The organism is Psychrobacter urativorans, from assembly GCF_904846675.1.
GTDB lineage: Bacteria > Pseudomonadota > Gammaproteobacteria > Pseudomonadales > Moraxellaceae > Psychrobacter > Psychrobacter urativorans_B.
In genome coordinates this window covers 1-57671 of sequence record NZ_CAJHBT010000007.1, presented here as the reverse complement: position 1 = coordinate 57671, position 57671 = coordinate 1, and the positions used below count along the sequence as shown (strand labels likewise).

Annotated in this window: 44 protein-coding genes, 3 tRNA genes and 1 pseudogene (1 of these 48 running past the window's edge); 15 read left to right on the top strand and 33 right to left on the bottom strand. The window is 43.5% G+C overall.

Annotated elements, in window-relative coordinates; translation table 11 throughout:
- Positions 1-49, top strand: the 3' portion of a protein-coding gene (locus JMY06_RS05205; protein ID WP_201616829.1) for an outer membrane protein assembly factor BamE. 386 nt of this gene lie to the left of the window's left edge; only the last 49 of its 435 coding nucleotides appear in the window; its start codon lies beyond the left edge, outside the window; its stop codon occupies positions 47-49.
- Positions 50-176: 127 nt separating this feature from the next.
- Here the strand turns inward: JMY06_RS05205 and JMY06_RS05200 are convergent, their stop codons facing one another.
- From JMY06_RS05200 to JMY06_RS05185, 4 genes are all read right to left on the bottom strand, one after another.
- Positions 177-500 (bottom strand): RnfH family protein, encoded by a 324-nt coding sequence (locus tag JMY06_RS05200; RefSeq protein ID WP_201616827.1) that lies wholly within the window; start codon positions 498-500, stop codon positions 177-179.
- Entirely contained in the window at positions 500-1651 is a 1152-nt protein-coding gene (locus JMY06_RS05195) for a hypothetical protein (protein ID WP_201526532.1), read from the bottom strand. The genes JMY06_RS05200 and JMY06_RS05195 overlap by 1 nt, the downstream gene beginning before the upstream one ends.
- A gap of 171 nt (positions 1652-1822) precedes the next feature.
- The gene (locus tag JMY06_RS05190) at positions 1823-2491 is read right to left on the bottom strand and encodes a c-type cytochrome (protein WP_201526533.1); all 669 of its coding nucleotides are present in this window, start codon (positions 2489-2491) and stop codon (positions 1823-1825) included.
- Positions 2492-2872: 381 nt separating this feature from the next.
- A complete protein-coding gene (locus tag JMY06_RS05185) occupies positions 2873-3208 on the bottom strand; it encodes a c-type cytochrome (RefSeq protein ID WP_201526534.1) in 336 nt (111 codons plus the stop codon).
- Between the two features lie 418 nt (positions 3209-3626).
- On the opposite strand from JMY06_RS05185, the gene yihA reads away from it, so the two are divergent.
- Positions 3627-4427 carry a ribosome biogenesis GTP-binding protein YihA/YsxC gene (gene yihA / locus JMY06_RS05180; protein ID WP_227672180.1) on the top strand — a complete coding sequence of 267 codons (801 nt, stop codon included), beginning with the start codon at positions 3627-3629 and terminating at the stop codon, positions 4425-4427.
- Positions 4428-4549: 122 nt separating this feature from the next.
- On the opposite strand, the gene JMY06_RS05175 is transcribed toward yihA, so the two are convergent.
- Positions 4550-5248 carry an HAD-IIIA family hydrolase gene (locus JMY06_RS05175; RefSeq protein WP_201616826.1) on the bottom strand — a complete coding sequence of 233 codons (699 nt, stop codon included), beginning with the start codon at positions 5246-5248 and terminating at the stop codon, positions 4550-4552.
- 74 nt (positions 5249-5322) lie between these two features.
- The gene (locus tag JMY06_RS05170; RefSeq protein ID WP_201526538.1) at positions 5323-6336 is read right to left on the bottom strand and encodes an RluA family pseudouridine synthase; all 1014 of its coding nucleotides are present in this window, start codon (positions 6334-6336) and stop codon (positions 5323-5325) included.
- Between the two features lie 1147 nt (positions 6337-7483).
- Between JMY06_RS05170 and JMY06_RS05165 the strand changes: the two genes are divergently transcribed.
- Positions 7484-12022, top strand: a complete 4539-nt coding sequence (locus tag JMY06_RS05165; protein ID WP_201616824.1) for an Rne/Rng family ribonuclease — start codon at positions 7484-7486, stop codon at positions 12020-12022.
- A gap of 170 nt (positions 12023-12192) precedes the next feature.
- Here JMY06_RS05165 and JMY06_RS05160 read toward each other — a convergent pair whose 3' ends face one another.
- Positions 12193-13116, bottom strand: a complete 924-nt coding sequence (locus tag JMY06_RS05160) for a DUF808 domain-containing protein (protein ID WP_201616823.1) — start codon at positions 13114-13116, stop codon at positions 12193-12195.
- Positions 13117-13527: 411 nt separating this feature from the next.
- Here JMY06_RS05160 and JMY06_RS05155 point away from each other — a divergent pair, with 411 nt between their 5' ends.
- From JMY06_RS05155 to JMY06_RS05135, 5 genes are all read left to right on the top strand, one after another.
- Positions 13528-14385 carry a DsbC family protein gene (locus JMY06_RS05155; RefSeq protein WP_201616821.1) on the top strand — a complete coding sequence of 286 codons (858 nt, stop codon included), beginning with the start codon at positions 13528-13530 and terminating at the stop codon, positions 14383-14385.
- A gap of 337 nt (positions 14386-14722) precedes the next feature.
- On the top strand, positions 14723-16051 hold the full coding sequence (locus tag JMY06_RS05150) for a homoserine dehydrogenase (RefSeq protein ID WP_201616820.1): 1329 nt from the start codon (positions 14723-14725) through the stop codon (positions 16049-16051).
- Between the two features lie 178 nt (positions 16052-16229).
- Positions 16230-17411: a thiolase family protein gene (locus JMY06_RS05145; RefSeq protein ID WP_201616818.1), complete on the top strand. Its 1182-nt coding sequence runs from the start codon at positions 16230-16232 to the stop codon at positions 17409-17411.
- A gap of 572 nt (positions 17412-17983) precedes the next feature.
- Positions 17984-18838 (top strand): DUF2382 domain-containing protein, encoded by an 855-nt coding sequence (locus tag JMY06_RS05140; RefSeq protein ID WP_201616817.1) that lies wholly within the window; start codon positions 17984-17986, stop codon positions 18836-18838.
- A gap of 198 nt (positions 18839-19036) precedes the next feature.
- Positions 19037-19723, top strand: coding sequence for a YsnF/AvaK domain-containing protein (locus JMY06_RS05135; protein ID WP_201616816.1), 687 nt, complete (start codon positions 19037-19039; stop codon positions 19721-19723).
- A 163-nt stretch (positions 19724-19886) separates the two neighbouring features.
- Here the strand turns inward: JMY06_RS05135 and JMY06_RS05130 are convergent, their stop codons facing one another.
- Both JMY06_RS05130 and secA read right to left on the bottom strand, forming a co-directional pair.
- Positions 19887-20411, bottom strand: a complete 525-nt coding sequence (locus JMY06_RS05130) for a hypothetical protein (RefSeq protein WP_201616814.1) — start codon at positions 20409-20411, stop codon at positions 19887-19889.
- A gap of 316 nt (positions 20412-20727) precedes the next feature.
- On the bottom strand, positions 20728-23577 hold the full coding sequence (gene secA / locus JMY06_RS05125) for a preprotein translocase subunit SecA (protein ID WP_201616813.1): 2850 nt from the start codon (positions 23575-23577) through the stop codon (positions 20728-20730).
- A 239-nt stretch (positions 23578-23816) separates the two neighbouring features.
- Between secA and mutS the strand changes: the two genes are divergently transcribed.
- From mutS to JMY06_RS05100, 5 genes are all read left to right on the top strand, one after another.
- Positions 23817-26957 (top strand): DNA mismatch repair protein MutS, encoded by a 3141-nt coding sequence (gene mutS, locus JMY06_RS05120; protein WP_201616811.1) that lies wholly within the window; start codon positions 23817-23819, stop codon positions 26955-26957.
- A gap of 113 nt (positions 26958-27070) precedes the next feature.
- Positions 27071-27394, top strand: a complete 324-nt coding sequence (gene fdxA, locus JMY06_RS05115) for a ferredoxin FdxA (RefSeq protein WP_201616809.1) — start codon at positions 27071-27073, stop codon at positions 27392-27394.
- 90 nt (positions 27395-27484) lie between these two features.
- Entirely contained in the window at positions 27485-28456 is a 972-nt protein-coding gene (locus JMY06_RS05110; RefSeq protein ID WP_201616807.1) for a hypothetical protein, read from the top strand.
- A complete protein-coding gene (locus JMY06_RS05105) occupies positions 28449-29159 on the top strand; it encodes a hypothetical protein (RefSeq protein ID WP_227672179.1) in 711 nt (236 codons plus the stop codon). The genes JMY06_RS05110 and JMY06_RS05105 overlap by 8 nt, the downstream gene beginning before the upstream one ends.
- 28 nt (positions 29160-29187) lie before the next feature.
- Positions 29188-29295, top strand: a complete 108-nt coding sequence (locus tag JMY06_RS05100; protein ID WP_413786886.1) for a DUF3470 domain-containing protein — start codon at positions 29188-29190, stop codon at positions 29293-29295.
- A 120-nt stretch (positions 29296-29415) separates the two neighbouring features.
- On the opposite strand, the gene JMY06_RS05095 is transcribed toward JMY06_RS05100, so the two are convergent.
- The 24 genes and pseudogenes from JMY06_RS05095 to JMY06_RS04985 all read right to left on the bottom strand — a co-directional run bounded on the left by JMY06_RS05095 (position 29416) and on the right by JMY06_RS04985 (position 55851).
- A complete protein-coding gene (locus JMY06_RS05095; RefSeq protein ID WP_201616803.1) occupies positions 29416-29853 on the bottom strand; it encodes a pilin in 438 nt (145 codons plus the stop codon).
- Between the two features lie 179 nt (positions 29854-30032).
- A complete protein-coding gene (locus JMY06_RS05090) occupies positions 30033-30389 on the bottom strand; it encodes a pilin (RefSeq protein WP_413786887.1) in 357 nt (118 codons plus the stop codon).
- A 29-nt stretch (positions 30390-30418) separates the two neighbouring features.
- A pseudogene (locus tag JMY06_RS12000) lies at positions 30419-30533 on the bottom strand (prepilin-type N-terminal cleavage/methylation domain-containing protein); the annotation flags it as partial.
- A 449-nt stretch (positions 30534-30982) separates the two neighbouring features.
- Entirely contained in the window at positions 30983-31447 is a 465-nt protein-coding gene (locus JMY06_RS05085; protein WP_320157849.1) for a type IV pilin protein, read from the bottom strand.
- Positions 31447-32034 carry a type IV pilin protein gene (locus JMY06_RS05080; protein ID WP_201616799.1) on the bottom strand — a complete coding sequence of 196 codons (588 nt, stop codon included), beginning with the start codon at positions 32032-32034 and terminating at the stop codon, positions 31447-31449. The genes JMY06_RS05085 and JMY06_RS05080 overlap by 1 nt, the downstream gene beginning before the upstream one ends.
- Positions 32034-36494: a pilus assembly protein PilC gene (locus JMY06_RS05075; RefSeq protein WP_201616797.1), complete on the bottom strand. Its 4461-nt coding sequence runs from the start codon at positions 36492-36494 to the stop codon at positions 32034-32036. Before JMY06_RS05075 ends, JMY06_RS05080 begins: the two co-directional genes overlap by 1 nt.
- A gap of 143 nt (positions 36495-36637) precedes the next feature.
- Positions 36638-37468, bottom strand: a complete 831-nt coding sequence (locus JMY06_RS05070) for a PilX N-terminal domain-containing pilus assembly protein (protein ID WP_201616795.1) — start codon at positions 37466-37468, stop codon at positions 36638-36640.
- Between the two features lie 79 nt (positions 37469-37547).
- On the bottom strand, positions 37548-39038 hold the full coding sequence (locus JMY06_RS05065) for a PilW family protein (RefSeq protein ID WP_201616793.1): 1491 nt from the start codon (positions 39036-39038) through the stop codon (positions 37548-37550).
- Complete coding sequence (gene pilV / locus JMY06_RS05060; protein ID WP_201616791.1) at positions 39038-39562, bottom strand: type IV pilus modification protein PilV; 525 nt, start codon at positions 39560-39562, stop codon at positions 39038-39040. Before pilV ends, JMY06_RS05065 begins: the two co-directional genes overlap by 1 nt.
- The gene (locus JMY06_RS05055; RefSeq protein ID WP_227672178.1) at positions 39562-40047 is read right to left on the bottom strand and encodes a Tfp pilus assembly protein FimT/FimU; all 486 of its coding nucleotides are present in this window, start codon (positions 40045-40047) and stop codon (positions 39562-39564) included. The genes pilV and JMY06_RS05055 overlap by 1 nt, the downstream gene beginning before the upstream one ends.
- 381 nt (positions 40048-40428) lie before the next feature.
- Positions 40429-41250 (bottom strand): ComF family protein, encoded by an 822-nt coding sequence (locus JMY06_RS05050; RefSeq protein ID WP_227672177.1) that lies wholly within the window; start codon positions 41248-41250, stop codon positions 40429-40431.
- Between the two features lie 68 nt (positions 41251-41318).
- A complete protein-coding gene (locus tag JMY06_RS05045; RefSeq protein ID WP_201616789.1) occupies positions 41319-42731 on the bottom strand; it encodes a phospholipase A in 1413 nt (470 codons plus the stop codon).
- 210 nt (positions 42732-42941) lie between these two features.
- On the bottom strand, positions 42942-43502 hold the full coding sequence (locus tag JMY06_RS05040) for a DUF3465 domain-containing protein (RefSeq protein WP_201616788.1): 561 nt from the start codon (positions 43500-43502) through the stop codon (positions 42942-42944).
- Between the two features lie 130 nt (positions 43503-43632).
- A complete protein-coding gene (locus tag JMY06_RS05035; RefSeq protein ID WP_201616786.1) occupies positions 43633-45864 on the bottom strand; it encodes a protein-disulfide reductase DsbD domain-containing protein in 2232 nt (743 codons plus the stop codon).
- Between the two features lie 131 nt (positions 45865-45995).
- A complete protein-coding gene (locus JMY06_RS05030; RefSeq protein ID WP_201616784.1) occupies positions 45996-46574 on the bottom strand; it encodes a protein-disulfide reductase DsbD N-terminal domain-containing protein in 579 nt (192 codons plus the stop codon).
- A 393-nt stretch (positions 46575-46967) separates the two neighbouring features.
- Positions 46968-47480 (bottom strand): type II secretion system major pseudopilin GspG, encoded by a 513-nt coding sequence (gene gspG, locus JMY06_RS05025; RefSeq protein WP_320157848.1) that lies wholly within the window; start codon positions 47478-47480, stop codon positions 46968-46970.
- Between the two features lie 666 nt (positions 47481-48146).
- The gene (gene gspF, locus JMY06_RS05020) at positions 48147-49358 is read right to left on the bottom strand and encodes a type II secretion system inner membrane protein GspF (RefSeq protein WP_201616782.1); all 1212 of its coding nucleotides are present in this window, start codon (positions 49356-49358) and stop codon (positions 48147-48149) included.
- A gap of 87 nt (positions 49359-49445) precedes the next feature.
- Positions 49446-50498: a hypothetical protein gene (locus tag JMY06_RS05015; protein ID WP_201616780.1), complete on the bottom strand. Its 1053-nt coding sequence runs from the start codon at positions 50496-50498 to the stop codon at positions 49446-49448.
- Between the two features lie 191 nt (positions 50499-50689).
- Complete coding sequence (locus tag JMY06_RS05010) at positions 50690-51637, bottom strand: AraC family transcriptional regulator (protein ID WP_201616778.1); 948 nt, start codon at positions 51635-51637, stop codon at positions 50690-50692.
- 567 nt (positions 51638-52204) lie between these two features.
- Positions 52205-52280, bottom strand: a tRNA-His gene (locus JMY06_RS05005).
- Positions 52281-52320: 40 nt separating this feature from the next.
- Positions 52321-52397, bottom strand: a tRNA-Arg gene (locus tag JMY06_RS05000).
- Positions 52398-52491: 94 nt separating this feature from the next.
- A tRNA-Pro gene (locus JMY06_RS04995) sits at positions 52492-52568 on the bottom strand.
- Between the two features lie 280 nt (positions 52569-52848).
- Positions 52849-54264, bottom strand: coding sequence for an McrC family protein (locus JMY06_RS04990; RefSeq protein ID WP_227672176.1), 1416 nt, complete (start codon positions 54262-54264; stop codon positions 52849-52851).
- Positions 54265-54330: 66 nt separating this feature from the next.
- Positions 54331-55851 (bottom strand): McrB family protein, encoded by a 1521-nt coding sequence (locus tag JMY06_RS04985; protein ID WP_227672175.1) that lies wholly within the window; start codon positions 55849-55851, stop codon positions 54331-54333.
- Positions 55852-56206: 355 nt separating this feature from the next.
- On the opposite strand from JMY06_RS04985, the gene JMY06_RS04980 reads away from it, so the two are divergent.
- Positions 56207-56947: a DUF4442 domain-containing protein gene (locus JMY06_RS04980; protein ID WP_201529230.1), complete on the top strand. Its 741-nt coding sequence runs from the start codon at positions 56207-56209 to the stop codon at positions 56945-56947.
- 150 nt (positions 56948-57097) lie between these two features.
- Complete coding sequence (locus JMY06_RS04975) at positions 57098-57586, top strand: RidA family protein (RefSeq protein ID WP_201529232.1); 489 nt, start codon at positions 57098-57100, stop codon at positions 57584-57586.
- Positions 57587-57671 lie beyond the last annotated feature (85 nt).

Below are 57671 nucleotides of genomic sequence, written 5' to 3'. Positions count from 1 at the left end.
TGGCGTGGTGACTCGTATTGAAGGTCTTGAGTCGCTACCTGTCTCTTAAGATAACAAAAGTAACGGCTCATTGAGACTCAAACAGTACCATTACTTCGTGAAAGTAACGGCTCATTGAATGTTACTTTGTGAGTGCTGAATTTTCGTCCGACAACATTGTTAACGATACTTCATTATTAATTATATTTTACTTTTTTGGTGCTTTTACTTTTGCGCTGAGACATAGGATCAGCGCTTAAGCTACGATAGACTTCAATGCGATCGAGCGGCTGCAGCAGATAGTTAAGCGGCTGTTTTTGCGCGTAGATACCGACATGCCATAGCTTAGCTTTAGGGTTAGCGATATCAGCAACTTGCGCACACCATTCTGCTAAATCAGGAAACTGAGTCAACCAGCCCGCCTGCTCTAGTGCCTGGTATAAAGTTGTACCAGCAGCCACTTGCAGGGTTAAATAGTGCTGGCGCTGCGCATCTTCAGCGTACGCCAAATGGACAGTCATCAGCTCAACCACTGCATCACCCAGCCTATTAATGCTAAAATCAATGCCAAAGGCACAATCAGTCGAATGGCTATCCGCCATAAATTGTATAGCGCTTCATTGCCGAAGTTTAACGACTTACGCAAATGACTGATTTTCATGCGCCAGCCTACAAAAACTGATAACAACAACACCGCGACACTGCTAATAATTACCAATATCCCAACCAGCCACGTGGTCGGTATCGCAATTACCAATATCAGACCTATTACTAAGGTTAGTACCAAGCTAATCAAAAGACCAAATTTATGCGCCAATTGCTGAGCACTATAATGCAGTAAATAACTGGCGACAAATAACACCCCGAACCAATATAACAGCTGGCCAATAGGCGGCAACGTTAAGCCGCTGATAAATAATGCCACCATGCCAACCAGTAGTTGCAGTATCCAAATCGGTAATACCAGTTTAGTAGCGCGGTAGCTATTAAGCTTACTAGCGCCGCTGGATGTGCGTGAGTTCGGTGTATTATGCTGACTGCTGTCAACAGCGGTGGTAGCTTGTTTGGTTATTAAATGCTGACCGAACCAGTACAGACCGGTACCCGCGCCAACGCTCACTAATGCCAAGGCTACGGCACGTGCCCACTCGCTTAAACTGATACCAGTCATCGCAAAATCAATACGCGGTAAACCGCCAGCCAAACCCATTGCCAGACCTATGACCATAAGCCCTAAGCCAATCGGTAACGGGGCAACGCCCAATAAACTAAGCAATACCGCGATGACCATGAGACCTGCCGCAACCGCAAAACTAGGCACAGCAGGGACACTATCAAGCGCCGTTAAAGCGGATAATATACCGCTGCTCGCCCCTGATATGACCAAAGCGGCAATAACTATCGCTACAAGCGCCGCCAACCAACCAAAACTGCGCCACAACGGACTGGCATCGGCCTCGCGAGTTAGCTTTTGCATGCCTGCCAATGGCGCTTCAGTGCTGCGATAGGCCAGTGCTATCTCAGCATAAATGACCGGAAGCGATACCACCACCATAGCTAATAACCAGAGTAACCAGAAGTCAATCTCGCCAATGGAAGCAGGCGCAAACCACCGAAACAGTAATAGCGGCAATAAAGCTGCCATAAAATAAGATGCATAGCGGATCATCATAATCTCAATCCAAAAATCTAAGGTAAATAATAAAAATAACAACAATAGCTTTCATAAAGACTATAGAGGTTATGCAGCTATAAAAAAACCCCGAGAACGGGGTTTAATAGCGAATCATAAGTCCGCAGATAGGGTAATAAGCCCAGCATAGTGTCTTATTACCCTATCTGTTTAATGAATAGCGCTAAGATAATCTGACAAAATACGAATATCACGATCTGATAGTCTCGATGCTACCGTTTGCATCATTCCCATTTCGCCTTCTTTATCCGCATCATTGATACGTTTTTGATCATCACTATCGATATCATCCTCACGACCAGCGGCACGGAACAATTTAAGCTGGGTTGCGATATATAGAGAATGTTGACCACCTAGACGCGGAAATGCGGCCCAAGTATTACCCGCTGCATCTGGACCATGACAGCCTGCGCAACCAATCACTCCACGCGACTTATCACCACCTAAAAATAGCTTAGTGGCTTCTTGAGTGGTCGCAGGATTACCAAAGCCAACGCCCCAAGGCGCTTGCTCAGCATAATAACCTGACACGTTGGCAAGGTCTTGCTGTGATAGATTCGCCACTTGTGATTGCATAATACCGTTTTTACGATAGCCTGATTTAAAATTGACCAGTTGTTTATACAGATATTTGACGTTTTGACCACCCACATTGGGCTGGGATGGGACGATACTCACCCCGTCGACACCATGACAGGCGGCACAGACCGTTTCAGCGATTTGTTTACCTGCATTAGCATCATATTCAGGAACAGTGATAGCAGCTTGTACGCTGAAACTTGCAACACATAAGCTGGCGGCAGCGATTAACTTTTTCATGGATACAGATCCTACTAACTCGACGTAAGCATTATTGAGATTGATTGTAACTTAGAGTAGTTATACTAATAAGACACCCGATATGTATCAACCTATTATTGGGCGAGGTAAACCATATCATTTGAGGTCTTAATCACAATCCGCCTGAAAGCACTTACTAACATCAGGGTTTATTTGCGATTATTATAGCAAGACTTTATAGAATTTGCCTACTTAATCATAGCACCTAGCGGTTTTTCTACTTACATCGGGGCATAACGTCTGTGATAATAAAAAAAAGCGCATGAATTGGGTCAGACTTGCGCTTTATCTTGGCTTTCTAAGCTGCTCGTTTTAAGATTTTCATTTTAAGTGATCGTTCGCTGTCATTGTTTATAGCTGTTATTGACTCATATAGTCGATAAGCTTGCGATAATCGTCATCGTCACACTCATCACATAATCCGCCAGCTGGCATCTGAATCATGCCACCTTTGACCGAATTAATTAATGTTGGCAAGCCCTTTTGTTCTATGAGCTGATGCCATCGGGTGCTATCCCCTTTTTTGACGGCATTCAGCGCGCCACTATCGTGACAAGCGGCACAAGAGTTACTATAAATGGTTGAAATATCAGCAGCGACGGCATTACCCATCATTGCGGTACACAGTATCAATGTGGCGACACTGCCACCCAAAGCGCGTCCTGCCCTGGCAGCAACTGAAATTATTGAGCGCATAAGACATCTCCTTTAATTTACCTTGGTTTGATTGACTGTAGATAGCACAGTCAGGCGACACTATTATTTCTAATATCATCTTGAATACCAGCTCAACTAAAATTGTAACAATATATGTCATATTAATATAGGTGCATCCGGTTTAGCTTTCGTAAACCAAAATAAGCGTATGACTAATTTTCGCTAAGCTCAGCGGCACTTTAGTGTTATGCTGTCATTAATATGATGCTAGTGCTGATTATTTCAACAGATAGTACAAAACTAGGTGGGACATAAGGTAATATATTTTACCTTTAAAACTCTAAAGCTAGCTGTAGTTAGGGCTATTGCTTCATAACTATCTATTTAAATTGCCGCAAGTAGTTGGGTCCAGTATCTGGATTTATTTTACAATTTTTTGAATGTTAATGAGTCATTTATGAGCACCCCGTTTAAAGATGTCGCCGCCGAGCATGCGGCGTTTAATACCAAGGCCCGTCAGCGTATTCAGCAAACTGAATTTATGACCTCAGCGCCTACCTTTCGCCTATGCCCTCCTGATGAAGGGTTTGAGGTGGCATTTGCCGGACGCTCGAATGCGGGTAAATCCTCAGCTATTAATGCGCTGACCAATCAGCGGCAACTGGCACGTTCGTCAAAAACGCCTGGTCGCACGCAGATGATTAACTTTTTTAGTATTGGGGACACCGATAGACGGCTAGTCGATTTGCCGGGCTACGGTTATGCTGCCGTGCCGCTTGAGATGAAAAAAGAGTGGCAAGTGGAGCTAGAAGAATATTTGGTATCACGATCAAGCCTTGCAGGTTTGGTGCTACTGACTGATATTCGCCATCCATTAAAATTCTTCGATGAACAAATGCTACATTGGGCCAAAGAAGGCGAGCTGCCAGTCCATATTTTGCTGACCAAAGCTGACAAGCTCAAATATGGTGCTTCTAAAAACGCCCTACTCAATACCCGCCAAGCGCTCAAAAAGTTAGGCTTAAACTGCACTATTCAGTTATTTTCAGCGCTCAAAAAAGAAGGGCTTGATGAGCTGGCTGGGGTGATGGGAAACTGGTACGAATATAAACATGGCGAAGAAGAAGCTGTTACTGATCAAATTAGTGCTGAAGTAGCAGATTTTGAGCAGGAAGATGATGGTCAAGAAAAATCTGAACAAAGTGCTGAGCAAGCTGGTACTAAAGACACAGCCGCTGAACAGAAAGATGCTGAATAAATAGTGCTCGTAATAAGAAAAAGGGATTTATCATCAATAGCGATAAATCCCTTTTTCTTTGCTTTTTTTTTGATAAATTTATTTAATCAATGTTTCTTAGGTCACTTTATGGAATGTGGTGTTTACTTAGCACATAATAGTTTGGCCAACGCTTGCGGGGCTCCCACCTGATAAGTAGGCTGTTGCGCGCTAAGCTCTGAGCTAGCTGCGGTGCCGTAATCAACCGCAATACTGGTCATACCCAGCTTATTCGCCATTTGAATATCGTAAATGCTGTCACCAATATATACCGCATCAGCAATGTCCTGCTGCGCATATTCCAAAATATCAACAAGCATCTGTGGATTGGGCTTAGAGCCGGATTCATCGGCACAGCGTGTGATAACAAAATAATCATGACTGTCAGATACATCCAATACCCGATCAAGACCCCGTCGTTTTTTACCTGTTGCGACCGCCAGCTGTTTGCCTTGACTTTTTAAGGTTTGCAGCATGTTTTCTATATCATCAAAAAACGGCGTACGGTGACTATTAGGAATATAGTAATCGATATAGCTTTGTTGAATCGCCAGCTTTTGCTCGGCAGTCGCGATGGGATATAAAATATCGATCCCTGTCAGTAGACTCAACCCAATGATATCTTTTACCGCCTTATCAGTGGTAACAAAACCATGTGCCTCGCCAGCAACGTGCATGGACTCAACGATTAAACCGATTGAGTCCATCAAGGTGCCATCCCAATCAAAGATAATCAGTGTTTTATCCGCTAAGTTAAATTCAGCGGATAATAAGGCTGAATTATTGGTATTTGACTGACTCATAGATTGACCTTAGCGTATGACCTTTAAACAGGAGCCGTTATTAATGATAATGATATCAGGGCAAGCAACTTAGCTTATACTTTTGGCAACTCAGCATCTGTTGGTAATAAGCCTGCGATATCTTCTGGTAGCGGCGCGATAATCAGCTCATAGCCTGGGATATCTAAGCGCCACGCATGTAGACACAGACGATGAACGCCTGATTTATCATGCACATTATATTTATCATCACCTAGAATAGCATGACCAATATGGGCTAAATGTACCCGTATTTGATGGGTGCGTCCGGTCAGCGGTTTGGCTTCTATCAGACTTACCATTTGATTGGCAATCATAAAACGGCTATGTACCACAATATCGGTCTGGCTTTCTTTGGCTTGAGGGTCTTTGGCATCCACCTTGACGCGGCGTTCACCACTAGCCAGTGTGTAGCGTAGTAATGGCGCATCAATACGCTGCTCATTAAGCGCAGGTTGACCTTTTGCTAAGCATAGATAATGCTTTTGGATGGTCTTGTCTATCAGATGCTGCTGTAAGGCTTTAAGCGTTGAGCGCTTCTTAGAAATCATGAGCAGCCCTGAAGTATCTTTATCAATACGGTGTATCAGCTCTAGGTATTTTTTACCTGTCACTTCACGCATTGCTTCAATTACCCCAAAATCCAGCCCACTGCCGCCATGAACGGCAATGCCTGAAGGCTTGTTAAGCACTATTAGGCCGTCATCTTCATAAACCACCCGTGCCAGTAAACTTTTGGCAAACTCGGTACTGATAATCGGTTTTTCGCGGGTTGCCAGCTGTACAGGAGCAATGCGCACCACATCGTCACGGTGCACTCGATCATGAGCTTTACAACGCTTATTATTGACTCGAATCTCATCTGAGCGAATCATCTTGTAAATATGGGCTTTTGGCAAGCCTTTTAGACGATTAAGTAAGAAATTGTCTAAGCGCTGATCGTGCTGATGGCGCGTTACTTCCAGATAATTGACCTTCTCAAAGTTACTAATCTCATCATCAGCGCTTTGCGGACGAGTTTTACTATTAAAGATGCCAGGGGCTTCATGGGTCGGTGCGTCGTCGGTCATTTTGGAGTTTGTCATTTTTAGTTAGGTATTTACACAAAGATTTGTTATAGTTTAGCATGTTGAGCGTCAATTGCGCATAGGTCACGGCAATAATCCTCATTGTCTTAGATAGCCAATCGCCATCTTTACTACTGGTTAGTAACGAGGCGCATGCTATATACCGTGATAAGATTGGACGTTTCATCTAATTTTTAGGGTAAGATGCTTGATAACAACAAGCACCGCGCCCAATTAATGGTATTAACAACACATATACTCGTATTGATAACATTGGTATAAAGACCAATTTATTGAACGACAACAGCACACAATTTACTCATTTAACGCATGACCACGACTTGATTTGCAATTTTTTTTGCAACGTTAATGGACACGTGCAGTTGAGCAAGTGATAACAGCTTGATGTTAAGAATGTACCGTTGCCTGACTACTGGTGGTCAAACAGATAATGATCTTTAAGCAACACCAACGATACCGCGCTGATGAGCCGGTCACTATTCTGTTTGCCAAGTACGCCCCGCTGAATGGCAGTGCAGCAACACACTAACGAAAGATCACACTGATATTAACGATATTTAAAAAACACAATGATAAATAAGTAAAAAAGCTCAACCTTAATAGCCCGACTTTAATAAATAATAGCTTGTTCACTTGCCTTGGCTTTATATTAACTTTCATAACGCCAGGGTTATAACAGTATTAATATTGCCACTATGGATTAGCCTTACAAGCATGGCCTACTCATTAATATATGCTAACAACTTATATTGATGGCACGCTGAAAAATATCAGCCTAATAGCTGAACGATAAATATTAACAAGGGTTTGAATGCTTAGGTTTTAACGCCTAGCCATGATACTTATTGTTATAAAGATCATAAGATAAACGATTGCAGCCTTACAATCTGTATTGGGGTTAACTATATTGGTCTTAAAAGATCGTTTCAGCAATGCATTTAGGCTTTAGGCAATATTAATGAGCAACCGTTATCGAAGCGAGCCATTACATATAGCTATTTTGGTTTTTTTATCTGTCCTGTTTTAAATATCCTATAATATCTTTAGCTAATTTTAATATTAGCCGCTCTTGTTTCTGCCCCCATAAAAATCACTTTGTCGTTGTTATGCGTACTCATAGGATATTGATATGAAACGCATTTTAATTAACGCCACTCAAAACGAAGAAGTTCGTGTTGCCCTCTGTAAAGGCAATCATCTGTACGATTTCGATTTAGAAAACCGTACTCGCGAACAAAAAAAATCAAACATTTATAAAGGCCACGTTACCCGTGTCGAGCCGTCGCTTGAAGCAGTATTCGTCGAATATGGCTCACAACGTCAAGGTTTTTTACCTATTCGTGAGATTTCTGCTGAATATCTCAGTGGCAACCCACGTGATGAAAACATCAAAAAACTCATCAAAGAAGGCGATGAGCTTATAGTCCAAGTCGAAAAAGAAGAACGCGGCAATAAAGGCGCTGCCCTATCGACTTATGTATCGCTAGCCGGTCGTTATTTAGTCTTGATGCCAAACAACCCTCGTGGTGGCGGTATCTCACGACAAATCTCCGGCAAACTTCGTGAAGACATGAAACGCATGCTGGGTAATTTAGATTTACCAAAAGGTATGAGTGTCATTATTCGTACCGCTGGCATTGGTAAAACTCAAGAAGACTTGCAACACGATTTGAACCATTTGCTTAATATCTGGCAAGCCATTCAAGAACAAAATCAAAAATATCCGTCACCGCGTCTCGTCCATCAAGAAGCAGGCGTTGTCACGCGCGCGGTGCGCGATTATCTACGTGATGATATTGCTGAGATTTGGATTGATAACGAAAATGCTTATATCGAAGCAGCCGGCTTTATTGATGCAGTGATGCCCACACAGGCAGACAAGCTACGTAAATATACTGATTACGAGCCTATGTTTGCGCGCTTTAACATCGAAAAACAAATTGAAACTGCCTACCAACGTGAAGTGCGCTTGCCTTCTGGCGGCGCAATCGTCATTGACCAAACAGAAGCCTTGGTCTCTATCGACATTAACTCTGCCAAATCTACTAAAGGCTCGGATGTTGCCGAAACTGCTTATCATACTAACTTAGAAGCGGCTGATGAGATTGCGCGCCAGCTACGTCTGCGTGATATGGGTGGTTTGGTTGTCATTGATTTCATTGATATGAATGACAACAAGCATCAAAAGGAAGTGGAAAAACGGCTAGTCGACGCTACCAAATATGACCGTGCCCGCGTACAGTTTGGCGATATCTCTAAATTTGGTTTGATGGAGATGAGCCGTCAGCGCCTACGTCCGTCACTAGAAGAATCTACTGGCTATATTTGCCCTCGTTGTCATGGCAACGGTATGATTCGTGATTTGCGCTCATTATCGTTATCAATTATGCGCGAAATTGAACAAATCGCTCTAAAAGAACGTCAAGGTGAAGTACAAGCAGAAGTACCGACTGATATCGCTGCATTCTTACTGAATGAAAAACGCGACAGCTTGGTCTATCTTGAGCAAGACAGTGGCACACGTATCACCATCTTACCGCATGCCCATTTAGAGTCGCCCAACTTTAAATTGCACTTTAACCGTGATGGTTTTGCACCATCAAGTTATGAGCGCATTACCGATACTCAGCAACAAGAACATAGTGGTTTAGGTTATGACGTTGATTGGCAAACGGCCGAAAAAGAACGCCCTGAGCAACAACCTACGCGCCAACCACGTAAAGCGCCTGATAGTGCCAATAGTAGTAGCAGCACGCAAAGTGCTAATCAACCAAACCAGCAAAACGCTAACCAAAATAACAACAGCGTCAGCCATAGTAATGAGCACCGCAATCAAAATAGCCATAATCAGAACAATCCTAATAAAAATGGTAATGAGCCGACGTCATCGACTCGAGCAGTACAGAATGACGCTACTCAAAATAATCCGGCTCAAAGCGCGACTAATCAAAACAGCACTAATGAAAATAGTGGTGCCCAAAACAACAATGCCCAAAATGTACAGTCTGCCTCTTCTCCAGTAGTAGCGCAATCTCCTGCTGCCGCCCAGCCGCAAGCGGTTGCTTGGTTGTCCAATCTTTTTACTCAAGCTCCACAAGCACAAACCACAGCAGGCTTTAGCAGCCATGATGCCGCTGAAGCGATTGAGGCTTTAGTAAATACGGGCGCACAAAGCTTAGGCTCATTTGGTCAAGTTGATAATAGTGTCTTGGATAATACTGCTGTCACTGGCGCGCAAACGTCAGCAGCACCGCAAACCAGCCAGCCAGCAGCTGTACAGAAAGAGGACAGCCAACAATCAGATAGTAATACCAATCGTCAGCAAAACCGTCGTCATAATAATACTAATAACAATACTGCTGGTAGCAACAGTGTCGATAGCAATACTACTGACGATAACAATGCCGACGATAGAAGAAGACGCAAGACGCGCAAATCAAGATCAGCAAAGCCGCATCAGAGAAAAGATCAGCGCGATGAGACAGTTAATGATGATAGCAATGATGACAAGTCGTCTGATAACCAAGATAAGCGCGATAGCGATAACAGACGTAGTAACAACGATCGCAACCGTAACAATCGTCAAGATAATCGTCAGGACAGTAGCCCTAACAACAGCGAGCGTAACGACGCTTCTCAGAGCGACACTCAAGCTGCTGCTACTACTAACCAAGCCGATGAGCAAACACGTAGCAAACGTAAGCCACACAGCCAACGTAGCTCACGCGGTAAGCTTGAACGCAATGATACCTTGACGGCGGACAGTAGTGCAAAGCAACAACAGGCGCAAGCCGATGCAAGTCAAACAGCTGCTAGTAACGATAAAGACCAAGCTAACGCTCGTCGCCAGCAAGACCCTAACGAGGTGACGTTACATGTCAACGAAGCACACGCCAAGCTCAAAGTACCCGAAGTGGTTCATCTGTCTTTAGATGACAGTAAATCTGAAAAAACAGTAGCTAAGCCAGCTGATGAACAAATCACTCAGCGTAACCTAGCTACAGATGACGCCACGAAGAAAAGTGGAGAGCAGCACTCAGCCCAGCAGAGTGAAAACAAACCAGCAGCAGAGACGACGCCTCAATCTATAAATCAGACGTCGGCTGATAGCACTGCTATTGATACTACTGTTAATTCTGCTGAGGATGAAGTGTCGTCTTCTAACGCTTTTGAAGTCGGTAGCGCGAACAACAGCGATACTGATAGCCAAACTGAAAAAAAAACTGTCAGCCAAAACGTCAGTTCAGCTACAGTTAGTAAATTAATTGTAGATAATCAGCAATCATCTGCGACCGACTCGGGCATTCGAGAGCCAATAGCCGCCAAAAATGTCACAGCTAGCGAGTCGACAGATAATACCGAGAATCAAAAAGCTGGTATTGACGCTGCTACAGTGACTGCTGAAATTAAAGCGACTCGTACTGAAAGCAATAGCACCGAAAGCGCTAACGTCGAAAATGTTAACGTCGAAGAAAGTAGTGCTAGAGATGGCAATACCGTGCTAGAGCTTACCCGCGAGGCGTTGTTTGCTAAGCGTTATGTGACTGCCAATAAGTTCGGTCAGGCCAGTAATGACCCACGCGTTGTTCGTGATCAGCAGTCACAACCACAAGTGACACCAGCGGTAGCAATCACTGAGCTCGTCATTCAACAAACTGTTGCAAATGCTCCCGCTATTCGTGGTACGGTTGGCGAATTCATTCACGCTACCCTTGCTGATGCGCAAAGCCGTTTAGCAGATAATGGCGTGATTCGCAGCTTTATTGACGCCATCGCTGTCCACACTCAGCAAGCGCAATCTGCTGATGTTGAAAATGATGTTAATGACGATAGCAATATAATTGAAGCTAGCGAGGTTAAAGGAAGCAATGCTAGTGATAGCAGCTTTGACTTTAGCAACTATGGCTATCAACCGTTAGCGGCAGATTATCTAACCCGCTTTAAGGCAATGACCCAAGCGGTCAGTCAGTTTGCAGCCACGCAAGGTAAAACAGCGGTCGAACCACGCGCCATTGGCAAACGTGCCAGCAATGACCCACGCGGACAGCATCCTGACTATCAAGCGCCAGCGGCGCTAGAGGCAACTGCGATCAGCGAATCTACTACCGCGCCAAGCCCAGACGCTGAGTCTGATTCTCGTTATGGAAGCGCTAACGCTGAAGAAGTGAGTGACATTGTTAATAGCGACCTTGTTAATACTGATGTAACTCAATCTGAAACCGTAGCTACTGACAGTCAAGCTGAAAGCCATAAAGTTGACGCTCATGACGTTGAAGCCAACGAGTTGACTGGAGAGAGGCAAGCAGACGAGATCAGCGCTGAAAGCGAGCAATTGCTACAAGCGGATCAAGTTTATCTAGATAACATACAGCTTGATAGCAGTGAGCTAAGCGATGCCGAGCTTGATGAAGCAGAAGCAATGGACAGCGAGACGGTAAATGCAGAATCTATCAAAGATAACAGCCAAGCCGGTAAATCAAAAACCACCATTGCCAGTTATAAAAATATGATTGAGAGTGTTGCTGAGCAGTTGCTGCAACAAACCGGTACCTTTAATTTAACCACCCCAAAGGTTCCTAAATCGCGCAGTCGTAAACCAAAAACTGAGCTCAAAAAACCAACGCAAGCTGAAAATGTAGAAACAGATGACTCTGATAATGAGAGTTAAGCTTTAATGCTGAAGTTGAGTACTAGTTTTGAAGCTGAGTGTTAACACTAAAAATGATATTAACACTCAAGTTTTTAGATAGTAAAAGCCCCAAGGTTGTTAGCAACTTTGGGGCTTTTTTATGCTTAATAAATACTGTTTTTTTAACGGAGCTTATATTAATAATCCAATCAATGAGCTGTAGAGCCATTATTGCCGCGTAATTTACCGATGACCGTAATAATAGCGACCAAAATTACGCCGATAATTAAACCGCCCAAGCCATTTAGTAGCATGGTTGTTAAACTCTCGAATACACCAGTCAAATGCGCCAAGTCCTCAACTTCATGATGCAGGAAATCTATACCATGTACCAAAATACCACCGCCAACTAAGAACATGGCTATTGTGCCAGCGATAGACAAAAACTTCATCAATTTAGGCGCGGCCGCTAACAAGAACGAACCTATTTTTTGTTTGTTATTGCCTGGTTTCTTCATCAAATAGAGACCTAAGTCATCCATTCTAACAATAGCAGCGACCAGACCATAGACACCAACCGTAATAGCAACCGCAATAATAGCCAGCACTAAGCTTTTTTCTAGTAGTGTTGCCCCCGCTGCTGACCCCAACGCAATGACGATAATTTCTGCTGAGAGAATAAAGTCTGTACGCACGGCCCCTTTGATTTTTTCTTTTTCAAAAGCGACCAAATCGACGTTCTCATCAGCGTTGGCTTCTCGGCGGGCATTTTGTTCCTCATCATGTGGTAACAGCTGCGGCCAAAACTTATGAATGACTTTTTCGGCCCCTTCATAGGCTAAAAATAAACCGCCACACATTAATAAAAGAGTGACCAAGGGCGGATAAATAGTACTAATGAGCAGCGCTGCCGGTACTAGAATAAGCTTATTAACGAATGAGCCTTTTGCTACCGCCCAAACCACTGGTAGCTCACGATCTGCCTTAACGCCTGTAACTTGCTCGGCGTTAAGGGCTAAATCATCACCCAATACGCCAGCTGTTTTTTTTGCGGCCACTTTCGTCATGACAGAAACGTCATCTAATATCACGCTGATATCATCGAGTAACGTTAATAAACTGGCACCTGCCATACGCGCTCCTTAGATTAAATTCGCTTAAATAAATATATACAAAATGGATTATAAAAATCTACTTATTAAATGGTTAAACAAACAGCAGTAATAATGATGCTGTTATTAGCAGTAGCCTACCTAGTCAGCCTATGATATGACATGGCATAAATGTATCTTGTTTTTAATGACTTAGCCCTCGTTACCAGACCTTTATTTAAAATAGCTAGCTGCTAGCTTTTGGCGGTTATTTACAAAATTATGCTAAGATAGGGCGCTTTTGAGCTTTTTAAAACCCATTACCTTTATCAGGTGATGATTGCAGCTTATTTCCATCGCATGCCTTGGTCTTATCAACAGTCACTTTAAGCTTTATATTAAATCTTTATCATCAACACACGATTAGGCGCGCCTGCCTATAGGAAACGTTATATGTCCTTTCTCCCTTTTTCTACCGCTACCGTTACGGGTCAACGCTTCTCTCACAACACTCTATCTCGCGGCTTAATAAGTGCGTTATTAATCATTGTGGCGGCTGGATGCTCGAATAATGCTGCTGATGCGACCAGCAATACCGCTATCGTTAATAGCGCACAAGCCAAAACCAGCACTACGGCAGATGCTAATAGTGATGCGACCGTGGTCAAAGCGCTACAAGACAATCTACAAGCGTCGGGTATTGAAGAAAATATTATTTCCGCTGTGTCCACTGATATGGATGGTATTTATTGGGTGACGGCTGAAGGATTGCCCGCGTTTTTTACTGATAAAGCAGGCAAGCATATTATTCAGGGGCAAATTATTGCCGTTGGACAGGGTGAGCCAGTTGATATCAGTGGTGCACTGGTAGCTCGTACCGCGCAAGAAGCGCTAAAAGCAGTCGATAAAAAGGACATGATTATTTATCCAGCAAAGGGACAAACCAAATCTGTCGTTTACTCGTTTACCGATGCTGACTGCCCTTATTGCACTAAGCTGCATGAAGAAATGGACGAGATCAATGCCCTAGGGATTGAGGTGCGTTATTTGGCATGGCCTCGTAGTGAACAAAGTGTGCCAAAAATGGAAGCGATTTGGTGTAGTAAAGACCGAGTTACCGCGATGAACCAAGCAAAATCAGGCGCAAATGTGACCGCTGCTAATTGTAATAGTCCAGTACGAGCGCAAATGGCATTGGGTGCCAGACTTGGCGTGCGCGGAACGCCAGCCATCTTTACTGAGTCCGGCCAACAAGTTGGCGGTTATCTGCCGGCGGCGCAATTGGCACAAGCCGTGGCCGCAGCGCAATAATCATCGTTAAGTCATAAGCATTAGCGGCTATAGCATGACGTAGACGCCGCTAATGCTTGTCGATATGATAGGATAAAGGCTAACAGCTTTGTAAGCATGAGAGCTGTATAAGAATAATGACCTTATAAGTAAGACCATACTATAAATAAGACATCTATATTCATACTATCAGCTCATAAAAACATAGATTCATAAACATCATAAGTTCATCAATAACATCAAGTCGGCTGCAATATATATTAAGCAGCCCGCTGTTAATTCGCTATTATAAGTTAAGATAATAGCCGCCTATAGACACCCCCTTTCCCATTCATCTATTTAACCTCTTGAGGATACTGTGAGTAAATCCATCAAACTAGCGATACTTGGCCTAGGTACTGTCGGTACTGGCGTGGTCAATCTAATCAATGATAATTCAGACGAGCTTAAACGTCGCAGTGGACGCGATATCATTATTACCGAAGTCGGTACCCGCCGTCATCGTGATGATATCGACCCCAGTATTGTCCAAAATAGCGATCTAATGGCCACTGCTGCCAGTGATAATGTCGATATCGTCATCGAGGTTATTGGCGGTACTACCCTTGCCAAAGACCTCATCATGCACGCCATCAAACACGGCAAGCATGTTGTGACCGCCAATAAAGCGCTACTGGCTGAGCATGGCAATGAAATTTTTGCACTAGCTGAAGCCAATAACGTGCACGTGGCCTATGAAGCGGCAGTAGCTGGCGGTATTCCGATTATTAAAGTCATGCGTGAAGCGCTTGCCGCCAATAAAGTAGATTGGCTGGCGGGTATCATTAATGGTACGGGCAACTTTATCATGTCTGAGATGCGAGATACCGGTCGTCCATTTGCGGATGTGCTAAAAGAGGCGCAAGACTTGGGCTACGCTGAAGCTGACCCCACCTTTGATGTAGAAGGTATTGATGCTGCGCATAAGCTGGCGTTACTTGCCTCTATCGCCTTTGGTATTCCGCTACAGTTTGACAAGGTATATTGTGAAGGTATCACTGATATTACTTTACAAGATGTCAATTATGCCGAAGAGCTGGGCTACCGCATCAAGCATGTAGGCTTTGCCGTTCGTCGTACCAGTGAAAAAGATGAAGAGGGTATTGAGCTGCGCGTACATCCAACCTTAATTCCGCAAGATACGTTATTAGCCAATGTGAATGGTGTCAAAAACGCGGTGTTGGTTGACTCGCATCCGCTTGGACAAACCTTATATTACGGTGATGGTGCTGGTGCCGGTGCGACTGCTTCTGCCGTGATGGCCGATGTCATGGATTTAGTACGCGTAATAGGTACAGATAATTCTAGTCAGCATGGCCATCATGTGCCACACTTATCTTTTATGCCTGAGCAGTTATCTGACACGCCGATATTACGCGCCGAGCAAATGATTACCGGTTATTATCTACGGGTACATGCTTTTGACAATCCAGGCGTATTAGCCGATATAACCCGTATCCTAAGTGAGGCTGGCATTAATATTGATGCGATTCTACAAAAGCCTGCGCATAAAGTCGGGCAAGTACCTATTATAATCTTGACCCTGCCAGTGGTCGAAAACCAGATGAATTTAGCGATTGAGAAAATTGAAAAGCTTGATTCCATTACTGACAGAGTAGTCCGTATTCGCTTAGATGAGCTGGCATAGCAGTCGATATATCGACACGCTTCTTTTTTGATAACTTGCTTATTGACTAACTGGTGTGCATTATAATAGTAGCTATCTTTCATGAAAACTTGGTATAACAGGTTATTGCCTTAGCCTGACAACTTGAACATCAAGATGCTAATTTTAAATCAAAATATGCAGAATAAGGAGAATCACGATGTCGAATGATGCGATTGTAATTGTTAATGGTGCGCGTACGCCCATGGGTGGCTTTCAGGGCGCATTAAAAGATGTGAGCGCCACCAACTTAGGCGCAGCGGCTATCAAAGCAGCGGTGGCCCGCGCCGGTGTTAGTGCGGATAGCATTGATGAAGTCATCATGGGCTGTGTCCTAACTGCTGGACTCGGTCAAGGCCCAGCTCGTCAAGCCATGCGCGAAGCAGGTCTGCCAGATGCTACTGGGGCAGTGACTATTAATAAGCTGTGTGGCTCTGGTCTAAAAGCCATAATGCAAGCCCATGATGGTATTAAAGCAGGCAGCTTCAATGTGGCAGTAGCAGGCGGTATGGAATCTATGACCAATGCGCCCTACATTATGCCAGGTGCGCGTAGTGGCTACCGTATGGGCCATAAAGAAGTCAAAGACCATATGTTTCTAGACGGTCTCGAAGATGCCGAAACTGGTAAGCTAATGGGACAGTTTGCCCAAGAGACGGCCGATGAAAAAGGCTATACCCGTGAGCAGATGGATGAATTTGCTATTGAATCGCTTAACCGCGCCCTAACCGCTATAAAAGATGGTCATTTCGAAAATGAAATCACACCAGTAACTTTTGAGACTCGTAAAGGCGAAAAAACCGTCGAGACGGACGAAGAACCGGCACTTGCTAATGCCGAGCGTATCCCAACCTTACGCCCAGCCTTTGCTAAAGACGGCACCATTACTGCGGCCAATGCCAGCTCAATCTCAGATGGCGCAGCGGCAGTCGTTGTGATGAAAGAGTCCCAAGCCAAGTCTGAAGGTCTAGACTACCAAGCGCGGATTATCGCTACCGCTTCCAAATCACGGCATCCCAGTGAGTTTACGATTGCCCCGATTGGTGCGATTGAGAACGTACTTGCTAACGCCGGCTGGTCAGTAGCGGATGTGGACTTGTGGGAGATTAATGAAGCGTTTGCCATGGTCACAATGGCAGCGATGGATGAGCTCGATATCGACCATGCTAAGGTCAACATCGAAGGCGGCGCTTGTGCGCTTGGTCATCCCGTCGGCTGTTCCGGCGCACGCATTGTCGTTACCCTAATTAATTCCTTACAGCGTACCGGTGGTAAAAAAGGCATCGCAACCTTATGTATCGGTGGCGGCGAAGCCGTTGCTATCGCTATTGAACTGCCGTAACGCTCAACCTGGTGATTTCTAGCTTATAGTTCTAACTTATACTGAGAGCTAGTCGAGTATAAGTTGATACTAATCTGCCATCACTTAGCCGCAATTTATTGTATCTACTACCGCATCGGTCACACGCCATGCGGTTTTTTTGTGTCCAAAACATCTAAACAGGCAAAATATGACCCCTACTGTAAAAAAGCGTTAACTTTTACCAGTCGCATGTTATAGCACTTACAGCCTATTACACGCAATTACGTCCGAAGCACACTTTGCTACCTTGCTCATATATCTCATTTAAAAATGGGGTGTTACGATAATTACAAGTTGAGTCAGCGGCGATTAATTATAATTTATTGTTTATATGACGGATTATATTTTCTTAGTCGCAATAGTAAAAGCAATTAGAAAAATCAGATCACTATAGCCGTTACTAATGCCATTAACAGTATTAATAACAATTATGACTTAACGACAGATGTATAACTAGCGTTACTGTTTAACGCTGTTATTTTGAGTATCACTTTTAACCATTAATTATTATTTATTTAATAACCATTTACTCATATAAAAGGAAGACGATAATGAGCCAACTAATCCGTTTACAAGACATTCAAGCAACTCACCGCGACTTAATCGGTGATGACTATTATGACCCTACTGGCAAAACTGCTTATGGTGTTGACGAAGATAAAATCGGTAAAATCGAAGGTGCATTGGTAGAAGATACTACTGGTCGTATCCGTTATTTAATCGTTGATGCAGGCGGCTGGTTCAGCTCAAAAGAAGTATTAGTACCAGCAGGTCTCGCTCGTATCGTTGGTGATGACGTATTCTTTGATAGCTTAACTAAGTCACAAGTTGATGCCATGGAAGTGTATGACCATGACTATCAATACAGCTACAAAGAACAGCACGAAAAAGACCGTAAAGCATTCGTTGCAGACACTATTCCTACTGAAGAGCGTATGGAAATTAAAGATACGGCCTACGATGCACCGAACACACTGGAGCTACTAGAAGAACGTCTAACAGTAAATAAAGACCGTATCGTCGCAGGTCTAGTGAAAGTTGGTAAGCATGTCGTTACTGAAGAGCGTAATGTCGATGTAGATCTTGAAGAAGAACATGCTAATATCGAACGTACTAACGTAGACCGCCCAACAGACCGCCGTATCGGTGATGCTGATGTTAACGGTAACGAGACTATTGAAGTTGAACTAGAAGCAGAACGTGCTCGTGTTGGTAAAGAGACTTATGTCGCAGAAGAAGTGAGCGTCGGTAAAACAACCGAACGTCGTACTGAAACTGTCGCTGAGACTATCCAACGTGAAGAGCTTGATATCGACCGTGATGGTAACGTTGTCGATAATCAAGGCAAACGTGTAGACCGTGATGATATCTCTGCCGAAGATGTACGCCGCGCTCGTGGTATGTAATACGCTGACCTGTTGCTACTTTATATAAATATAAAAGCAATACAGATAAGCAGCTGAGTCTTTTGACTTAGCAAATTAAGGCCAGAGCCCGTCTCTGGTCTTTTTTTATGTCAAGCTAAAACTTAATGTAGAGTATGATGATAAACTTAAACGCCTATTCTGCTTTCCTAAACTTCTTGAGCAATAAGGAATATACTCATGAGCACTAATAATAACAATACTGATAGTAATGCTGTTAATAGCAACGGTAGTAATGGAAAATCTATTAACGACCAGAACACTAATGCTTCTTTATCACCCGCGCATACTTCCAAAATAGAAGACCATACTGCTGATAATAAACTGCCAGCACCCAGCGACATATCAGCGGTTACTGATAAAGCAGCAGCAATCAATGGGCGTGATGGTAAGAGGTATTTAGAGTTACTAGAAGAGCGTCCGGTAGTCAACAAAGAGCGCTTAGATGTGGGTAAAGTCACAGTGAGCAAGCATTCACGTACTAAGACTATTGAGGTACCAATCGAGCTGGTTGAAGAATATATCACCATACAAACAGACTACTATGATGCCGACAGTCAAGATATGTTATCAGGTAGTTATGATGACAAAGACATCTTGCGTCATGTTGAGCCCACATTAGACAATAGAGCAGTGGTCACTATCAATGGCAAGCAAGTTGAAATTGGTGATGTCCCTGTCGAGATTGTTATCTCACGCCAAGTCGCCAACATCACTAAGGATACTTACGTCATCCAAGAGGTTGATGTGAATAAAACCACTCATACTCATACCGATAGCATTCAGGTTGAGCTAGAGCATGAAGAGCTAGATGTAAAAGAAGAAGGCTTTTTGGAGCATGAAACTGGACGCAGTCGTAAAGGATAATATTAGGACTGAATTGAGAGCAATCTAGTAAGATATAAAAAAAGCAACGTTCACGTTGCTTTTTTTATATCTGTTATGAAAGGCTCACTATAAATAGCTGTCTTTATCCTGTTACATAATAATAGTGATCGTTGATAATAGTCACCGTCAATAATAGTACCGCTTATTCTGTTTTCTTACACTCATACGTATTTACATTGCTCTCATCTGCACCAGCCATCCGCATCACACCTGTTTCACGTGCTCCATGAGCAACACGCCACTGGGTAAAGCCTTCACCGCCATCTATCGCAGTCGCAACGTTATATACTTCAGGGTTACTACCGTCGTTGGTTTTGGTCAAAGTTACTGTACCCATATCCGTACCAATAACCACTTGGTCGTCTTCATCTGTATAAGTTGCTTCGACTTTTAGCTCAGGCGAACATAAATAAGTTAACTGGCTCACACCGGTATTGACGGTCGCGATAGTGTCATCCTGCACTTCGTTGACGGTCGCATCCTCTATAGCTACCACGGTATCATTAGGATCGGCTGGTTCAGCTGACATCGGTACTGCCTGTTCTTCAGCAATATTATCTTCTAAGCTTTGTTCTGGTTCTTGCTGCTGTTGACAGGCGCTCATGCTAATAGCCGCCGCTAGTAGGCCGGTAATAAAGGCGGACGTACGTAAATGCCCTAAATTCATAACACTCTCCTAAATTGGTATGGTAAATACTATAGCGTGTCCGTATATTTACGCCTATGTTGAATTTGTAAACACAAGCAAAAAATACTGGGCGATATATTATATATTGTCTACGCTTGAACCTTCTTTATCATAATTATACTAAATTATCTTTACTTATAACGCATTTTTTATGCTAAATCTAGAGTATATCAGCTATAGAAGGACATAAAAATACCCATAGCTGCTGACAGCTATGGGCATCTGCTATTTATCTTAGCTACTGCTCATATAAATACTGCTATAAAGATTAAACCAATAAAAGTCAGATTAACGGCTAAATCCTACCGTGGCATTGCTTATATTTAAGAGCTGATCCACACGGACAAGGTGCATTTCGACTGATATTCATACCAGCGTAAGGATTCGGTTCAGCGTCAGTATTGCTGCTGTCATTATTATCGTTAATGTTATTAGCATTTACGCCTATATTAGCGCCTGCTGTTACCCCGCCGCTCAAGTTGACTCGCATTTGACCATTGGCGCGCGCGCCCTGATTTTGATCACGAGCGCTTGGGGCCGGTTGTGATTCACCTGCTAAGTTTGCCACATCACTATGCTCAAACTGCATTTGCATCTGCGCCGCATCTTCGCGTTGCTGCGCCTCTAATGCCTCAAGCTCTTCTTTGGTTGGGACATGCACACGTGACAAGTCTTGTACGGTCTCAGACTTAATCGCCCCTAACATCATTTGGAATAACTCAAACGACTCACGCTTATATTCCTGCTCAGGGTTCTTTTGGGCATAACCGCGCAAGTGGATGCCCTTACGCAGCTGATCCATTTGCGTTAAATGGTCTTTCCAATGTTTATCTAAACTTTGTAGCATAAAGTGCCGCTCAAGCTGGGCAGCGCTTTGTTCACCCATTTGCGCGCGTCGACCATGATAATGCTCAAGTGCAGTATTGATAATCTTAGTGCGCAGTCCTTCTTCATCCAGACGACGGTCTTCATCTAGCCAATCATTAATCGGCATATACAGCTTAAATTCGTTCTCTAGCTCATCCTCCAGCCCATCAATGTTCCATTGATCATCGACAGAGCCTGGCGGAATAAATTGATGAATCATGGCGGTATAGACTTCATTATGCATGACTTCCAGCGCTTCTAACAAGTCCATATCATCGAGCAAGTCGTCACGCTGACCATAGATAACTTTACGCTGCTCATTGGCCACGTCATCATATTTTAGCAAGTTTTTACGCGCATCAAAGTCGCGGCTCTCAACTTTACCCTGCGCATTTTCGATCGATTTTGAGACCATTTTATGCTCAATGGCTTCATCTTCTGTGAGTCCCATGGTACGCATCATATTAACCACGCGGTCACCGGCGAAGATACGCATCAAGTCATCTTCTAATGATAAGAAGAAACGCGACATGCCGGGGTCACCTTGACGACCAGCACGACCCCGCAGCTGATTATCAATCCGGCGCGATTCATGACGCTCAGAGCCAACAATATGTAAGCCGCCCGCATCGACTACTTGGTCATGCTTCACTTGCCATTGGGCTTTTAGGCGCTGCATTTCTTCCGGACTAACGGATTCTATGTCTTCAATAAATGACTGCCAGTTACCGCCCAAGATAATATCGGTACCACGACCCGCCATGTTAGTAGCAATAGTCACCGCTTTGGGGCTACCGGCCTGCGCGATAATATCGGCCTCACGCTCATGCTGCTTGGCGTTCAAGACATTGTGCTTAATGCCTTCTTGATCAAGCAGATAGGACAACTCTTCACTGGCCTCAATCGTTGCCGTACCAACCAGTACCGGCGCGCCTTTGGCTTGTATCTCTTTAATCTCGCGGATAATCCCTTTATATTTACCCAACTTGGTTAAGAAAATCTGGTCATTCTTATCTGTCCGAGCAATCGGCTCATGAGTTGGAATCACGATCACATCTAAATCATAAGTCGATTTAAATTCTGCCGCTTCGGTATCCGCTGTACCGGTCATACCGGACAATTTGTCATAAAGACGGAAAAAGTTCTGAAAAGTCGTGGTCGCTAGCGTTTGGTTTTCAGCTTGAATATCGACGTTTTCTTTGGCTTCTACGGCTTGGTGCAGACCTTCTGACCAGCGGCGACCGGGCATGGTACGACCAGTGCTTTCATCAACGATGACCACTTCGCCTTCATCAACGATATAATGTACGTTTTTGACAAAGACATGATGAGCGCGAATAGCGGCTTGCACGTGAGCCAATAGTGGCAGACGACTTGGGCTATATAGGCTTTCGTTTTCGCCCAGCTCGCCAACTTCGATTAAGAAACGCTCGATTTTCTCATAGCCTTTTTCACTAATCTCAATCTGGCGGTTTTTTTCATCAATCCAAAAATCTTCTTCTTCATTATTCTTATTGGCTTCTTCATCTTTTGAGCGTATTAGCACCGGAATAATGGTGTCAATTATGGCGTACATCCGTGACGAATCTTCAGCTTGCCCTGAGATAATCAGTGGCGTCCGTGCTTCATCGATAAGAATAGAGTCAATCTCGTCAATGATACAGAAGTTCAGCGAGCGTTGCTTTTTTTCGGCTAGGCTAAAGACCATATTATCGCGCAGATAATCAAAGCCGTATTCGTTATTGGTACCGTAAGTGATGTCCGCTTGATACGCGTCAACCTTATCTTGCCCCGGCTGTTGCGAATAAATAACCCCAACGGTCAGTCCCAAAAAGTTAAACAGTGGACGGTTCAAATCCGCATCACGGGCGGCCAAATAATCGTTGACGGTGACGAGATGCACGCCTTTAGCGCTAATAGCATTCAGATAAATCGCTAGTGTCGCCATTAAGGTTTTACCCTCACCGGTCTTCATTTCAGCGATTTTGCCTTCATGCAAAGTAATACCACCAATCAGCTGCACGTCATAGTGGCGCATGCCAGTAATACGAAGTGAGGCTTCGCGGCAGACCGCGAACGCTTCGGGCAGTAGCGCATCTAAGCTCTCGCCGTTTTGGAAACGATCTTTAAACTCTTGCGTCTTTTGTTGCAATTGCTCATCAGACAGGGCTTGCACGCCAGCCTCTTGCGCATTAATTTTGGTGACCACCTTACGCATACGCTTAAGTTCACGGTCATTTTTGGTGCCAACCACACTGCCTACAATCTTTGATAACATAATTTTTAACCTATGGAAGTATTCGATAATCAGCACAAAGTCATTAAAGGCTCGCCTGCCACCCTTTTATCACCCGACTAAGTACTACCTAATCAAGTATACCCAATTAAGTGTGTCGTCATTATATATGGTTATCGTGCTGATGGATACAAGGGCAACTAGCAGATATTTGCCCGCGTCAAATCACGGTTAGTCATGGTAAAATGACGGTATAAAACCAGCAAAATAAGAGACTGTGCATGACTGTTAAGCCCTCTATTCAAAACCAATCTATCGCTGAACCACACACCGCTAACGTCTTAAATATAGGTGACGCTGTCTACGATTTGGCCGATCATACGCCGATGATGGTGCAATACCTGACTATGAAAGCAAACTATCCGCAGGCTTTATTGCTGTACCGGATGGGCGATTTTTATGAGCTGTTCTTTGACGATGCCAAGCGTGCCGCGGAGCTTTTAGACATTACCCTCACGCGACGTGGTACGGATAAAGCGGGCAATACGATTGCGATGGCAGGAGTCCCCTTTCATGCAGCGGATGGTTATATGGCGCGGCTGATTGCTGCTGGTCAAACTGTCGTCGTGTGTGAGCAAATTGACGAATCAGCTGATGGCAATATTCCAGTTATGGGTGAGAGAAGTAAGAAGGATAACGGTTTTAAAAACGACAACCAGATTAAAGGCAGCAGCAAAGCCAAACCTGCCACTATCATGCGCCGTGAAGTGGTCAAAACTCTCACTGCCGGCACGATTACTGACGATGCACTGATTGCGCCCAATCATACGCCTACGGTAGTTGCTATTGATATTGCTAATCCTAAAGCTAACAGCAATCAGCCCCTGCAAGCGGCGGTCAGTCAAATGGACTTAGCAGCTGGAACCTTAACAACGCAAACGCTAAGCGCTGCGACTGCTGACACCGAAAACCTACAAGCGCAAATGCTCACCGTCTTAGCACGGTTTGCGCCTAGTGAATGTATCGTCAGTGAAACCTTTAATGATAACAGCCGCGAGGATTGGCTGCTGTGGCTTCGTAGTCACCTCGACTGTCCGATTATAGAAGTGGCAGCAAACGATTTTCACCGTGACCATGCCGCAGCGACTTTATGCCAGCAGTTTGAGGTACAGCGCCTTGATGGGTTAGGGATTGCAGATGCGCCACTTGGTCAATCCAGCTGTGCGGCGCTGATCCATTACGCCCGTCAAACCCAGCAGCGTCATGTGCCGCAAGTAAACCAACTGATTGTCGAAAACAATGATGACTATCTCATTATTGATGCCAATAGTCAGCAAAATCTTGAATTGTTCAGCCCCGTTAGCGCCAATGGTACGTCATTAATATCGGTGCTGAATCATTGCAAAACCCCAATGGGAAAGCGCCTATTAATCCAGCAAATGAAGCGTCCGCTGCGGCAACATGCACGCATCAATCAACGTTTAGACGCGATATCTAGTTTATCATGTGGTCTACTAAAATTAGATGATTCGACAAGTAATGTAGATAATAATTTAGTCACCAATTTAAATAACAACTTGGTTGAACGCCTACGCGAAACTCTGAATACCATCGGTGATATTGAACGTATCACTAGCCGTATTGGCCTGATGAGCGCCAAGCCACGTGACTTACGTAAATTGGCTGATGGCATTGCCAGTAGCAGCCAGTTAACTGCCCTACTCACTCAAGCAGGGATTCATTCTGAACACGCAGGCTTATTACCGATGCTCATGCAACAATTACCCGCGCAATTACCAGCTGTGCAAATGGTGGCGGAGCTGATTGAACGCGCTATTATCGAGGAGCCGCCCGCTCATATTCGTGATGGCGGTATGCTGGCCGCAGGATTCGATGAGGATTTGGATCGCCTGACGCATTTGCACGATAATATTCAAGCGACCCTCGATGAGATGGCAGAGCGTACCCGCCAAGCGCACCAATTACCCAGTCTAAAAATAGGCTTTAATAAGGTCAGCGGCTTTTATTTTGAATTGCCCAAAACGCAGGCTAAAAACGCGCCCAGCCACTTTATCCGTCGGCAAACGCTCAAAAACAGCGAACGCTTTATCACTGATGAGCTAAAAGAAGTCGAGACCGAATATCTAAGCGCCCAGACCTTAGCCTTAGCACGCGAAAAGCAACTCTATCAACAAATCCTGACTACTCTGAGCAGCCACTTAGCAGAACTGCAACAACTGAGCGCCGCTATCGCGCAACTCGATGTGTTAAGCAATTGGGCACAGCTCGCAGTTACTTATAACTGGCAGCGTCCAGTGATGACCAATGACTTAATAAACAACGGCTCAGATAATGAGAAATTAGCCAATAAAAATGCTGGCAAACAACAGCAAATCAGTTTTCAAAATCAAACCAGCATCGATATTAACGCCGGTCGGCACGTGGTGGTAGAAGCCGCTCTCAATCCCACTCATAATAGCGATGCTCACAACAACGCCAGCCACAATAGCGCTTTTGTCGCCAATGACTGTCAGCTCGGTAGCAGCGAACACCCTGAACGATTAATGATTATTACTGGGCCTAATATGGGTGGCAAATCCACCTATATGCGCCAAACCGCGCTAATTGTTCTACTCGCGCATTGCGGCAGCTTCGTGCCAGCAACTCAGGCGATAATCGGTGATATCGACCGTATCTTTACCCGAATTGGCTCCGCCGATGACTTGGCAGGGGGTAAATCGACCTTTATGGTGGAGATGATAGAGACCGCCAATATTTTGAATCTTGCTACGGACAAATCATTGGTACTGATGGATGAAGTCGGACGCGGAACGTCGACCACTGACGGGCTGGCGATTGCACATGCTTGTGTCAATCGGCTGCTTGAGATTGGCTGCCTGACCTTATTTGCCACTCATTATTTTGAGCTGACCCAATTGGCAAACACGCCTCATGGTGTTAATAGCGAGATTAATAACGCTAACGATAGCGGCATCCGTAACGTCCACGTCGCAGCAAGCGATATCGACGGACAATTATTGCTACTACATCAAATCCGAGAAGGCGCCGCAAGCTCTAGCTTTGGGTTACATGTGGCAAAGATGGCAGGTATTCCCACCCAAGTACTCAATGATGCCAAACGCTATCTAATTGACACGCTAGCTACTGATAAAGTAAAAACGCCTGATGTCAAAAATGACTTAGCTAAGTCAGGAAAGGATGAACGTCAGCCCCGCACTCATGATAGAGTGACTAGCGCTACGGCTCATACTAGCGTTCAGAGTAATAGCTCAGACTATAATCAACAATCAAAACAACTGCTTAGCGTCTATGATAAGCTAAATAACATTGATCCTGACAGCTTAACGCCCAAGCAAGCCTTAGACACGCTCTATAATCTTAAACACCTCATTAATGAGTAAAGGGGTTTGTTTAATCATCGTAAAGGCGCTAAAATAGCCCTTATTTTTAATCAAATGCTTTTTTAGCCATTTTACTTATTCATACGCCGAATCAACCACAGGTAGCCATCAATATGACCTTTGTCGTTACAGATAACTGCATCCTTTGCAAACACACCGACTGTGTGGAAGTCTGCCCGGTGGACTGCTTTTATGAAGGGCCCAACTTCCTCGTCATCGATCCTGATGAGTGCATCGACTGCGCGCTATGCGAGCCTGAATGCCCTGCTAATGCGATATTCTCCGAGGACGAAGTGCCTAAAGGGCAAGAAATCTATATCGGACTCAACGAAGAATTGGCACAAAAGTGGCCGAACATTACGGAGATGAAAGACAGTCTGCCGGACTCTGAAAAGTGGGATGGCGTTGAAGGTAAATTGCAGTATTTAGAGAAGTAGATATTAATTTAATATATTTGTTAAATTCGTAGGCTGTGGCTTTTAGCCCAGCCTTTTTATTTATCTAAAACCTTTGATGTGAGCAAGTAGATGCAACTCGTCGATAAGCAGCAGATTATTGATTATGTCGCAGCTGAATTTAGCCTAGTGGACAGTCAAACCTTGCAGCATCTTCATCAAGGTGGTTTGAATAACACTAAAGGTCGTGACTATGAAAACTACTTTCAGCTTCATAAAGCCTTTGAGATAGCAGCTCAGGACAGTTGTGACTTTGATAAGCAAATACTAGGTATGCAGGTCATTGGTTTTGTCGATGATATCTGCCATATCGACGGCGATCAACAAATTAAATATAACTATCAAGCCAAAAATTCATCGGGTGCCGCCGCTGATTGGACGAATGATATCAGTGAGAGATTCAGAAAACAAAGAGCCATTGATAATGATTGCTTCAAAATAAGCCAAACTAAAAACCGTTTACTGGTTTCTGATCTGACGAAAGCGCTAAAAAATCTAAAAAAGATACCTGATGACTTAAAGGGTCTGGATTCCTGTGAGTATTTTGAATATCACCAAACACTCGTTGAACTCGTCTATAATACCCCACTTTTAAACCACATAAAAAAACTTATAAATAGTAGCAATAACTCTGATATCGATTATGCTGCCAAACTGATTTTGGGTGTCCTGCAAGCCAATCAGTATAAGTCCGTGGCAGACATATTTTCTCAAGCACAGGCAGAAGCCTACCCTAATCCATTCATCAAGTTTCGCCCTGCTCCCAAAACAGACAGTATCCCAGTATGGCTGCAACAAATTCTAACGAATCCTTCTCATCATCTCGCGTATCGTTTAGAATATAACAAACTAACAATAACCCTAAACATTGGGCTTACTATTGCCGTGGATATTGACTCAATCAATGAAATACCCACTGAGCAAGCGGATAAAGTTAACAATATTCAAGATTTGGTAAGATTGTTTATGCTCGTTGCTGCTCAAGACCTTGAAAAAGACTCGAACTCCTCTAACAGTGGAGAGGTACAAAATGGATATGAATAACCGCACGTATACTCCTTTGGCGACGCTAGCAGCCAAACGCCATCTGCAGGGTTTATTGGACAGTGTCGATAATCCTGATACTTATTGTGAGCATATGATAGCACTCGGTAAATTATTGGCCGCTACTATTGTACCCTCGCTTCATCACCAAACTACTCATCACCATACTAAAGTGGATACGCTTATCATCTCGACTGCTGAAGATGCTGACTTTTTGCAACATGGTGTCGCAACGGAGCTAAACAACCAAGGTATTACTAGTAAGCTTGCTGTTTTTTGGAATAATCATTACCAGCTTGCTGACCATTCTAGTGTGGCACCCATTGTCCATAAATTTATTCAATCGGGATATGAGTCTGCAACAGACATTGTCATCGTTAAATCTATCATGTCAGGCAGTTGTGTGGTGCGCACCAACCTGATTGAAATGTTAGGCACTATACAAAATATTGATAATATCTTTATATTAGCCCCTGTCGCTCATAAATATTCAGAAGAGAAGCTAAGGGCTGAGTTCCCTATTGATATATCGCAAAAATTTAAGTTTAACTGTTTTGCGATAGATAATAAGCGCAGTAAGGCAGGAGAAGTTATTCCCGGTATTGGTGGTTCAGTCTATGAGCTCCTAGGACTTACCGATCAGCCTGTGCTCACCGCTTATATGCCGCATGTAGTAGAAAAACTGACCTTTGCAGATATTTAATCATGGTTGGTGGGACAAGAGATGTTGAATGAGCTCAACGCAAAAGTGGCCGAACATCACTGAGATGACTGGAGGCTTGCCAGAAGCCGAAAAGTGGGATGGTGTTGAAGGTAAGATTCAGTATTTAGAGAGGTAGAGCACCCTGTTAACTAAAGCTAGCTTAATATAGATATACTGAGTTAACAAAAAGCCACCTAATAGCGATATGCTGTTAGGTGGCTTTTTTACTTATCTATTATTGTAATAAGTGATAACTTTACTGACAATCTTTTGGTAAATACGCTTTCGCAATACCCGTTGAAGCTCGACATTGCCACGCGCTATCTGCGGTACGGTCAAGACTAAGTGTTTGTCCTTGCGCATAAGCTAAATTTTGAATAGTGCAAGTTATTGCATCTATAGTTATTCCACTGGCAGCAGGTTTAGTAACGCTAAACTGACAATATTTGGTTTGCGCTGGTATATTAAGACCGCTAGGAGAAAATCCTGACACGCCAGCCCCTTCATTAATTAATATCTGATAGGGCAGACGAAACTGATTAACTTCCTGATAAATAGTGATGAGCTGTGTTTGTCTAACCTGTGTCTGATAGCTGACTACGGCTATGGATGCCAAAATGCCAATTACAGCGATAACTATCATTAGCTCTATTAAGGTAAAGCCAGACTGAGTCGTAAGCTGATGTTTGGACATTGGTAACATGATGGTAACGAAGCTCAGAGGTGATAATCTATTAATGCACGTGGCATGCCATTATAGTTTTCTAGACATAAAAAAGCCAAACATGACGTTTGGCTTTTTGGTAATACGTAGCGTGTTCAAATTTTGAACTGGACTAAAAGCCCAGCCTACGCTTGCTACTATTATTAAGCTTAGCTTTCATCTACTTCACAAGCACCAGAAACTAACTCTGCAGGAACATCTGTATCGCAGCTCCATTTGCCTTTTGTACCATCATATGTGAATGTTACTACCTTTTCTCTAAGCTTCTGGCTTACACCCTCTTTTTTGAATGAGTATGTGGCTGCTGCCGTGTTGCCATCATCGCCAGTGGCACCGCCAACAAAAGCATCGTAACTTATAGTGCCATACTCGCCAATTAAGTTTGCACCTAGTGGGTTAATACCATCTACACCATCACCTTTACCTTCACCTGACTCTGCTTCTTCTTCTGTAACGCCATCATAGCTTTTACCTTGGTCTACTCTCTCTTGGATAGCAGATTTCATGCCTGAAAGCATTACTTGTGACTCAGAGAACTGTGAACGGGCAATATAATTCTGATACTGAGGAATAGCAATCGCAGCCAAGATACCAATAATGGCAACCACGATCATGAGTTCGATTAGGGTAAAACCTTTTTGAGCGTTCATAAACATTCCTTTGGGATAGGGTGATGACAGATTATTTTGCTATGTAGCATTAGCAACTGTCTATCAATTATTAATAGTGTGGGTGTCAGTCAAAATTTAATTTGCTGATTGTCTTATTATAGTTGTTGCAGGTTGCGTGCCAACTTTTTATAGTTAGTGAGTGATTTGGCAGCAAATAAGCATTATCACCTTTATCTTAACAGTTTTATTAGTGGTTAAGATTCTAAATACTAACGCCTTGTAGTTTTGTACCGCATTTATATATCTTAAAATTTATAGTTAGAGCTTACTAGAGATTTATTAAGGTGACTAATTTTGTTCATTTCCTAATGTTACGGTTAACTTACCGATAATTGTCACTTTAAGACACTTATACGCGCACATTGTAAGTTTGGGTGACGTTTTTTGTCACATAACCTTTCAAGTAGTCAAAATTCGGTAATTTTAGGTTAATTCCAATCATTTCCCATGCTACAAACTTCTCCTCGACATTTAATACCTTGATAGTCAAGACTGAGGTCGCCATCGGCAGCCATTTGAGTGCCCGTTTTGGGCATGGCAGTGATTTTCCATTTATCAGTCAGTGGATCGTTGGGGTCAATAGTGACCTCATATAGTGCATCACCTTTAGGATATCCTACTGCAAAATCTGTAATAACATCATCACTAATAGCAGGATAGCTCCCTTGTGCCAGTTTGCGACTTTCGATTTCAGTAGCGATATTATGCATCTCACTCATCATATCAGTACGCTTGGACTTGATGACGTATTGCTGATAGCTGGGATAGGCAATGGCGGCAACTATACCAATGATAGCGACCACGATCATCAGCTCAATAAGGCTAAAGCCACGCTGGGGTGCTGATAAGCTCATTGATTTATCCGCTATCGATTTATCCAATATTACGGTCATTACCAGTCCTCCTGTCCAATACCGCAGTCGACATCTTCAATCTTGACTTTGCTACTTTTACAACGCATGCCTGTACTGGTCATCATGATGTTATGCGCGCCTTTGGTCACGCCGGTGGTATTGGGTTCAGCGAGCATTTTCCATGTGCGTCCGATGCCACTGTCAACAGTTTTATTTGATACCAAGCTATTAATAGATTCTGTTATATCACCATCAACAAGCGTAATTTTATAACGATAGTTAGTTTCATCGCTGCCGCTGGGAACATAGATGGTTTTATTAACGGGGTCATCATCATAAGCATAGGTCGCTGTGCTGCCATTAACGAGCTGCGGCTTAAAACCTTTATAAGTCAGTGCTGATGCACGCCAACGCTCGAGCTGAATTTGTAGTTGCATCATCTTGGCTTGAGTCTCACGCTCAGCGTTCATCACTACGTAACGGCGATAGCTGGGAATGGCGATAGCGGCAAGTATGGCGATAATAGAGACAATAACCATCATCTCTATTAGGGTAAAGCCAAGACTACTGGCTCTACCCTCACATTTCACAACTTGATTTGTTTTGCTGCTATCTAAAGTGTGCATCAGTTACCCTCATACCACTGGGTAGGCTTGAGTACGAAGCGATCGCGGAACAATAAGTCTGCCATTGAGCCGTCACCGTTTGCAGTTGTAACACCCGCGTAATCATCACCTGGTTGCGGCACTGCTGTAGGTTTGGACGGCGCTTTGCCTTTGTCAGTACCACCTTCACCATAGTCCACGCGGTTGCCCGCAAGAATCCGCTCGCTGAGGGTGCGCGTGCCGAGCAAAACAGTGGTATTTAGGTTGTCTTTGTTCACTGCGCCAAGGCTTAGTTCTTGGATACCCTCACCTGCTGAGACAAAACCGCCAGTACCTGTAGTAGAGCTTTCATCCATGCAAACGCCGTATGGCAAGCAGTACAGCTGATTTTCTGAGCCGCCGAGCGTTTGCGCATCACAAATGCTCTTTTCGCCATAAGACATATTAGGGTCATATACCGACATATAGAGATAGTTGTTAATCACACGGTAGTCGCCTACAGCTTTAACATTTAGGACTTTTTCAAAACCGGCAAAGCGGGTTAAGGGGTAATACCAACCATGTTTTTCTTTATTTATCATGGATTGGGTTAATGCCAGTTTTGCATCTTTGGTATTCGCAGTCAGCTTAGCACCACCAAGCTCAACTAGATGACCAAATTCGGTTAAATCTTTAATCGTTAGCTTCATTTTGTCATCTAAAATATCAGCTTGGGTCACATCCCTATCAATAATGCCATAGACTCTATTTGCCTGATCAATATTGGTACGGTGCTTAGATAATGGTGAGCTGCGATCCCCTGAGGCAATATTCACTAGTGCAAAGAGGTTATTGCTATTGTCTTGATAAAAGCTGACTACCGGACGGTTATAAAAGCGATACGCTAGAGCAGTTGTAGCGCTCTCTTTTTTGGAGGCATCTAAGATACGAACGACGCGTACGTTTTTGAAGGGTTCGGCAGGTTTATTAATTTCGCCCTTTTTGTTAATAAAGTCAGCACGGAAGACATTACCGCCTAAATCAGCAAAATACAGATGATCGAATAAACCATCATTATCACGGTCAAGGGCGGTGACACCAGCGACGATACTGTGGTTTTGAGGGTTATTCCACGACCATATATGTTCTCCGGTTTTGGCATCAGCGATATAAATAGAGCTGCCTTTTGTTGTTGTGTCTGTTGTTGGTAAGGGTGTTGGAGCAAACTGCGGATCTTCATAGCCCATATCATAGCCACCCCCGAAGATGATGACGTCCTTATATTTACTGTCGCTTGAAGTCGAGTTCATGACACGGGCAGTAGTGACAGTGTTCCAGATTTGTCCAACATTGTTGTAGTCTGTTCCGGTATTCGTTTCTTGTTTACCGTTTTTATTCTGATGTAACTTCGGCGTATCATAAGCGGTGTCAGGCGTGATGCTAAACAGAATTTTAGGCGTATTCTTATCCGCTAAGTCTAAACCATACAGACCCTCACCACCCATGCGGAAGCCACCATAAGCGGCGAGCGGTAAGAAGTTACTGGTGTTTGTTTGATCGTTTTCATCGCTAGATTTAGGTTTATATAATGAAACCTTACGCGTTCTTTCATCACCTTTTCCACTAGCATTATAGCGATATTTTGCGCTGACCAACCACGGCGCATCGACGCCAAAAGCAAGCTCGCCCATAGCTCCCTGTACAAGCGCCTCAGGTTGCTTACGAAACATCTCTTGCAACACGAGCGCCCACTGCTCGCGTCCTGTTTTGGCATCGACCATGTGTAAGGCTCCATCCATCGTACCAAATAGCAGATAATCATCGCGCCTATCTGAGGTGACGTTTCCTGCCGCATCGACCTCAGCGCTATAAGAGACGAGCGCAGGCTTTGAATGCACCACCCCGCCCACTTGGCGGATGGGCGACTCTGGCAAGTAGTTCTGCATTCTAAACTCATAAATCAACGTCTGGTCATCTGTCTCATAAGGGATGGTATAGCCCAAAAAGTTGAGTAATAAGCGTTTGGACTGTAGAAGCGTTCGTCCATTTTGACCATATACAGCGTCATTCACAATAGGAAAACCAAAAGGTTTGCCGCTGTCCTCAACACCAATTTTTACCACACCGTCAGAGATAGCAGCACCTTCAGAGCCGACATAGTTTTCGACAAACACGTTGCGCGTACTGGCAGGAGACTGCGTATTTGGCGCGATAAGCTGGGCATAAAATCCGCCGGTATGTACCGCATTGTTGCCTGAGCTGAGATAAGACGACTGCCATAGATCTGGCGCAGCACCATTTAACGCACCGCTTTTATCGTTATATAAGCGAGTACCACCTCTACCATATAACGTGCCATTTTTGGTGTCGTATTTTTTTAGGTTGCCCGGCCATACCCTATAATTGTCACCCACTTTTGGCTCAAGCATTGGCAAATAGGCATAAGGCAAGGTGGCGCTGGTTTGATAAGGGTCATCGGGCACACTGATGGTACCCGCTGGAATGGTGTTAATCGTTTGATTCAAGTCCGTAATGAATTTTTGCACACTACTGGCAATATCAAGTGAGGTCTCAGCGTAAAAGAAACCACCGTGACCATATTCAGGGCCGCCCCACTTACAGGCATTCTTGGCATCTAAATTAGTGGCTTTATCACAATCATAGGTATCATCAGGCTTTTTGGGAATACCCGCAAATGAGGAGCCAAAACCTGCCACTGCCGTTCTGATACTAGCGCCAGATGGGTTTTTTGTAGGATCATACAAGCGCTTGGCATACTCACCGATATATTCCCAACCTCCGGTCTCACCAGGAAATAAATCAGATTGTAACAATGGAGAGATCAGTTTGTCGTCGGCATCAATGTTATCTATACTAATTCCATCTATGTTTAAAGAGCGACCCATAATCTTACTAGCCATGGCGTCTTTGGTCGAGTTGGGCGCGCCATCGGTTAAGAAGTAAATACCATTACTATCGCAACTCTCTTTACTACTGCCCTTGATATAGGTTTTATTGCTAAAATCTACAATTTCTTTATCATTTACATCGTCTCTCTTATAATATCTCAAACTTCCTACCATATTATCCTTGCCATCAACCAACTGAAACGGATTAACTCGGTAAGATACCAGTCCTATGATATTATCCCTATATCCCCATACCGTTCCGACAACAGGTTCAATATCGAGAGGCTCTTGCGCGACTTTTTGCCAACCACCATAGCGCCAACCGACAGGAAGCTTGGTATAGGCTTCCCATCTGTTAGATATAGTCACGTTAGCACCTACTTTAGAGTCAAGTATTATCTTCGAATCGAAGTCAGCTTTATTAGTAATTTTATGCCAACCCCCTTGACCGTTTGGTCTATATATACCCCCTTTGATTAATGTTGCAAGATTATTACTATAGTTATTTTCATACCCAGGCCAGTTGTTATCACACTCTCTTACTGTTGCACCAATCGCAGTTGCAGGACTTTTGGTACCGAGCACCGCACAAACAAAATACACTTGCTCATCTGAATTAACATTTCTCTGCTTAACCATATAGCCATCATAGAGAATTTCAATCTTACTGATGTTAGCTTCACGGCTATCATAGCCTGTGCCTGTACCCATCATGTACGCGCCCGCTTCAGCATACGCATGAGCGGTGGGTGTACCACTCGATGATTTGATTACGTTTGGATAACTGTTACTGGATAGCTTAAGATTAGCATTCGTAGTGCCGTCTTCATTAGTCGTCGTATCAAGCGATTTAATATCAGCCAAAGCTCTGGCAATTTTTCGGCGCTGGGCAATAGTCAGCGGTGCCGAGGGTACCAGTATGCGACCAGAGTGACCATCAACCAGCTTATTAGTAGATGTACCAATATTTATATCCGTCTTAGTAGAAAAATGCCCAAGTCCCATATAGACCTTATTACTGATTTGCTCACTTGCTAACAGTGGCAATAGTGCATCTTTTAGGCGTGATAAACGGTCTAATTCTGTCACGCCATTTTTTGTACAGCCGCGAACGTAATATCCGATCGTCTGACCACCAATCACCACACTTTTCTTAATAGAAGTTCTACCGCCCGTTGAGTCATCAGTGAGGTTATATGCCCACTCATAAATACTATTAGTACTTGATCGATTACTTTGATACTCCGCCACTGGAACGCGCGCACATAGTGGTGTGTCCACATCCCCTGGGCTACCGTATTCATTATCTTTAGGCAACACCAGTGAGCTGATACCCATCGAGCCTGAGGTATCTATCATCATCATAAGGTTAGTACGGGCAGTGGCAGCTGGCTGATAGATACTTAAGTCGCCCATCTTGCTCACCACACCTTGTTCATCGACAGCCGCTTGTGACATGGTCATACACATCATAGTCATGACCACTGCGCTCAAGCTTGAAGTGCGCCACCGTGCTTTACTCGATTGCTGCGCATGAGTGCCACTAGCCGCCACTGTTGGCGTATGATAACGATTGAGCTTCTTAATTTTCATAATGTTATCTCTTTAGGACGGCTATGATAGACGCGATGGTATAAATAGAATAACGGTAATAAAGTGACCGAGCAGATGTTATACAACGGGTATCGGTTTTTGAGCGCTTTATTAACTATATATCTGATACAGATCAACAAATATCAGCTGTCTTTACACAGCTGACTTGAACTCTTGTCATTAGTGCCTTTACCAAAAAAGTTACAAAACTCCCCATTTTGAATATTGGCCACATCAACTTGCTCGACGAGCATTTTATTAGGAACATTATTATCGGTCATACATTTAGACACACTATCAGCACTATCAATTGCTGCCGACGCGTCTTTTTGAAAGCACTCTTGAATATTCTTAGTCTTGGCATTGCCATAAGAAGGCAACACTGAGGTTGAGTAAATCTCGAAGGTATGCATTTTTGTCGTTTTGGCTTCAGTATCTGAGCCTAAGGTCATATGCCCAAAAGCTCTAGCGCCAGCAGCTTTACTGACGTTTTTGACCATCACTTGGGTCATGGTGGTATTTCGGGCGCTGGTATAGTCGCCGGTGGCTTCAGGGTCACAGTAGCCTTCGTTATTACTAACAAGCATACCAGTATTACGACGTATCACGGCATTGTCTATATTAAAGAAGCCCGCGCGTGGACGATAACAGAAGTCAATAATGTCTTCGTTCGCACTGTCATTGAGAATATAATATCCAAAAATGCCGGTAAAGCTCATAATTTGTTTATGTTCCTCACTGATAGGATCACCGTTGACCGACATCTCAATCTTATTATTGACACTATCTGACGATTGCAATAGCACAGTATTGATCTGATCACTGGTCGCAAGCTTTAAATCGGTCGTGCTATTACGTACCGCAATAACCCCAACGAGCATAATCAATACTAAAAACAGCAATACCACAATCAATACCGCGCCGCGCTGATCGGATGCTACTGAAGGATGCGCGTGAGGTCTATTGATATTCATGGCTAACTACCTTTATTAATATGCATCAGCAACAAATGCGAAATTGGTCATACTCACTCTAATGACGACTGTTTATAGCTTATGTGACGCTAGTTTCAATGATATTCATGATACGGGCATTACGCAATAATATATTAGATTCATAAACACGGCGTAGATATTTAGGCGCATCATCTTGTTCTTTTAACTCCTGTTCAGTGCCAAACATATCAAATTCATTAGGACTCGCATCTGGGCTGTTAGCCGTACTTCTGGCCAATATGGCAATCCTGATATTGGTAATAGAGGGCTTTGTACCTGTTAGCGACATATAATCTGATACCGTCATATCTGCATAAGTTAATATACCGCTGGTGTCATCAGTTTGCTGAACGCCTAAGCGAATATTAAACTGATCTATGTTTTCGATAATGGTGGTGCCACTACCCATAAAATCTTTGAGCACACCATCGTTTGTTATACGGCCAGCGTCACAGTTAAGATTGAGGTTTTTTCTGGCTTTATTTTTGCCAGTCTTAACACTACTTTCCTTTATAAAGTAGCGGGTAATCACATGTGCGTCGGGCTCAATATCTTTACCTTCACAGTCGTAAAGCGTGCGACCTGTGGTATTGATATATTGAATGGTCAGCTGATCACTTGGCTGGTCGGTATTACTTAGACCACTATTTTCGGAGCTTGTATTATAACTGCGAGTCAAGTAGCTCGCACCCAAACTACCTTTTACCATAACATTAAACAATTCTGACGAGCTTGATGCGGCTACTCTTTGAAAGTCTGCTCTTTGAAAGTCTGCTCTTTGAAAGCTTGCTCTTTGAAAGTCTGCTCTTTGAAAGTTTCTAGCATTGTAAGAGCTTTTATTCCCTATTTGTGCGGCTTCTTCTCTTTTCTTAGCGGCTTCTTCTCTTTTCTTAGCTGCCTCTGCCCTCTTCTCTTCCAATTCTGCTATTTTATCAGCTACTTCTGCTTGTTTTTTCCGAACTTCTTTTTGTGTTCCTTCTTTTTCTTTTTCTCTAACTTCTTTTTCTTTTTCTCTAACTTCTTTTTCTTTTTCTAGAACTTCCTTATCTTTTTCTTTCGCTTTTTTTTCTAACTTCTTCGCATCTCCTTCTAACTTTTTCTTTTTTTCCTTATCTGCTTCACTAATGTTGCCATTGCCATCGCCTTCACCATCGCCTTCACCATCGCCTTCACCATCGCCTTCACCATCACCATCACCATCGCCATCGCCTTCACCATCGCCATCGCCAGCGCCACCACCATCGCCATCGCCACTGACGTATTCACCGGCAGTCAGTACAATGCCGCCCAAAGCAGTGCTATCGTTAATAGCTACCCCGTTATTACCCAGATTGGCCAGCCGTATTTGCTGCTCAATAGACTGTAGTCCAAATACCGCTTTGTCCTGAATCTCAGAGCCTGCTGTCTGGATACGATCCACACGCTGACTGGTCAAAAACACTTGCATAACGGCAGCCGATATTAGCAGACCCAATACCAGTGATATCATCATCTCGATAAGGGTGAAGCCATACTGGTCTATGAGGTCCTGCGGGATGTTATCTTTCATTAGTACGCCTCCACGATGACACAAGTGCTGCCACTGTTATAGATGCCATCAGTATTGGCACAAGCATCAGTGCTTGCACTCATTTCTGGCAGTGTGTCACCCCAAGCAGCAATGACGCATTTAATTTTAGAAAATTCTGGAATACTCTCATTACTAGGACATTTGTCCATTTTTATTTTAATGTCATACTCATTCAATTTAGCCACTGCATTATTTGATTCTTTTACCGCAAATTGTGCAGAAGTGCAGCTGTTACTTAACGATTGACAGCTGTCAACAGCCGTGGTGCTTGAATCAGCAGCATTAACAGCATCCTTGTAAGTATCGAGCTCGCCGGCATTGGCACGCATGTTTTCTGCCAGACCGCGCACGACGCTCAGTGCTTGCGTACGCACTAAGCTCTCGTCGGTGGCGCTTATCGCCCGCAGCTGTAAAGCGCTAAAACCCAATACGGCAACCGATAATAGTAAGACCGCGACCAGCACTTCTACCAGTCCGACACCGCGTTGTTTGAACCGATACATTAGCACTTCCCTCCAAGCTGACTGGTGATATTCGCTACGGCACTGACCATGATTTGCCTAGGGCTGGCGACGCTATTGCTATCGCAAATAGTGTAAATTTTCTCATCAGCAGTTTTGTTGGGTTTAAAATCTATCTTGCTATTAGCCGCACTTATTATGCTTTTAGTATCATACTGATAAGTCGCAACTACGCTTGATTCTGGGTCGGTGATACTAATAGTGCCCGGAGTCATACTACTGTTTTTATAGGTCAACGACATTACTTGCCGGCGAATCACGCTTTCAACTTTGGCTTCTTTTAGCGCATTATTCAGGGTAGCTGTCGTTGATTTTACTCGCTGGTTGGCAAGCTGAGTGCTGATATTGGGGGCGGCGATACTCACGATGATCGCGAGAACGGCGATAGTCACCATCAGCTCAATCAGGGTAAATCCTGAGCTGCTCGCAAGTTGCGGGTATGACGAACTATTTATAGATGCGTTCACATCACTATCCTATTGCTGACTACTGCCAATTTTACATGAGAGAAATAAAGGCCTTTATCACTATTACCATTCATAAATAAAACATTTGTCTCTAAACAATTTATTACTAATATAATAGTAATAGCATGCAATTTTCATTCCATTATATTTATATAATTATGTATATTTTCAGCGTGCAAGCTATTAAATATAGGAACCTAGTTGAGAAATATGTTTAAAATTATTTAAAAGTCTTCTTTAAAGGCTGCTGACTTAAAGAGCTCACCATCAAAACGATCTAGTATTTTTCAATATACAAAAAATTGTGCTTAAACTCGGAACGTCAGCCCCATCATGACGTGAGGATATTTAAGATAGGGTCATGGTTATTTTAGACGAGTACTACTTATGATAAGAGCTGCCATGCGCAAGGGCGTAGGCAGTAATCTGATAAGAATTAGCGCTGGAAGTATGCGCGTTGGGACCGATGGGAGATTGGCTGGTGACAGCGCTTTCCATCACGGATTGAGGGAGCAGCGTACGTGCCAACGCTTGCAGACTGGCGCCAGTAGTAGCCACATCATCGAATAATAATAACCGTTTGACCGGCGGTGGCTCGGTAAGGGTAAAGGCATTATCAAGATTAGTAAGGCGTTCAGCACGACTCAAACCTTGTTGACTGACCGTATTGTCAATACGCTGTATTCCATACCATAGTGGAATTTGCCAGTGCTGCGATAAATAAGCGGATAGAACGGTCACAGGATCGAAGCCACGCCTCATTAACCGACTGGAGGTGGTAGGCATGGGAACAATAACGCTGTTGGCGGCATGACAGCTCTGAGGACGGGGTAATTGACGCACGGCATGTACCAGTAGTGGCAGCCTGGTCATATCTTCATGGTGCTTAAAGGCGCGAATGGCTTGCCGGATAGGATAGTCATAATAGCTCGCCGCTTGAATAGATAGCGATGACCCTGCGGCTATATCAACTATAAAAGGCGTGGGTAGCCACATGATAAGATCATGACAGCGCGAACATAACAGCCCCTTATTTAAACGTCTACTTACTGATGACAGCAGACCCTTAGCCGGCAGATCGACCCGATTTGTAGATGATGCCGACCGTTGCTGCTCACTGCGGTAGATACGGCAGAGCTGACAGCAATTATTAAAATACTCTGCCAACCATAAGCCGCTTTGATAAGGGGCTAAACGCTGCATGTGCTACGTACCATAAATAACCACCATAAACAGCTGTCATGAGCGACTACCATAAAAGATGCCTCAGCTTAAAACCCTTTCCAATCATTGAGCACTATCCCAACACCAATCGCTGTATTCTCGTAGTTATAGTCAATAATAGACTCGCCATAACCTTGGAACAGTTGTACATAGCCATTGACATTTTTCGTCAATGGATAGACATAGTCAATTTGCGCGGCGCCTCTATTGGTCTTAGTGTTATAGCGCAAGGTACCACTTAGGCTCTTCTGATTGGGTAGATCATAAAGGAAAGTTACATCGCCATGACCCATAAAGTCTTCAATATCTGGATTGTCATCCTGATCCTCATTTTCATTTTTTATTCGCGTCCATATACGCGGTACAATCGAGAACTTGCCCCATTCAGCACCGCCCATCAGATAAGCACGATTCCATGAGCGCGATACAGGATCTGACTTACCATTTGAATGGTGTATTGCCCCTGCCCCTAGCATTCGCAGGCGTCCACCAAACGGTAGGTTGGCCGTGACGGGCTGCGTTATGAAAACCTCCGGCTGATAGTCAGTAGCCCGAAATGGCCGTGAATTGTCCTCATTATAAGACTGCCAATGCGACTGCTGAGTATAACCAAACCACATATCGGCGCTAGTACCAAATAAATCCTCAGCAACTTTGGTCTTGAAAGATAACTGGAATTTTAGCTCCGTATTACGTATTTCATTAGAAGTAAAAGACTCTTTTTCTTGCGACGGTGTCTCTGGACTCAAGTTAGGGTCAACCGTATAAAATAAAGGGAGTATATAGTTAGGGTTATGGGGTCTTACTGTCCACGTACCGCGCTCACTGTTTTTGTCCAAATCATAGGTTAGACTTAGCGGTGTATATTTTTCGATATCCGTTTGCGTGACACCGACATCTTCTAACACTTGTGCTTCTCTCTCAGTCAGTCCAATCGTGTCTAGGCTATCGTTAGATACCGACTGGTTAGACGCTGACTGATTAGTAAGTAGTCCAGCAGTATCGGCATCTTCTTCTGCAAGTATGACTTGTGGCTTGCCTGTTACCGTAGTTTTGAAGGTCTTTGCTATATCTAACGGTTGTTTTGTCATGGTATAGCTTGGTATCGTACCTTGCTGGGCCACTTGATCAAAGCAGGCCAAACGCGCGGCACTACTTTGTACTTGGGTACATTCAACAAACAGCTTCGCCTTCATTGTCACAAAATCTGTATCGGTCAGTTTACTATCATCAACCGTTACTTTGGCGGGTTGTAAACGCTTATAAACCACTTTTGGCGAGTTATCAGTAGCGCCTACGCTAATATTTTCTACTGGTAGCTCATTATATACTGGGTTATTATTGGCGGCTTGTACTTGCACACTACCACCAATTAGCACTAGTCCAATAGCAAGGCTTAGGGAAGTAGGAACACCTTGGTAGGGAACGCTTTGACGCAATGAGAGAATATGAGCAAACATAGATGTCCTTTATCTTACCGGCATTGCAGCCAGCAGAGTATCTTGGGTAACTGAGGCAATAATTGATGTAACCGTTGACTTAAACGTTAATATAAAAATTAACAGACATACAGGTATTAAAAGCAGCAATAGCCAATTAGTATCGCTGCTCTATAAATGTTACTTTATTGTAATGAAAATACACGTCCGTTACTAGTAATGATTGAGCATTCAATCGTAACGCACACCGCCACTTTCAATCCAGCCACCTTGATGACGGGCGGCTGGATCATGGTGCGTCCAGTGTACTAGTCCACCTTTATTATTATAAACGTACTCACCATAAAAGCTCAACGCTGTACCCCGCGACACGTCAGCAACCCGTGGGGCTAAATCAATATTATGCACCAATAATAAGGTCTGCTTGGGGCTGACTCCATCGAGCTCAATGAGTATTTTTTGGTGGCGGCTGCCTTTATTATCATCGGGCAAGGCTTTAATAATAGTACCGCAACCCTTAACCTGCCTGTCTGATTGCTTTGATTTAAAAGCCTTTACTACCAAGTCATTTTGACAGCTATGAGCAGTAACGCTCGTTGCTATTGTTTGATCGGCTGGCGCATCAGCCACGCCTTCAATATAGGTGGGTGCAATATCAGAAAATGCATCGTCAGCCGCAGATAACGACCCGTTTGGTTGGCAACCACTTAGCAAAACTATAGCGGCAAGTAAGCTTGTTGTTAAGTATCGAGCCTGCTTTACAAACGCGTTTGAGCTTTCAAAAATATTCATAATAATAAGGGTAATCTTCTTTAAGGCGTTATAGAGAGGGTTGGGTAAAAATAAACGAGCCAGCAACTGTTATATAACAGCGCTGACTCGTTGATAAGACTTAAAGTTATTAAGGCGTTTTAATTTTGCGTTATTTATTCAGCGCCGTCAATGTCTGTTCAAACTCTTCACGGCCGATTTCACCGACTTGTTTATTGACCAGTTGACCGTCTTGATAATAGAGCAACGTTGGTGGCCCGAATAACTTATAACGGGCTAAGATGGCTTTAGAATCGGCAGTAGTGTCTGTAATATCTAAACGCACCAACTGCCAGCCTTGCATTTGTGCAGGACGATTATGGAATAAGTTCTTGTCCATAATACGGCACTCAACACACCAATCGGCTGTTAAATCAACCAGCACTTTAGGATTTGCAGCGGTAATAGCATCCAGCTCTGCTAGCGTAGTGATCTTCTCATCAGATACATTATTGACATTCGTAGCCTGACCGCCCATAGATTGTCCACCTATAGACTGAATAGACATTGGGGCGGCACTTAATGATGCTAACGGATGCAGACTGTCATCATTGCCCAATGCTGCACCAATAATTAGGGTAGCGGCCCAAATACCAGCCACTAGACCAAGTGCTTGAGTTAGCATCCGGCCTTTGCCCAACCAGCTCCATGCCCACGTCGCCACAACCATAAACCATAGCGCCCATACCAATAACATGACCGGCGATATAAAGACACGCTCAATCAATAATAAGGCCACAGCAAACAGCAATAACGCAAAGCCTTGCTTGACCCAGTTCATCCACTCGCCAGCTTTGGGCATGATACTACCTTGGGTGGCACCGATTAAAATAAGTGGCGCTGATAAACCAAAGCCCAGCATAAATAATGCCGCAAAACCCAATAGCGGACTACCGATGGTCGAGACTGCAAGCAGTGCTCCAAATAATGGTGCAGAGACGCAAGGTGACACAACTAACGCGGATAAGAACCCAGCTGCCAAGCTGCCACCTGCGCTACCCATTTTACTATCACCGGCTTGGCTTAAGCCTTGCATCTTACTGGTAATAAAACGCGGTAAGCGGATGGAAAATACACCGAGCATATAAAGCGCTAATAATACAAAAATTATAGCAAAGCTAATCAAGATAATTGGGTTTTGTAGCCAGCCGATAATACCTAATGACTCACCGAATACCGCAATCACTGCCCCCAGAATACCGTAAGCAATAGATACCCCTATCGCGTAACTGGTGGTTAAAATGACGCCTTTTTTGACCGTTGGATTTTGTTGATGGGCGACAATATTGGCAACGATAGGCAGCATCGGGAGCACACAAGGGGTAAATGCCAGTCCCAAACCTGCTAAGAATAATAAAACCAATGCCAGCCAAGGATGCTTGGCTAAGCCAAACGGATCGCTCTCCTCCAGATTGTTAGCAGCAACATCACCATTAGTAACATTAGCAGCATTAGTACTTATCACACTGCTGTCTGCACCAGAAATCGTATTGGTAGCACTTATATCGGTACTTTCTGAATCAGTGCTTTCTGAATCCTTGCTATCTAAAGAGCCGTCACCTACTAAAGTACCGTCAGAATCACTGCCCTGTTGCAGCGGTTGCTCAGCATCGGTAGTCGTATCAGCACCAGTTATTGTGTTTACGGCATTGTCAGCAGTATTGGTGTTTTTTTGTTCAGAGTTAGCAGTGGCTGTTGCTTTTGCAGCATCTGTTTTTGAATTGCTACTGGCATTGGTATTACTAGCAGCATTAACAGGCGCTGTCGCTGCTTTTTGCGGAGTAGCTGCAATATTAACCGTAGTTTTAATCTTTTCAGGTGGATAACAGAGGCCAGCCTTTGCACAGCCCTGCCAGCCAATAACCACGGCACCATTGCTGACACTTTTGCCACTACTAGTGCTCAGAGTCGTGGTCGCTACCATATTTGCTTGATCGAATACCGGTACACGTCCAAAGGTTGGATCATCAATTGAGACTGGCGACTGACTAAACGTAAACGGCGCGGCGCTCACCCCAGCAGGCAAATCTAATTTGATGCGGTCTTTATAGACATAATGTTCAGGCGTGATATCAAAGTTAATCGATAAACGCGTGCCATTGGCGACAGCTTTTGTCGTACTGCCGACCTGAAAGGCTTGATCTACGGGTAAAAACTTCTTTTGCGCGCCGCTTTGATCACTGCTAAATAAATCACCCAAACCGGCCGCTTGAGTCGTCATTGTCGTGGCAGTCAGTCCTGTAACCAGCGAGGTGCTGGCTACTGCCAGCGCCAAGAGATAGGACTTTTTGGAGTTGGTTTTTGTGGTTAACGATGATTTTTTTGTCGGCGTCTTTATAGACATGAAGGGCTACCTTTTATTACTAACATTTAAACAGACTTGCTAATGCAACAGGCTCATCTAGGGTCGGCGTTATATCTGTACCTTTATGATGCTTATACTTTTTGTACTTTTTATTACGGCCTACTCAATAACTATTTACGGGTTGCCGCAACGTTAACCGTGGTTTTAATTTTTTCGGGCGGGTAACAGAGTCCTGCTTTAGCACAACCTTGCCAGCCAATAACGACTGCTGCATTTTTTATAGGCTTGCCATTCGTAGATGTCAAAGTTGTGGTTGCTACCACATTTCTTTGAGTAAATACGGGCACTTTACCAAAAGTTGGATCATTAATTGAAACCGGAGACTGACTAAAAGTAAAAGGCGTAGCTCTCACACCTTTAGGAAAACTTAAAGTAAGCTGGTCTTTGTAAACATAATGACCTGGAGTTATATCGAAATTGATCGAAAAGCGGGTACCTGTAGACGTAGCTTTACTACTGCTACTCACTTGAAAGGCTTGATCGACTGATAAAAACTTCGATGCGCTGCTTTGGCTATTACCAAACAAGTCATTCAAACCAGCGGCTTGCCCTGTCATTGAGGTTGCCATCAGTCCTGTAAATAACGAGATACTGGCTAAGGCAAGTGCAAAGATATGAGACTTTTTAGAGGTCGATTTGCTTGTCAATTTATTTGATGCTGATAGAGTTAATGGTGTCTTAATGGACATAAATGGCTACCTTGTTGTTATTAACTTATTATTAACGTTTACACAGACTCAGCTGCTAATGGGTTTATTAATACGGCAAACTTACCTAACAACAGTGTTACAGCTTTCTTTCTATTTAAATTTATTTTTGTATTATGACTTTATATCAGAGCTTTTTTATGATGTTTATTACTTAGCATTCAATAGGTTTTTTATACCAAGCGTTCATAAAGGGTACTGAGCGTTCATAAAAAATATCAACCAATAAGGCCTTATTGGTTGATATTTATAAACTAGTTGATGGCAGCTTGATTAATGGAGGTGGAAATAAATATTTGAACACTCATCCTTTATGCATCCAGCTACCGGTAACCTGTTTGATAGCCCTATTACTATTAGTCATTAAACATAGCACTATAGCTGAGCATAGATATCAGCGTCTTGACCCTCGCCACCTTGCTGACCATCAGCCCCAAGCGAAAATAAATCATAAAGCTGACCTTCGCTACCAGGGGCAACATACTGCATCTCGTTCTCCCAACCATCCGTTGGGTAGCCCCCTTTAATATAGCCACCTTCAGGATAATTTTTAGCATCAGTAGGCGGCGTGGTTAGAGCGTCTAACCCTTGTGCCGTGGTCGGATAACGCGAATTATCAATCTTATACATATCTAGCGCGTTAGAGACTGTTGCTAGCGCGGTCTCCGTCGTTTTTACTCGGGCTTTATCGCTTTGTCCCACCACTTTGGGTACCACCAAACCAGCAAGAATAGCCAAAATAACAATCACTACCATAATCTCAATCAAGGTAAAGCCGGACTGTTTGCGCCCGTATATTGGCCTTTGGTGACTATCAGTTAATGGCTTCAGGGCTGTACGCTGTATAGGGTACGGACTCATCATATCTGCTCGGGCTTTAATGTTCATAATCTTAGCATTCATAGTCATAGGGAGGTCGTCACTGTTAGGTGTTAGTGCTAAATATAGATGTTTAAACCTAGATACTTAGACATGGATACTTGAATATAGACATCAGGGTTAAATAATAATTACTATAGACCATGGTTTTATATTTATCCACCATTGCCCGTAGATTATTACACGGTGATTATCGGTCTATATATATTTAAACAAGCTTCTTCACCTAATCTTTAATAGCCCCTACATAACTTTTTACAAAACCTTCTATAGACACTGACATAATCTCGGTTAGCCCTTAGTGCTCTAGTTTAATCGCAGCGTACTACCCTATTGTTGTCACTTTATTACCAATTGGTCATTAAGGAATAATAAAGTTGCGCAAACAGGGTTAATGCTAGCAGGCGCTTGCATCCAAGAACACTCTTAGTAGCGGATACTATATCCCAACTATTAGATAGCTGATAGTAAAATCAGCAGTTCGACATCAACATACAACAGTAAGTAAAACTTAAAAAACCTAAAAATAGGTTAAGTTTTAGTAATGGATTAGAGTTAATGATAAAGTGAGTTTAACGGACAAAAAATGAGAGGGAAACTTGAAAAATAAAGACTGGGGAAGGCTTCAGTGACAATATAAACATTTGAGCCGTATTGAACATTAGAAAATTAAAACTAACTCGCCAAATCATTCATATTAACAATTGGTAGCATCACTGCCATTACAATAATCATTACCACCACGCCCATCAATACCAGCATTAAGGGCTCTAACAATGACAGCAAGGTACTGATAAAGTTAGTCGCCTCCGCTTCTTGCATGGTGGCAGCACGGGTAAGCATACTTTCAAGCTCACCAGAGTTCTCGCCACTTTTAATCATTTGTACCATCATTGGTGGAAAATAGCGTGATTTATCGAGCTGACTGGACAAACTTGCGCCTTCGGTAACCCTATCGGCCGCATGAATGATGGTTTGCTTGATGCGTAGATTGGTGGTGACCGCTGCACCGATATGTAACGCTTCAATTAATGGAACGCCTGAGCGCACCAATATCGCAAGGGTGCTGGCAAAGCGTGCGGCATTAAGACCTTTAGAGAGGCGCGCGAGTATTGGTAATCTGAGTACAATGCTATCAATCGTAAACTTGCCGGCCTGCGTTTGTGCAAAGCGGTAGAATAAAAACGCAATACCTGCCAATACCAGCAGCATTAACCACCACCACTGGGTAATCATGTTTGATAAGGCTAGCACCACTTGGGTAATCAGCGGTAGCGCCTGCTCAGACTGCTCAAACACCTTAACAATCTTCGGCACCACAAAGCTCATCAGCCCCATAATAACCGCCACTGCCATCACCATTAGTACAATAGGATAGACCATTGCCCCTTGGATTTTTTTTTGTAGCGCAAAGCGATTTTCGGTGTAATCAGCCAGCTGATTGAGGATTAAATCTAAATGCCCCGACTTTTCACCAGCAGCAATAGTGGCGATATACAGTGGCGGAAAGCTGGTGGCTTGTTGTAAGGCACGCGCTAAACTCAAGCCTTCTAACACATGCGAGCGCACGGCAAGCATCAAGGACTTAATGTGGGTTTTTGGCGACTGTTTGGCGACTGCCGCCAGCGTTTCCTCAAGCGGAATGCCCGCGGCGAGTAGTACAGAAAGCTGACGGGTTAATAATGCCAGCTCGTACGCAGAAGGTTTTTTGTAGCGGCTGTTATGCTGACTTTGTCTAGCATTAGTGGCATTGACCGCGCTGACCTCAACTGGCGTCCAGCGTTTATCACGCAGCTGCTGGCGCACTTGCCGTGCAGAATCACCCTCTAACAGCCCTTTTTTAACCGCACCTTGGTCATCAAGTGCTTTATAATGATAAGCGGGCATAGCGTTAGATATCCTAGGGCGACAATTCGTATAAACACAAGCTCAGCATTATAAACGTAAAAATATCATATTAAAAAATTAGCAAGATTAAAACAGCGGCGTTGAGTCATTACTCTCCGGCATCATCCCTTGTAACAGCAAAACATCCAAATGCTGTTGCTGTAATTTTTTATCGAAGTCGTTGACCTCAGTGATAAGCATTCTTTCGATACGCTTATCAGACGCATAGACACTTAGACGGGCACAGATAACAGCCAACTGATAGATGCGCTTTTTACAATAACCATCAAGACCTTGTAGCAAGCGCACCATATGCGGCGTTTCAAGACTGGCGTAGTCATAACCATCAACTACTTGTTCGCCAAGCGCGGTGACGCCATAGCTGATAGACAAGTGCGCGCAGAAGTAACAGCTGAATAAATAGCCGACCACATGACCAATATAATATCCGCGATCATAGGTAAAGCTACTGACTCCAAAATGGCCAAGCACATAGCTGTTGAGACTGGCTTGGTCAGATATCGGCTTGGAGTGTTTCAACTTACCAACCGTAGGTAAGCGTAGTGGATTGTGGCCATCTTGAACCGTAAGTTGCCAGCCTGCTGGCTGCTGGGCCGGCATATGATGCACAATATCACCGATAATATCATCGACCACATGCAGCTGCTGCCATAACCGCTCTAGAGCTTCGGTATCGAGCAAGCCGCGTTTATCGAGCTGCTCTGCGAGCAGATACTGCTGATATTCCACAAACTGCGGTTTTAGCGTTTGCACTAAATAAGTCGGTCGCGTAGCAGCAGTCGCCATATATAATAACCGCGTACGCTCATGCTGCACGCGATACAGTTCCACGCGTTGGGTCGCAACACTCATCTCACTGGTATCGTTAATAGAAGGTAACTCAGAAGTAGGAGACTCAGCAACCGGTAAAACGAATAACGCTAATAGCTCAGATTTCTCCAGCATCTTTGGCAAGCTAGTTTTAGAGTTATCATCATTCTGTTGTCGCTCAGAATTAGGCCGTTTGGACTGCTGTTGTTTAGAAGAGTTAGTTTGACTGCCGGTAACATCTCCGGCGGACGCAAGCGAGTCTTGTGTGCTACTCGGCTTGGCATTTGATGTAAAGGTCGGTTGGGTCATAGCATACCATCACCAGTAAAAAATAAATGTCGTTCCAGTTATTTAATTAATGTTTAATTAACATTTAACTGACGGGCACAGTAGGCGGATAAAACAGACGGCTGTGCTCATACGACTTACTGCTCTATAGTACCTGAACCCACTCTGATTGTCAGCTTTGCTACTGCTAAAATATGGCTATCAGCAAGCCTTTATTGAACGCGTGTCTTTTTTTGATACTGCTGCCGGTAGGCTTTTGGCGACACTCCATGGACACGCTTGAACGCTTGGCTAAAGGTAGAGTCTGACGCATAGCCCACCAGTTCACTGATACGGCTAATACTGTTTTGTTGTAAGCGCAAATAACGCGCTGCCAGACGCAAACGGTAATCTATCAAATAGGTCAGGGGCGGCACACCCACAATGTCTTTAAAGCGTTGCGCGAAGCTTGAGCGCGACATGCCTGCCACTTCAGCCAATTTATGAATCGTCCAGTTGTAATTTGGCTTATCGTGCATCACTGCCAGCGCCTTTGCTAAATAGGGATCCTTCAATGCCTGTAGCCAGTTGTCTGTCGCATCCGGCAAGCTTTCAATATAAGTACGCAGACACTCAATCATCATGATACTTGCCCAATGATTAATCACCGCCGTCTTACCCATACGCTCGTATTCAGACTCTAGCGCTAGCAGCTTGATCACCACATCAATGAACTCAGAACGACTTTCGGGTAACGCCTGAATTTCAGGCAAAATTGACGGCAACACGGATAACAGTGGCCGAATCATCTCTTTATCATATTGGCATTCGATCAATATCAAGCACGAGTTTGACTCGCCTATGTCATCATCGTCATTAAGCGTAATCGCATGTTCTTTACAATTAAGCAGCTTGTCATCTAGGGCTTTGGCATTGTCACTATTATAGTCTGTAGCATAAGACACATGCTGATAGGTATTAGGAATCATAATCATATCACCGGCATGCGCTTGGCGTAAGCTGCCGTTCACATTAATACAAAAGCTACCCGATACCACTACATAGAATAAAAGAGTATCCCTTCGAGTGATTGAATATGACCAATTACCCGAGCCTTGTAGACAATAATATTTTGTTTCACATAAATGCACGTTTTCTAATAACATGCTAAGTGCATCCATAAATTCCATCCTTAATAACTTATGGCGAGTTAGCCAAACGTAGCAAAGTAAACCACCTAATAGACATTACACAAGACAAATCGCTTCTCGTGGACTACGGGGGAGAATATGCGTACGCTAAACATATCCTAACCTTAGATTACTGAAAGCAAAAGGGGTTCATATCTTATAAACATATATGACATTAACTATACTCGGGTCAATCATCCTATTTTATTAAACACTATCATTTTTAATCCATAAATTATTTAAAATAACTAATAATCTATTTAAAGATAATTAATAAAATTTAGTGTACGCTAAAGAATTTGTCTATATATGACTAAATAAAATTTAGAATGCGTCAGACATTCTAATAGAGCTTAGTAAAAAGAGTATAAATAAATAAGAATACTAGAGACTAGCAAGAGATTTAATTGCTTGGAGTGTGTATATAAAGAGTAGACGATAAAGTCAAAATTTAGGCATAAAAAAACGCCAGAAATGGCGAGAGGTTTTTTAAGATAAGAATTCTTTTAATATAAGAGGTTATAAAGATATATATAAAGGATTATACAGAATAAAATATGGGGCGACTGATGGGACTCGAACCCACGACAACCGAGATCACAACCCGGGGCTCTACCAACTGAGCTACAACCGCCATAACTGTTGCCTATGAAAGGCAAGTTTTGCAGGCTAAATGGTGCGCCTGGCAGGGCTCGAACCTGCGACCACCTACTTAGAAGGCAGGTGCTCTATCCTGCTGAGCTACAGGCGCTCTTATAGGACATTTCATATATTTTGGTAAGTTAATAACAAGATAAACTAAACCATTATACATAAAAAAAAGCCTGTAAGGCTTTTGAAATAGATGGTCGGAGTGATAGGATTCGAACCTACGACCCTCTGGTCCCAAACCAGATGCGCTACCAAACTGCGCCACACTCCGATGTATTCTATTATCACGATAACTTGTTAATTAATCAATTTTTGCATTGCTGCTAGATGATTAACTTCCTTGCTATCGAGGTGCATATATTAAGAGATAAAGCATGTTGTGTCAACACTTATTTTTAATATATTTGCACTTTCTTTGAAAAACCACGCTAAATGAGGAGGTTTAGCTGATTGTTATATTTAACGAGTAAAATACCAGTTATCAGCTACCTCGCCTTTCGCGATTTGGCTTATCTTAACATTGTTAAACCCTTCATCCTATAATTTTATTACTATTTAGCAGGCAGACTATTTATTGACCCCGTCAGCACATTGAAAGGCATCAACCACAACCCCGCATGCTGATTGTGCTTATTGTCGTAATGATGTTCTATCTGTTTAAGCATGACAGGTTGACGCGTACTGCCAGCCACCGGATAGATTAGCCATACTTGCTCTGCTTGATAGGCTTGCGCGTAACTGGTCAACTGGTAGGCATCACTGGCGCTGATCGCAGCTGCATTTGATAAGTGCTTCCATTTAATATCAATGACATGGCTGACAGCTTTGTTTTTAGATTTAGGATTCTCCGCATCCAGCTGATAAACCAACAAATCCGGCTGGATAGACAGACAAGTCTGCCCAGCTTCATCGCGTAGCCAAATATCACGCGGTTGACACAAAGTCTGATATAACGGCTGGGAGTTTTCATCACGCTGATCAAATAGCGCAGTAATTCGCTGACTTGCCCACTGCTCAAAAGCTTGATTCATATTAATTAGTAAGCATAGCCGCAGCTGCGCGGGACTTGCTATGGGCACTTGAGTGTTCAGTCCATTACCAGAACTAACGCTCGCTTGTTGCCCTTGCAATAGCCAATAAGCGACATCTACCAGTTGCTGAGCGCTTTGCAACTGCTGCCGCGTTAACGGCTGCGTGCGTAGCTGACGTTTTGCAACTAAATACAATGGTGTTAATTGCTGCAACTCATGATGACTCAGTGCTGTCACCTGCTGCCACGCTAGCAGTGATTTGGAAACTAAAGGCGTAGGCAATAATGGCTCTAGTAACGGCTTAATTAATAATAAAGCACTTTTAATAAAGCGATTATTAAGCATATCTTTACTCAGCGTACTGACTTCACTGATAAACTTATGCGGCTGATGATGATTACGGCGCAGTTGCTCTTTGACCAGCAGCTTGCCCTGTAGCATCGATTGATTGTGGACCTGAGTCTGATAATGACTACTAGGCTGATAACTGGCCAATAGCTGCAAGAATTGCTCGACTAGCCACTGTGATAATGGCGGGGTTTGCTTGGATAAGGGTATTAAGTCTGGGCTGAGCTGGCCTAGATTTTGAGTATGTGGCAGCTTGCTATTATTATCGCTAAAGCCGCTGGTCAAATCTGACAGCATTTGCTGTACCCATTGGCGTGTTAGCGATATATCATCGTGTTGGTATGGTCTATGGTTTTGATTACTAGCAATAGCTTTGGGTAATATCTCAAGGGTCATGCTACTTGGTAGAATAATAATGCCAATATAATGCCCGACTTTTAGCTGCCACTGGCCACGCTGGCGCTTAATGCTAAAGACTGCAAACTCTTGCGCCACCAACCAAGCAAAGTCGGTAGCGTAGATGAAGTCATTTACCGTCAAGCGTTGATGCTCAAATACAGTGATAATTGAATCTTTAAGCGTGCTCATTGTTATATTATTAACCGAGTTCTTTAACTTATTATTTAGCATGTAATCTATTGCTTCACACTCTTATCAATACAAGCGCTGATATATGGCAGGCTGCGCGAATTCACCAATCTTAGCGATTAAATTCGGGTTAATCACGTAACCACTGCTGCTCATTGCTTGACCTAACAATGCATTTTGACTGTTAAACATTTGATGTTGATTCTGATTTTGATTAAGTTCGGCTTGAGCCTCCTGAATGAACTGCGCGCTAAGGGGCTGCGCTTCATCATTAAATAAATATTGCAAGAGTTGCACATTGCCGCCAGCAGCCTGTGCCAATTGGGGAATAATTTGTTCAATCAACGCCGTCTGTAATTGTACTAAATTGCGCACCGAAAATAAAAATGCATGTCCCAATTGTGCCTCTTGTCCTAAGCTTTGGATGATACGATTATTTAAGCCGGTTAACAGCTTTGCCAAATCTATAGTTGTTGTCGTATCACTTTTTATTTGTCCACTTTTTTCTTGACTACTTCCTGTTTGTCCGATTCCTGCTCGACCGCTTTTTATTTTTTCGAACACATTAATTATTGATAATAATTCAGGTTGCGGTGGACAATCAATAAAGCGAAAACGCCGGCGCAAGGCCATATCCAGTGGCGCTAAAGAATGGTCTTGGGTGTTCATAGTGGCATAAATATCGACGTTGGCAGGAACGCTAAATGGTCGCCCAGAATAAGCCAAATCCACCTGCATTGCCTGCGCTTGCCCACTACGCTTATCCGGCTCAATCAAGCTTAGCAGCTCACCAAATACTCTCGACACGTTAGCACGGTTAATCTCATCAATCAGCATTGCATAACGCTGCTCAGGGTCGCGGGCGGCACGCTGGCATAGCTGTAAGAACGCGCCATCTTGAATATCGTAGCGCATCTGACCATTTTGACTGCCTTGCCCTGTCGTGCTTAGCACTGGCCTGATACCTTCAACAAACTCCTCATAGCCATAGGCTTGATGAAAGCTAACCATACTAAAACGCTGCTTACTAAAACGCTGATTGTGTAGCGGTTTATCATTTATAGGCTGATTATCGCGCTGTGCTTGCCGGAACTCTGCCAGCTGCTCTGACAACTCTGCCAGTAACTCATAACTTGATGGTAATAAATACCACGCCCCGCTCTCATCTTTATCAAAATAAGCTTGGCCGGTGCGTTTACTATAAGCCACCGTTGAGGACTCTATCGGACTGTGCATCTGTAACACAGACCATGCGGTATTACTTAAATTTTTATCGCGCTCATTGTGTACCGCTTTTGCCATAAAAAATTCATGGGCTAAAATTTCGGGCACCTTTGCTAAATCCTGTTGCTCAGCTTGTAAGTCTAACAATATCAAGCACACCACTTCACGCCAGTTTAAGTTGTATACCAATTGCTTTAGCAGCGCATCCTTGTCCACTACAGGTAAATAATCGGTATAATTTTTAGCGATTTGTAGTAGCTGGTAAGTTTTACCCGTGCCCGCGATACCCGTATAAATAATATTGGTAGGGGAGTTGGCGGTAAAGTCAGGCATAGTGGGGTTTGGTATAGTAAGGTCTGGCATAAGGCAACTCAGCATTAAAAGCGCTTGATAAATAGGCGACTATTTACCAAATAATAATTAAAAAGACTAAAAAATCAATAACAATGAAATACTAAAAAGAGCATAAAACAGGCCGTAAAATAAGAGGGAAAAGTCAGTCAAACTATAGTCACCGCACTTTTGGTTACGTTACTGCTATTTTAGGGTAGTGGTAGTTTGTGATTATAATAGAAGGACAATAGCGGTTAATGCTAGCATGACTTAATAGTTTGTCATCGTTAAATGCACAATGATGCTAATAAATATTATAATAATCATGTGATTAGTATTAAATAATGATTATATTGTCTAAACAGCCCAACTTGAGGAATCTCGTATGTCAGGATTATTAAAAAAAATACCCACCAAGCTGCCTGCTAAATTGCCAGCCAAGATATCTGACGCCATGATTCCCCAAAAGGACGCGCCAAGCAGCACACTTAAGGCCGTAAACAATCAATTTACCAAGTTATTATCAGTCACTAAATACTTACCTACTGGCGCACGCTCAGCGATTTTATCCAAAGCTTTTGGCAAGGTTGTACCCTATGTTGGTACCACCGGCGTCTATTACGAAACCGTAGAACCTAATAAAGTAGTGGTCAGCTTGAACAATAACAAAGCGGTACAAAACCACATTGGCTCTATTCATGCGGTTGCTGTTACCCTACTTGCTGAGACCGCAACCGGCTTTATATTAGGCTTAAACTTGCCTTCTGATCGGGTACTTTTGGTTAAATCTTACTCGGTCGATTTTTATCGCCCGCTCAAAAAAGGTCAAGTCGCGGCGATAGCTACCTTATCTGATGAGCAGCGTTTAGATATTTTAAATACCCCTAAAGGTGAAATGGTCATCCCTTGTATTATCGATGACCGCGAGTCTGGTAGCGAGCGTCAGCCTATCACTATTGAGATGATATGGGCATGGATACCCAAATCTGAGCTAGAAGCGCGCCGGCAAGGTAAAGAGAACAACAAAGATAACAATCAAAGTAAAGAGAGCAACCAAAATCAAGCCGCTGAAACAGCAGGTACTGATGCGGTTATTGAGGCCGAAACAAACAAAACCAATTCTTAAAAAAACTAAACCTTAGCATAACAACCAAGCCGTTGACGCAAATTAGCTAACAATTTACGTCAGCAATAATGCGACACCTTATGCGTCATATAAAATGCACGAATCATAAAATACTTTTTAATAACCTTTAATAAAAATATGGAAAGCACTATGTCTACTCATACTAAAAATCTTACCGCCACTTTATCATCCGTTTTGTTGGCAGGCGCCTGCTCCTTGGCATTGTCGATGAGCGCTACGGCAGCTCCGGTTGCGGCGCATACCGCAGTCAGTAAATCGGCACCTATTTTTTATGGTGATGGCGGTGAATATCCCTTCTCTAATGCGGTACGCGTTGGCGATACCTTATATATGTCAGGACAAATTGGCTTTAAAGACGACAAATTAGTCAAAGGCGGTATCAAAGCTGAAACCAAGCAAGCATTGGATAATATCCAAACCATCTTATTGCAGTACGGTTATAAAAAGTCAGACATCATCAAATGTAGTGCTATGCTCACTGATATGGACGACTTTGGCGACTTTAACAAAGTCTATCAGACCGAGCTGGCTAAACCGTATCCAGTACGCTCGGCCTTTGGGGTTGCAGAATTAGCAGCCGGTGCTAGCGTTGAAGTTGAATGTATCGCTGCTAAATAATTGGATAGACTAGGGTCTGTATAGAATTAGGGAATAGTTGAAAAAAATAAGCAACGCCTTAAACTCTTGTTTACCACAACAAAGA

Excerpts from the sequence above, each read along its gene's own strand:
- JMY06_RS05200 (WP_201616827.1), bottom strand. The coding sequence starts at position 500 with ATGACTGTCCATTTGGCGTACGCTGAAGATGCGCAGCGCCAGCACTAT.
- JMY06_RS05195 (WP_201526532.1), bottom strand. The coding sequence starts at position 1,651 with ATGATGATCCGCTATGCATCTTATTTTATGGCAGCTTTATTGCCGCTA.
- JMY06_RS05190 (WP_201526533.1), bottom strand. The coding sequence starts at position 2,491 with ATGAAAAAGTTAATCGCTGCCGCCAGCTTATGTGTTGCAAGTTTCAGC.
- JMY06_RS05185 (WP_201526534.1), bottom strand. The coding sequence starts at position 3,208 with ATGCGCTCAATAATTTCAGTTGCTGCCAGGGCAGGACGCGCTTTGGGT.
- yihA (WP_227672180.1), top strand. The coding sequence starts at position 3,627 with ATGAGCACCCCGTTTAAAGATGTCGCCGCCGAGCATGCGGCGTTTAAT.
- JMY06_RS05175 (WP_201616826.1), bottom strand. The coding sequence starts at position 5,248 with ATGAGTCAGTCAAATACCAATAATTCAGCCTTATTATCCGCTGAATTT.
- JMY06_RS05170 (WP_201526538.1), bottom strand. The coding sequence starts at position 6,336 with ATGACCGACGACGCACCGACCCATGAAGCCCCTGGCATCTTTAATAGT.
- JMY06_RS05165 (WP_201616824.1), top strand. The coding sequence starts at position 7,484 with ATGAAACGCATTTTAATTAACGCCACTCAAAACGAAGAAGTTCGTGTT.
- JMY06_RS05160 (WP_201616823.1), bottom strand. The coding sequence starts at position 13,116 with ATGGCAGGTGCCAGTTTATTAACGTTACTCGATGATATCAGCGTGATA.
- JMY06_RS05155 (WP_201616821.1), top strand. The coding sequence starts at position 13,528 with ATGTCCTTTCTCCCTTTTTCTACCGCTACCGTTACGGGTCAACGCTTC.
- JMY06_RS05145 (WP_201616818.1), top strand. The coding sequence starts at position 16,230 with ATGTCGAATGATGCGATTGTAATTGTTAATGGTGCGCGTACGCCCATG.
- JMY06_RS05140 (WP_201616817.1), top strand. The coding sequence starts at position 17,984 with ATGAGCCAACTAATCCGTTTACAAGACATTCAAGCAACTCACCGCGAC.
- JMY06_RS05135 (WP_201616816.1), top strand. The coding sequence starts at position 19,037 with ATGAGCACTAATAATAACAATACTGATAGTAATGCTGTTAATAGCAAC.
- JMY06_RS05130 (WP_201616814.1), bottom strand. The coding sequence starts at position 20,411 with ATGAATTTAGGGCATTTACGTACGTCCGCCTTTATTACCGGCCTACTA.
- secA (WP_201616813.1), bottom strand. The coding sequence starts at position 23,577 with ATGTTATCAAAGATTGTAGGCAGTGTGGTTGGCACCAAAAATGACCGT.
- mutS (WP_201616811.1), top strand. The coding sequence starts at position 23,817 with ATGACTGTTAAGCCCTCTATTCAAAACCAATCTATCGCTGAACCACAC.
- fdxA (WP_201616809.1), top strand. The coding sequence starts at position 27,071 with ATGACCTTTGTCGTTACAGATAACTGCATCCTTTGCAAACACACCGAC.
- JMY06_RS05110 (WP_201616807.1), top strand. The coding sequence starts at position 27,485 with ATGCAACTCGTCGATAAGCAGCAGATTATTGATTATGTCGCAGCTGAA.
- JMY06_RS05105 (WP_227672179.1), top strand. The coding sequence starts at position 28,449 with ATGAATAACCGCACGTATACTCCTTTGGCGACGCTAGCAGCCAAACGC.
- JMY06_RS05100 (WP_413786886.1), top strand. The coding sequence starts at position 29,188 with ATGAGCTCAACGCAAAAGTGGCCGAACATCACTGAGATGACTGGAGGC.
- JMY06_RS05095 (WP_201616803.1), bottom strand. The coding sequence starts at position 29,853 with ATGTCCAAACATCAGCTTACGACTCAGTCTGGCTTTACCTTAATAGAG.
- JMY06_RS05090 (WP_413786887.1), bottom strand. The coding sequence starts at position 30,389 with ATGAAATCTGCTATCCAAGAGAGAGTAGACCAAGGTAAAAGCTATGAT.
- JMY06_RS05085 (WP_320157849.1), bottom strand. The coding sequence starts at position 31,447 with ATGACCGTAATATTGGATAAATCGATAGCGGATAAATCAATGAGCTTA.
- JMY06_RS05080 (WP_201616799.1), bottom strand. The coding sequence starts at position 32,034 with ATGCACACTTTAGATAGCAGCAAAACAAATCAAGTTGTGAAATGTGAG.
- JMY06_RS05075 (WP_201616797.1), bottom strand. The coding sequence starts at position 36,494 with ATGAAAATTAAGAAGCTCAATCGTTATCATACGCCAACAGTGGCGGCT.
- JMY06_RS05070 (WP_201616795.1), bottom strand. The coding sequence starts at position 37,468 with ATGAATATCAATAGACCTCACGCGCATCCTTCAGTAGCATCCGATCAG.
- JMY06_RS05065 (WP_201616793.1), bottom strand. The coding sequence starts at position 39,038 with ATGAAAGATAACATCCCGCAGGACCTCATAGACCAGTATGGCTTCACC.
- pilV (WP_201616791.1), bottom strand. The coding sequence starts at position 39,562 with ATGTATCGGTTCAAACAACGCGGTGTCGGACTGGTAGAAGTGCTGGTC.
- JMY06_RS05050 (WP_227672177.1), bottom strand. The coding sequence starts at position 41,250 with ATGCAGCGTTTAGCCCCTTATCAAAGCGGCTTATGGTTGGCAGAGTAT.
- JMY06_RS05045 (WP_201616789.1), bottom strand. The coding sequence starts at position 42,731 with ATGTTTGCTCATATTCTCTCATTGCGTCAAAGCGTTCCCTACCAAGGT.
- JMY06_RS05040 (WP_201616788.1), bottom strand. The coding sequence starts at position 43,502 with ATGAATATTTTTGAAAGCTCAAACGCGTTTGTAAAGCAGGCTCGATAC.
- JMY06_RS05035 (WP_201616786.1), bottom strand. The coding sequence starts at position 45,864 with ATGTCTATAAAGACGCCGACAAAAAAATCATCGTTAACCACAAAAACC.
- JMY06_RS05030 (WP_201616784.1), bottom strand. The coding sequence starts at position 46,574 with ATGTCCATTAAGACACCATTAACTCTATCAGCATCAAATAAATTGACA.
- gspG (WP_320157848.1), bottom strand. The coding sequence starts at position 47,480 with ATGAACATTAAAGCCCGAGCAGATATGATGAGTCCGTACCCTATACAG.
- gspF (WP_201616782.1), bottom strand. The coding sequence starts at position 49,358 with ATGCCCGCTTATCATTATAAAGCACTTGATGACCAAGGTGCGGTTAAA.
- JMY06_RS05015 (WP_201616780.1), bottom strand. The coding sequence starts at position 50,498 with ATGACCCAACCGACCTTTACATCAAATGCCAAGCCGAGTAGCACACAA.
- JMY06_RS05010 (WP_201616778.1), bottom strand. The coding sequence starts at position 51,637 with ATGGATGCACTTAGCATGTTATTAGAAAACGTGCATTTATGTGAAACA.
- JMY06_RS04990 (WP_227672176.1), bottom strand. The coding sequence starts at position 54,264 with ATGAGCACGCTTAAAGATTCAATTATCACTGTATTTGAGCATCAACGC.
- JMY06_RS04985 (WP_227672175.1), bottom strand. The coding sequence starts at position 55,851 with ATGCCAGACCTTACTATACCAAACCCCACTATGCCTGACTTTACCGCC.
- JMY06_RS04980 (WP_201529230.1), top strand. The coding sequence starts at position 56,207 with ATGTCAGGATTATTAAAAAAAATACCCACCAAGCTGCCTGCTAAATTG.
- JMY06_RS04975 (WP_201529232.1), top strand. The coding sequence starts at position 57,098 with ATGTCTACTCATACTAAAAATCTTACCGCCACTTTATCATCCGTTTTG.